This window comes from Acinetobacter terrestris, from assembly GCF_004331155.1.
Lineage (GTDB): Bacteria > Pseudomonadota > Gammaproteobacteria > Pseudomonadales > Moraxellaceae > Acinetobacter > Acinetobacter terrestris.
Genome location: NZ_SJNZ01000017.1, coordinates 1 through 57,671, shown reverse-complemented (window position 1 = coordinate 57,671; position 57,671 = coordinate 1). Strand labels below are relative to the sequence as shown.

47 protein-coding genes, 1 tRNA gene and 1 pseudogene (1 of these 49 running past the window's edge) are annotated in these 57,671 nt (G+C 41.4%); 24 read left to right on the top strand and 25 right to left on the bottom strand.

Translation table 11 applies throughout. From position 1 onward, the window contains the following. The 10 genes from E0H81_RS10775 to E0H81_RS10730 all read left to right on the top strand — a co-directional run. Positions 1-1,031 carry the 3' end of a nitrate reductase gene (locus tag E0H81_RS10775; RefSeq protein ID WP_131318820.1) on the top strand. Its footprint begins 1,750 nt before the window's first position, so the window shows 1,031 of its 2,781 coding nt (coding positions 1,751-2,781); its start codon lies beyond the left edge, outside the window; it ends in the stop codon at positions 1,029-1,031. A gap of 8 nt (positions 1,032-1,039) precedes the next feature. Further along, positions 1,040-1,666 (top strand): molybdenum cofactor guanylyltransferase, encoded by a 627-nt coding sequence (gene mobA / locus E0H81_RS10770; protein ID WP_131318818.1) that lies wholly within the window; start codon positions 1,040-1,042, stop codon positions 1,664-1,666. 154 nt (positions 1,667-1,820) lie between these two features. Next, positions 1,821-2,873 (top strand): GTP 3',8-cyclase MoaA, encoded by a 1,053-nt coding sequence (gene moaA / locus E0H81_RS10765; RefSeq protein ID WP_131318816.1) that lies wholly within the window; start codon positions 1,821-1,823, stop codon positions 2,871-2,873. 1 nt (position 2,874) lies between these two features. Next, positions 2,875-3,126: a MoaD/ThiS family protein gene (locus tag E0H81_RS10760; RefSeq protein WP_131318814.1), complete on the top strand. Its 252-nt coding sequence runs from the start codon at positions 2,875-2,877 to the stop codon at positions 3,124-3,126. A 1-nt stretch (position 3,127) separates the two neighbouring features. Next, positions 3,128-3,697, top strand: coding sequence for a molybdenum cofactor biosynthesis protein MoaE (locus tag E0H81_RS10755; RefSeq protein WP_131318812.1), 570 nt, complete (start codon positions 3,128-3,130; stop codon positions 3,695-3,697). Further along, the gene (moaCB, locus tag E0H81_RS10750) at positions 3,666-4,670 is read left to right on the top strand and encodes a bifunctional molybdenum cofactor biosynthesis protein MoaC/MoaB (RefSeq protein WP_280526102.1); all 1,005 of its coding nucleotides are present in this window, start codon (positions 3,666-3,668) and stop codon (positions 4,668-4,670) included. The genes E0H81_RS10755 and moaCB overlap by 32 nt, the downstream gene beginning before the upstream one ends. Beyond that, entirely contained in the window at positions 4,670-5,899 is a 1,230-nt protein-coding gene (locus tag E0H81_RS10745) for a molybdopterin molybdotransferase MoeA (protein ID WP_131318808.1), read from the top strand. The genes moaCB and E0H81_RS10745 overlap by 1 nt, the downstream gene beginning before the upstream one ends. A gap of 14 nt (positions 5,900-5,913) precedes the next feature. Beyond that, entirely contained in the window at positions 5,914-6,675 is a 762-nt protein-coding gene (modA, locus tag E0H81_RS10740; RefSeq protein WP_131318806.1) for a molybdate ABC transporter substrate-binding protein, read from the top strand. Between the two features lie 27 nt (positions 6,676-6,702). Next, a complete protein-coding gene (modB, locus tag E0H81_RS10735; protein WP_131318804.1) occupies positions 6,703-7,386 on the top strand; it encodes a molybdate ABC transporter permease subunit in 684 nt (227 codons plus the stop codon). Position 7,387: 1 nt separating this feature from the next. Further along, complete coding sequence (locus E0H81_RS10730) at positions 7,388-8,029, top strand: ATP-binding cassette domain-containing protein (protein WP_131318802.1); 642 nt, start codon at positions 7,388-7,390, stop codon at positions 8,027-8,029. A gap of 103 nt (positions 8,030-8,132) precedes the next feature. Here E0H81_RS10730 and E0H81_RS10725 read toward each other — a convergent pair whose 3' ends face one another. The 3 genes from E0H81_RS10725 to cysS form a co-directional block, all read right to left on the bottom strand. Continuing rightward, positions 8,133-8,519, bottom strand: coding sequence for a carboxymuconolactone decarboxylase family protein (locus E0H81_RS10725; protein ID WP_067724465.1), 387 nt, complete (start codon positions 8,517-8,519; stop codon positions 8,133-8,135). 384 nt (positions 8,520-8,903) lie between these two features. Continuing rightward, positions 8,904-8,979: transfer RNA gene (locus E0H81_RS10720), tRNA-Gly, on the bottom strand. A 62-nt stretch (positions 8,980-9,041) separates the two neighbouring features. Continuing rightward, positions 9,042-10,463, bottom strand: coding sequence for a cysteine--tRNA ligase (gene cysS, locus E0H81_RS10715; RefSeq protein WP_131318800.1), 1,422 nt, complete (start codon positions 10,461-10,463; stop codon positions 9,042-9,044). Between the two features lie 215 nt (positions 10,464-10,678). Here cysS and E0H81_RS10710 point away from each other — a divergent pair, with 215 nt between their 5' ends. From E0H81_RS10710 to E0H81_RS10675, 8 genes are all read left to right on the top strand, one after another. Then, a complete protein-coding gene (locus E0H81_RS10710) occupies positions 10,679-11,656 on the top strand; it encodes a KpsF/GutQ family sugar-phosphate isomerase (RefSeq protein WP_131266559.1) in 978 nt (325 codons plus the stop codon). A 3-nt stretch (positions 11,657-11,659) separates the two neighbouring features. Continuing rightward, positions 11,660-12,199, top strand: a complete 540-nt coding sequence (locus E0H81_RS10705; RefSeq protein WP_131318798.1) for a KdsC family phosphatase — start codon at positions 11,660-11,662, stop codon at positions 12,197-12,199. Positions 12,200-12,240: 41 nt separating this feature from the next. Continuing rightward, positions 12,241-12,789, top strand: a complete 549-nt coding sequence (gene lptC, locus E0H81_RS10700) for an LPS export ABC transporter periplasmic protein LptC (RefSeq protein WP_131318796.1) — start codon at positions 12,241-12,243, stop codon at positions 12,787-12,789. Next, positions 12,773-13,339: a lipopolysaccharide transport periplasmic protein LptA gene (lptA, locus tag E0H81_RS10695; RefSeq protein WP_131318794.1), complete on the top strand. Its 567-nt coding sequence runs from the start codon at positions 12,773-12,775 to the stop codon at positions 13,337-13,339. Before lptC ends, lptA begins: the two co-directional genes overlap by 17 nt. After that, the gene (gene lptB / locus E0H81_RS10690) at positions 13,339-14,085 is read left to right on the top strand and encodes an LPS export ABC transporter ATP-binding protein (RefSeq protein ID WP_131266551.1); all 747 of its coding nucleotides are present in this window, start codon (positions 13,339-13,341) and stop codon (positions 14,083-14,085) included. Before lptA ends, lptB begins: the two co-directional genes overlap by 1 nt. A gap of 206 nt (positions 14,086-14,291) precedes the next feature. Next, positions 14,292-15,788, top strand: a complete 1,497-nt coding sequence (locus tag E0H81_RS10685; RefSeq protein WP_378235380.1) for a TolC family outer membrane protein — start codon at positions 14,292-14,294, stop codon at positions 15,786-15,788. Further along, positions 15,785-17,923, top strand: a complete 2,139-nt coding sequence (locus tag E0H81_RS10680; RefSeq protein ID WP_131266547.1) for a type I secretion system permease/ATPase — start codon at positions 15,785-15,787, stop codon at positions 17,921-17,923. Before E0H81_RS10685 ends, E0H81_RS10680 begins: the two co-directional genes overlap by 4 nt. Then, positions 17,920-19,110: an HlyD family type I secretion periplasmic adaptor subunit gene (locus tag E0H81_RS10675; RefSeq protein WP_131318791.1), complete on the top strand. Its 1,191-nt coding sequence runs from the start codon at positions 17,920-17,922 to the stop codon at positions 19,108-19,110. The genes E0H81_RS10680 and E0H81_RS10675 overlap by 4 nt, the downstream gene beginning before the upstream one ends. Before the next feature lie 343 nt (positions 19,111-19,453). Here E0H81_RS10675 and E0H81_RS10670 read toward each other — a convergent pair whose 3' ends face one another. Continuing rightward, the gene (locus tag E0H81_RS10670; RefSeq protein WP_131318789.1) at positions 19,454-23,413 is read right to left on the bottom strand and encodes a SwmB domain-containing protein; all 3,960 of its coding nucleotides are present in this window, start codon (positions 23,411-23,413) and stop codon (positions 19,454-19,456) included. Positions 23,414-24,420: 1,007 nt separating this feature from the next. Here E0H81_RS10670 and E0H81_RS10665 point away from each other — a divergent pair. The 3 genes from E0H81_RS10665 (at position 24,421) to E0H81_RS10655 (ending at position 26,606) form a co-directional block, all read left to right on the top strand. Beyond that, positions 24,421-25,020, top strand: coding sequence for an IMPACT family protein (locus E0H81_RS10665; protein WP_131318787.1), 600 nt, complete (start codon positions 24,421-24,423; stop codon positions 25,018-25,020). Next, positions 25,013-25,630, top strand: a complete 618-nt coding sequence (locus E0H81_RS10660) for a DapH/DapD/GlmU-related protein (RefSeq protein ID WP_131318785.1) — start codon at positions 25,013-25,015, stop codon at positions 25,628-25,630. Before E0H81_RS10665 ends, E0H81_RS10660 begins: the two co-directional genes overlap by 8 nt. 133 nt (positions 25,631-25,763) lie before the next feature. After that, entirely contained in the window at positions 25,764-26,606 is an 843-nt protein-coding gene (locus E0H81_RS10655) for a universal stress protein (protein ID WP_131318783.1), read from the top strand. Positions 26,607-26,749: 143 nt separating this feature from the next. Here E0H81_RS10655 and E0H81_RS10650 read toward each other — a convergent pair whose 3' ends face one another. The 21 genes and pseudogenes from E0H81_RS10650 to E0H81_RS10550 form a co-directional block, all read right to left on the bottom strand. After that, entirely contained in the window at positions 26,750-27,415 is a 666-nt protein-coding gene (locus E0H81_RS10650) for an O-methyltransferase (protein ID WP_131266536.1), read from the bottom strand. Positions 27,416-27,567: 152 nt separating this feature from the next. Beyond that, positions 27,568-28,290, bottom strand: a complete 723-nt coding sequence (locus E0H81_RS10645) for a D-Ala-D-Ala carboxypeptidase family metallohydrolase (RefSeq protein ID WP_131266534.1) — start codon at positions 28,288-28,290, stop codon at positions 27,568-27,570. 144 nt (positions 28,291-28,434) lie between these two features. After that, the gene (fdxA, locus tag E0H81_RS10640) at positions 28,435-28,758 is read right to left on the bottom strand and encodes a ferredoxin FdxA (RefSeq protein WP_004651686.1); all 324 of its coding nucleotides are present in this window, start codon (positions 28,756-28,758) and stop codon (positions 28,435-28,437) included. A gap of 205 nt (positions 28,759-28,963) precedes the next feature. Then, positions 28,964-31,615 (bottom strand): DNA mismatch repair protein MutS, encoded by a 2,652-nt coding sequence (gene mutS / locus E0H81_RS10635; RefSeq protein ID WP_131318781.1) that lies wholly within the window; start codon positions 31,613-31,615, stop codon positions 28,964-28,966. 434 nt (positions 31,616-32,049) lie between these two features. Next, positions 32,050-34,059 (bottom strand): esterase/lipase family protein, encoded by a 2,010-nt coding sequence (locus E0H81_RS10630; RefSeq protein WP_131318779.1) that lies wholly within the window; start codon positions 34,057-34,059, stop codon positions 32,050-32,052. A gap of 130 nt (positions 34,060-34,189) precedes the next feature. Beyond that, positions 34,190-35,143 (bottom strand): ABUW_2363 family tetratricopeptide repeat lipoprotein, encoded by a 954-nt coding sequence (locus tag E0H81_RS10625; protein ID WP_131318777.1) that lies wholly within the window; start codon positions 35,141-35,143, stop codon positions 34,190-34,192. A gap of 182 nt (positions 35,144-35,325) precedes the next feature. Next, positions 35,326-36,132 (bottom strand): serine O-acetyltransferase, encoded by an 807-nt coding sequence (gene cysE, locus E0H81_RS10620; protein ID WP_131266525.1) that lies wholly within the window; start codon positions 36,130-36,132, stop codon positions 35,326-35,328. Further along, on the bottom strand, positions 36,125-36,982 hold the full coding sequence (locus E0H81_RS10615; protein ID WP_131318775.1) for an RNA methyltransferase: 858 nt from the start codon (positions 36,980-36,982) through the stop codon (positions 36,125-36,127). Before E0H81_RS10615 ends, cysE begins: the two co-directional genes overlap by 8 nt. Positions 36,983-37,015: 33 nt before the next feature. After that, positions 37,016-40,579 carry a DNA polymerase III subunit alpha gene (gene dnaE, locus E0H81_RS10610; protein ID WP_131318773.1) on the bottom strand — a complete coding sequence of 1,188 codons (3,564 nt, stop codon included), beginning with the start codon at positions 40,577-40,579 and terminating at the stop codon, positions 37,016-37,018. 592 nt (positions 40,580-41,171) lie between these two features. After that, on the bottom strand, positions 41,172-41,867 hold the full coding sequence (locus tag E0H81_RS10605; protein WP_131318771.1) for a methionine ABC transporter permease: 696 nt from the start codon (positions 41,865-41,867) through the stop codon (positions 41,172-41,174). After that, entirely contained in the window at positions 41,864-42,889 is a 1,026-nt protein-coding gene (locus tag E0H81_RS10600) for a methionine ABC transporter ATP-binding protein (protein ID WP_131266519.1), read from the bottom strand. Before E0H81_RS10600 ends, E0H81_RS10605 begins: the two co-directional genes overlap by 4 nt. A 74-nt stretch (positions 42,890-42,963) precedes the next feature. Further along, a complete protein-coding gene (locus E0H81_RS10595; RefSeq protein WP_131318769.1) occupies positions 42,964-43,833 on the bottom strand; it encodes a MetQ/NlpA family ABC transporter substrate-binding protein in 870 nt (289 codons plus the stop codon). Between the two features lie 769 nt (positions 43,834-44,602). Further along, complete coding sequence (locus E0H81_RS10590) at positions 44,603-45,154, bottom strand: hypothetical protein (RefSeq protein WP_131318767.1); 552 nt, start codon at positions 45,152-45,154, stop codon at positions 44,603-44,605. 202 nt (positions 45,155-45,356) lie between these two features. Further along, the gene (gene purD, locus E0H81_RS10585) at positions 45,357-46,640 is read right to left on the bottom strand and encodes a phosphoribosylamine--glycine ligase (protein WP_131318765.1); all 1,284 of its coding nucleotides are present in this window, start codon (positions 46,638-46,640) and stop codon (positions 45,357-45,359) included. 131 nt (positions 46,641-46,771) lie between these two features. Continuing rightward, on the bottom strand, positions 46,772-48,346 hold the full coding sequence (gene purH, locus E0H81_RS10580; protein WP_131318763.1) for a bifunctional phosphoribosylaminoimidazolecarboxamide formyltransferase/IMP cyclohydrolase: 1,575 nt from the start codon (positions 48,344-48,346) through the stop codon (positions 46,772-46,774). A 94-nt stretch (positions 48,347-48,440) separates the two neighbouring features. Beyond that, the gene (gene fis / locus E0H81_RS10575; protein ID WP_001086304.1) at positions 48,441-48,710 is read right to left on the bottom strand and encodes a DNA-binding transcriptional regulator Fis; all 270 of its coding nucleotides are present in this window, start codon (positions 48,708-48,710) and stop codon (positions 48,441-48,443) included. Between the two features lie 385 nt (positions 48,711-49,095). After that, the gene (locus tag E0H81_RS10570; protein ID WP_131318761.1) at positions 49,096-49,971 is read right to left on the bottom strand and encodes a DUF3426 domain-containing protein; all 876 of its coding nucleotides are present in this window, start codon (positions 49,969-49,971) and stop codon (positions 49,096-49,098) included. Between the two features lie 15 nt (positions 49,972-49,986). Beyond that, the gene (gene prmA, locus E0H81_RS10565; protein WP_131318759.1) at positions 49,987-50,892 is read right to left on the bottom strand and encodes a 50S ribosomal protein L11 methyltransferase; all 906 of its coding nucleotides are present in this window, start codon (positions 50,890-50,892) and stop codon (positions 49,987-49,989) included. Positions 50,893-51,026: 134 nt separating this feature from the next. After that, complete coding sequence (locus E0H81_RS10560) at positions 51,027-51,902, bottom strand: bile acid:sodium symporter family protein (RefSeq protein WP_131318757.1); 876 nt, start codon at positions 51,900-51,902, stop codon at positions 51,027-51,029. A gap of 287 nt (positions 51,903-52,189) precedes the next feature. Beyond that, the gene (locus E0H81_RS10555) at positions 52,190-53,080 is read right to left on the bottom strand and encodes a bile acid:sodium symporter family protein (RefSeq protein ID WP_131318755.1); all 891 of its coding nucleotides are present in this window, start codon (positions 53,078-53,080) and stop codon (positions 52,190-52,192) included. Between the two features lie 337 nt (positions 53,081-53,417). Continuing rightward, a pseudogene (locus tag E0H81_RS10550) lies at positions 53,418-53,762 on the bottom strand (hypothetical protein); the annotation flags it as partial. A gap of 256 nt (positions 53,763-54,018) precedes the next feature. Between E0H81_RS10550 and mnmG the strand changes: the two are divergent. From mnmG to E0H81_RS16415, 3 genes are all read left to right on the top strand, one after another. Continuing rightward, positions 54,019-55,902, top strand: coding sequence for a tRNA uridine-5-carboxymethylaminomethyl(34) synthesis enzyme MnmG (gene mnmG / locus E0H81_RS10545; RefSeq protein ID WP_131318750.1), 1,884 nt, complete (start codon positions 54,019-54,021; stop codon positions 55,900-55,902). Between the two features lie 314 nt (positions 55,903-56,216). Then, entirely contained in the window at positions 56,217-57,422 is a 1,206-nt protein-coding gene (mhpT, locus tag E0H81_RS10540) for a 3-(3-hydroxy-phenyl)propionate transporter MhpT (protein ID WP_131318748.1), read from the top strand. Positions 57,423-57,578: 156 nt separating this feature from the next. Continuing rightward, positions 57,579-57,671, top strand: a 93-nt coding sequence (locus E0H81_RS16415) for a DUF4372 domain-containing protein (protein WP_214613818.1), incomplete at its 3' end; no start/stop codon positions are given.

Below are 57,671 nucleotides of genomic sequence, written 5' to 3'. Positions count from 1 at the left end.
AAGGGCAGTTTAGCCATGCAGATCGCAAGGCTAAATTTATTGCCATTACTGCAATTAATCCGGTCAATCAAACTTGTAAAGAATTCCCTTTAGTTTTAAATACCGGGCGTATCCGTGACCAATGGCACACCATGAGCCGTACTAGTTTATCTGCAAATTTAAGTAGCCATCGGGCAGAACCGTATTGTGAAATCCATCCGCATGATGCCTTGAAATATGGGATCAAAGATAAGGAGTTGGTGGAAGTCAAATCCAAGTGGGGCAACTGCGTTTTACGTGCCACGGTCAGTGACGATATTCGCCGTGGACAGGTTTTTGCGCCGATTCACTGGAACGATCAGGTCGCATCCGATGCCCGTATTGGTAAAGTGGTCAATCCTGTGGTGGATGCCATTTCAGGTGAACCTGAGTTTAAACATACGCCTGTGATCATTCATCCATTTTATAGCCAGTGGCAAGGCGTGTTTTATGTGCGTCAGGGCTTTGAAAAAGTTGTGCAATCCTCCATTGAAAATACGGTGTGGTGGACGAAAATTACCACGGCCAAAGCTGTGCGCTATGAACTGGCAGACCGCAGAAAATTCACCCAGACCACCGAGCATTTAAAAGAGCTGTTACCGTTTCAGGATGAAAGCTTTGAATGGCTGAATATTGAAGATCAGACCGCGCATATCAGCCATAGTGTCGTGCTGAAAGATGGGCATTTGATTGCGAGTTTATATATCACGCCTTATGCACTCTTGCCAGATCGGGATTGGGTGGCGAGCCTGTTTAAGCGTGAGCGCTTAAGTGCCATGCACCGTAAGGCGCTACTTGCCGGACAACCGATGTCGATGGCCAATAATGAAGGGCCGTTGGTGTGTAGCTGCTTTAAGGTCGGTAAAAACCGCATTATTGAAACCATTAAAAGCCAAAATATCACCGATGAAAAACAAGTCACGGCATGCCTGAAAGCAGGGGGTAATTGCGGTTCATGCTTACCTGAAATTCGAGGCCTGATTAAAGCCTGTCAAGCGGAGGCAGTAGAATGAAGATAAAAATGAAGAAAGGAATAAATAAGTCAGTTTATCCAGACACCGATCTGGTGATTTTGGCCGGTGGACAGGCACGGCGCATGAATGGCATCAATAAGCTGTTGCAGAAATTTGATGATCAGATTCAACTGATCAAGATTCATCAACAGCTTAAATCACATGTTGCACAAGTTTGGATCAATAGTCATCGTGACGATTCAATCTATCAAAAAATGATTCCCAGCATTCATTGCTATCAGGATGATGAAAGTGGTTTTTTAGGTCCACTCATGGGCATGAAAAGTGCCTGGTCACATGTACAGGCAGACCATGTGCTGTTTGTACCCTGTGATGTGACCTACATTCCTCCAAAGGTGATTTTAAAATTGCATCAGGCTTTAGCCAAAAATAGCTTGGCGGAAGTCGCCTATGTGGAAATAAATGGTGAAGCACTGTATCCATTTTGCCTGGTTAAACGCAGCAGCTTAGCCACCTTTATGATGCATCTTGAACAAAAACAGCGCAGTTTAAAGCATTGTTTTTCTGATTTGCACGCACAAGTGGCACGTTTTAAAAATCACGCACTGTTTTTTCACAGTATTAATTCAATGGATGAGCTGCAACAGCATCAACAACTCAAATTTCTGCATTAAAACTGAATATTTTTCGTTAAATCTAAATACTTCGCCTTTTGGCACAAAGTTGGAACACTTATTGCAAATCTAATCATAACAAGATGGGGCGATTCAACATTTGCGCACAATAGGTGTGCAGTCACCACAAAATGCCTGAAGATGGATGTTCAAGATGAATATGATGACAGAGCTTAAAACCGAAGCGCAATTTGTCGATCAGTTTGGTCGTGGCAAGCGCAAACTGCGGATTTCAGTGACCGATCGCTGTAATTTTAAGTGTGTCTATTGCATGCCTGAACATCCGCAATGGATGAAAAAACACGACTTGCTCAGTTTTGAAGAACTCTACCAGTTTTGTGATTTTATGGTGCGTCGTGGTATTGAATCTATTCGGATCACCGGTGGAGAACCGTTAATGCGTCAGGGCGTGGTGCATTTTGTCGCGCAGCTGCAAGACCTAAAAAAGCTCGGGCTTAAACGCATTTCCATGACTACGAATGCACATTATCTCAAGCAATATGCCCAAGCCTTAAAACAGGCTGGACTGGATGATTTAAACATCAGTCTGGACAGTCTGGATGCTGACCAATTTAAACAGCTGACTCAAAAAGAGTTGGCACCGGTACTCGACGGAATTCGTGCAGCTCAAGCCGTTGGATTACCAATTAAAATCAATAGCGTATTAATGAACGGCATCAATGACAACCAGATTTTGCCTTTGGCACGCTGGTCGGTTCAGGAAAAAATCCACTTACGCTTTATCGAATTCATGCCGCTGGATGGTGACCGGAAATGGTCATCAGCACATGTGGTCAGTGAACAGCTAATTTTAAACACTCTAGCCACTGAATTTACAGTGACCAGCCAAGCCAATGATTCAGCTCAGTCAAATTCAGATCCGGCACGGCAATATTTTATTGATGCTCATCCGATCGGAATGATATCCACTATTACCCATTCATTTTGTGGAAGCTGTGATCGCATACGTTTAACCGCGCAAGGTGAGTTTTATAACTGCCTGTTTGCCCCAAAGGGTTTAAATCTTAAGGCTGAAATTAAGGCCCTGGCTTCATTTGAACCTTTGAGTGAGGTGAGCTTATACAGTGCTTTATCAAATTATATCTGGAACAAAGAACAGGGCTTTCATGCGATTGAACAACGTTTAAAAAATCAAAGTATGAATCAAAATAGTCGCAAAATTAGTATGCACATGCTTGGAGGTTAAGATGCAACAGATCAAAATCAAAATTGAAGCCTTCGGTGCGGTAGAACGGCAGTTGCCCCAAAACCTGGAAATCATTTGCAGCCCAAATAGCACTGTTTCCGAGGTTTTGGATCGAGTTACACAACAATATCCTGCCGCTTCAGCCATGATTGAGCGATGTGCCTGTACCATCGGTGAGGACATTATTTCACGTCAAAGTAAGCTTAATTCGGACAGTACCTTAGTGTTGCTGTCACCCGTGGCAGGAGGCTGAAATGGATGTATTGAAACAATTTTCACGGATTCAGGACATAGCCTTAAGCCTAGAGAGTTTTGATCAGATTCAAACTTTTCCAGAATGTGGTGGTACTGGTATTTTTGTCGGCACGGTGCGTAATCATCATGAAGGCAAAGCGGTTAAAGCGCTGAAATATACCGCCTATGCACCAGTGGCAGAAAAAATGATTCGCCAGATTGAGCAGGAAATTCAAGCCAAATATGCCGTGTCCTATGTGCGGGTGATTCACCGTGTGGGTGCCTTAGATATTGGTGAAAAAGCCATTATCGCGATTGCCTATGCAGCCCATCGCCGTGAAGCCTTTGCCGCCTGTGAAGAAGCGGTAGAACGGGTCAAGCATGAAGTTCCGGTCTGGAAAGAAGAATTTTACATGGATGGCAGTAGCCAATATGTGGAAGGCTGCTGTATCCGTAAGGATGACCTGAAAGAGCAACATGTTCATCACCATTTTGTTCATCGCCATCCTGTGAAGGCTGAACATGACCAACATCAACATTGCCATCATAGCAAAGAGAATGATCCACCGATCTACCAATGGCCGCTTTAAGTTAAGAACAAAATACCTGTATAGCAAAAATGAATCAAAGGAACATGCAATGAAAAATGTCGGGATGAAAGCGGAGAGTTATCGTACTGCAGTGGCAACAGGAATTCTGCATGCACCGCCACATTGCATTGAGTTGCTCCGTAACGGCAATACTGAAAAAGGTGATGCGCTAAAGACGGCACGCATTGCGGGTATTTTGGCGGCAAAACGTACCGATGAGCTGATTCCACTATGTCATCCATTGCCGATTTACCGTGCCGACGTTGAATATGAACTGTTTGATGCGCATGTGGAAATTATTGCCACTGTAGAAACCATTGGTCCAACAGGGGTCGAAATGGAAGCATTAACTGCAGTCAGTCTTGCCGGTTTAACCTTATATGACATGCTAAAACCGCATTGTGAACCTGAAGACCTATGTCTGGATCAGGTTAAATTACAAAATAAAAAAGGCGGTAAATCCCATTTTACCCGTGCCTTAAAAGAAGCGCTGCCTGCTTCTATCATTGTACTTTCAGATACCGTGGCTTCAGGAAAAAAACTGGATACAGCCGGCCAAAATGTTCTGGAAATTTTGCAGGAAGCCAATTTCAGCAATATTTCATATCAGGTGATTCCAGACAGTCCTGAGCAGTTACTGGCACTGATTGAACAGCAAAAAAATGATTATCCGCTCATTCTAACCGTAGGCGGTACAGGGTTGGGACCGAAAGATTTAACCGTGGAAACCATCCAGCCCTTATTGAAACGTGAAATTCCCGGGTTGATGGAAGCCTCGCGTAGCTTTGGTCAAAAACGTACCCCATATGCGGCTTTAAGTCGTGGTGTGGCAGGTTATATCGATAACAGTCTGGTGATGACCTTGCCGGGCAGTCGTCAAGGCGCCAAAGAATCCTTGATTGCCGTGTTGCCGGCATTGGTGCATTTATTTGATGTGCAAAAAAATATTCCCCATTCAGGAGGGTATGAATAATGTCAGGATGTGGCGCTGAACACGGCCTGATTACGGTAGATCAGGCGCTGGATTTAATCTTGCAGCACACCAAAGTTTTAGCGACTGAAAAACTTACATTAAGTCAGGCTTTAAACCGTTATTTAGCTGAAGATGTTTACTCGAATATCAATCTTCCCTTATTTTCGCAAAGTGCGGTAGATGGTTATGCGATTTGCGCCCAATCAGCGATTGAGCCGGATACAGAATTTGAACTGATCGGTGAAATTCAGGCAGGGCATTCTTCCGAGTTACAACTCCAAGCAGGGCAAGCGGTCCGGATTTTTACCGGTGCCAAAATTCCATTTGCAACCACAACGGTGGCGCGGCAGGAAATTGTACAGGTCATCGATGCATCCAGAATTAAAATAACCGAAAACCTAAAAGCCCATGCCGATATTCGCGATGTCGGTGAAGAAGTTTCAGTGGGACAATTACTGGCCAATAAAGGACAACAACTGTCCGTGGGTGCCATTGCATCTTTAAGCATGGCCGGCATTCAAGCGGTTGAAGTGTTTCAATATCCTAAAGTTGCGGTGGTGATCACGGGTGATGAGGTCGCGGAAAGTGTAGAAGACTTTGCAACAGGTAAAATTTTCGATGCCAATGGGCCTTTGATTGAAGCATGGTTTCGAAATCAGGCACAGCAGGTTGAAATTTTCCATGTGGTAGATACTGAAAAGGCGGTTAAAGGTTTAATTCAAAAATTATCAGAAAGCTATGATCTGATTTTAACCACGGGTGGGGTATCGGTCGGGGATTATGACTTTATTCGACCCGTGACTTTGGATTTGGGCTTTGAGCAGATTTTTTGGAAAGTCAAACAGAAGCCAGGCAAGCCGATGTTCTTTGCGCGATTAAAACGAGCGGATGATTCACATTGTTATTTGTTGGGTTTACCGGGCAATCCTGCGGCCGTGTATGTGGGCATGCAAATCTACACCTCAACTTTATTAAACGCCTTACAAGGACAGAGACAGCAACCGAACTGGTTTAGTGCAGTACTGAGCCATGATCTGAAAATGGATGCCAGAGAACGTTTTTTAAGAATGTCCGCCAGTATTGATCAATCGGTTTTAAAAGTGAAAAGTCTGTCCAAACAGCAATCGCATATGCTGAGTAATTTGATGCAGGCGAATTGTCTGGTACGTATTCCGGCAGGGCAAAGCTTGAGTGAAGGCGAGATTGTTCACGGTTTATTTATTCGCTGATGAGGAAAATGCACATGAAAAAATCCCTATTTTTATCCATGTGCCTCGCCATGACATTTTCCTCAGCCCATGCCGGGACAGTCAAAGTCTATGCGGCCGCAAGTCTAAGCAATGCCATGACAGATATTGCCAAGATTTACCAAGGCCAGCATCCACAAACTAAAATTGTACCTGTATTTGCTGCTTCATCCGCTTTGGCAAAACAGATACAAGCAGGCGCCAGCAGTGACCTGTTTCTCTCGGCAGATCAGGACTGGATGAATTATTTAGTGCAAAAAAATGTAATCGGTTCAAACTTGGTCACACCATTGCTATTTAATCAGCTTGTCGTCATCAGTCCAAAACATCTCAATATTGCATTTAAAGCGCAGCCTAATTTTAATTTTGCCCAGTCTTTTAAAGGACATCTGTGTACCGGGCAAATGGAATCTGTTCCTGCAGGAAAGTATGCCAAACAAAGCCTGATGAAGCTAAAGTGGTTTAATAACTTGAAGGGACGTATCGTCGGAACAGATGATGTACGTTCAGCGCTGGCTTTTGTCGAACGCGGTGAATGTGAAGTCGGGATTGTGTATAAAACAGACGCACTCATCAGCCAAAAAGTCAAAATCATTGGAACCTTTCCGAGTAATTCACACCGCCCGATTGTTTATCCACTGGCATTGACCAGACAAGGTACAAAAAATAAAGAGGCAGTGCAATTTGAGCAGTTCGTAAAAAGCAGTGAGCGAGCCAAAACCATTTTCCAGAAATATGGTTTTAGCCTGAAATCTTAAACAGATACAGCAGGAGACAGTGACCCCATGTTAAGTCCCGAAGAGTTCAGTGCGCTGTATCTGTCTGCCAAAGTGGCCTTGTTTGCAACAGTTTTTAGTTTGCCTTTTGCTGTGGCGTTGGGCTGGTATTTGGCGCGTTATGAATTTCGCTTGAAGTTTCTGGTCGAGGCTTTATTACAGCTTCCGATGGTGTTGCCGCCTGTGGTTTTAGGTTATTTATTATTGGTCTTGTTCGGCAATCAGGGTTTTATTGGGCAGTATTTAAATGCCTTGGGAATACAACTGGCTTTTAACTGGAAAGGGGCTGTTTTGGCTTCGATGATTGTGGCATTTCCACTGATGGTGCAACCGGTTCGTTTGTCTTTTCAGCTCATGAATCAACAGTTAGACCAGATTGCAGGTTCATTGGGAGCTGCGCCGTGGAAAGTGTTCTGGAGTATCAATTTACCCTTGGCAGTTCCTGGAATCGTGATGGGCAGCATTTTATGTTTTAGCCGCAGTTTAGGTGAGTTTGGCGCAACCATTACCTTTGTCGGGAATATTCCAGATGAAACCCGAACCATCCCCATTGCGATTTATTCATTTCTGCAACAGCCCGATGGTGAGGATCTGGCAATGCGACTGGTTGCCTTGTCCCTGGTTTTGGCTTTTAGCGCCTTAATTGCCAATTATTTTATTCTGCAAAAGTATCAACGGAAATTGGGAGCTTGAAATGTTGAAATGTGATTTTCAATATCAACATGCCGATTTTATCTTGAATGTTGAACTGCAGATGCAGCAGCAACTTTTAGGCATTGTCGGTGCTTCGGGTTGCGGTAAAAGTACCTTGCTAAAAAATATTGTGGGGCTATTGCAACCTCAGCAAGGTTCGATCCAGTTTAACAACCGTATTTTGCTGGATACTACGCGGCAAATTCATGTACCGATGCATCAACGCAGAATCGCTTTAATTTTCCAGAATGCATTGCTGTTTCCACATATGAATGTGCAGCAGAATTTACGTTATGCAGAAAAATGGGTGGTCAAGTCTGAACGAAAATTCCAGTTTGATGAGATTGTAGATTTACTGGAATTAAAACCCTTGATTCAGCGTAAAGCACATCAGCTTTCAGGCGGGGAAGCGCAGCGTGTATCGATTGGACGTGCCTTATTGTCTTCACCGAATTTACTGTTGCTGGATGAGCCTTTAACGGGTCTGGATAACCATCTAAAACAGCAAATTTTACCGTTTTTAAAACGGATGAAACAGGAGCTAAATTTGCCGATGATCTATGTGACTCATCATATGCAAGAGCTGGAATATTTGCAGGCAGACACTGTGCAGTTAAACCAGGGACAGTTACAGAATAAGTAAAACCAAATATCTAAGAGCTAATGTTATTTCATTCAATAAAAAAAATAGCCTAAGCATTTAAATCATCAGCTACCTAAGCTATTTCGATAAACATCAAATGATACTATTCAGCTTTCTGATATTCATTAATCACTTCAAGTGCAGCACGGAAGGCTTCTTGGGTTGCGGGCGCGCCACAGTAGGGCAAGCTGTGAAGTAACACTTCCTGGATTTCTTCTACCGTCGCGCCGTTATTAAGTGCACCACGAACATGGCCTTTGAGCTCAGTTGGGCTTTTTTGCGCAGTTAAAAATGCAATGGTAATCAGCGAGCGGTATTTACGCGGCAATACGCCTTCACGCTGCCAGGTTGAACCCCAGGCATGTTCATTAATCCAGTCCTGCAAGGGTTGAGTAAAGGGCACAGTATTGTCTTGTGCGCGTTTTACAAAAGATTCGCCCATCACTTCGGTGCGAACTTTTAAACCATTTTCAAAATCTTGTTGTGACATATTTTTTACTCTTTCAAGGTTTATAAAAAAGAAGTGATCAAAGTTTAAGCCTGAATGACCTCTATGCGTATTGGTTTATGGTCGTAGTACGATTGTAATTTGGGGAACGATGCTACGCGGATACTGTGATGAATAATTGAATGTTTATAATAAAATTTGTGATTTTTTGGAAATGGCTGTTGGTGAGTTACTCATTTTTAAGAAAGATGATTTAAAAAATGAAATCTAAATTTTAATTTGGAATTTTATCTGGTCACTATTTGATATTATTTTGTTCAGATAAGCGATTTGAGATAAAAAGTAAAGATAAAGGATTGAGGTTAAAATTATAAAATAGTGATATAAAAAAAGTCCCAGTCTTTCGACTAGGGCTTTTTCGTATTCTGGAGCGGGAAAGGAGACTCGAACTCCCGACCCCAACCTTGGCAAGGTTATGCTCTACCAACTGAGCTATTCCCGCAATGGGGTGAATTATAGAGAATTTAATAGAACTGTCAACTCTCTCTCGTTACAAGTGAACAATTAATCAGCACGACGCCAAATGGTACCTTGACGGGTATCTTCCAGAACAACACCCTGATCAAGCAATGACTGACGAATTTCATCTGCCTTGGCGAATTCTTTGGCTTTTTTCGCGTCTTTACGTTGTTGAATCAAATCTTCAATTTGTTCTGCGGTTAAGCCTAAAGCTTCCTGACCAATATCAGACTTTAAGAAATCATCGACATTGTGTTGAACCAAACCAAGAATGTTGGTGAGATGACGTAAAGTTGAATAGTAAAGCGTTGCCTGTTCCTGGTTTTCATCCTTAACTGCGCGGTTGAGTTCTTTATTGATTTCGAACAATACCGCAATCGCTTCAGATGTATTAAAGTCATCACGCATTGCTGCATTAAAACGCTCAACCAGAGCATCATCTAAGCTTTCAACGGTTTCTTCACCATACACCGCTTGATAGGCTTTAAACGAATGATAGAAACGAGAAAGGGTATTTTTTGCTTCTTTCAGTGCAGTGTCAGAGAAATTCACTGGGCTACGGTAGTGTGAGGACACAATAAAGTAACGAATCACTTCAGGATGGAATTTATCCATCACATCGCGAATGGTGAAAAAGTTGCCTAAAGATTTCGACATTTTTTCGCCATCGACATTAATAAAGCCAACATGCATCCAGTAATTTACATATTGTTCATCGGTAGATGCTTCACTTTGTGCAATTTCATTTTCATGATGCGGGAACAGGAGGTCTGAACCGCCACCATGAATATCAAAGTGGTTGCCCAAGCAGCAAGTCGACATGGCTGAACATTCAATATGCCAGCCCGGGCGACCATTACCCCAAGGTGAAGCCCATGATGGTTCATTTTCTTTGGCATGTTTCCAAAGCACAAAATCGAATGGATGTTTTTTCTCAACTTCTACATCGACACGATCTGATGCACCAGCTTGCATATCTTCCAGTTTACGACCTGAAAGACGGCCATATTTAGCAAATTTTTCAACTTGAAAATACACATCGCCATTTGAAGATGGATAAGCCGTGCCTTTATTGACCAGATTACCGATCATATTTTGCATCTGGTCAATATAGTCAGTTGCACGCGGTGCTTCATCAGGGTGTAAGCAACCCAGATTTTCAGCATCGTCATTCATGGCTTGAATAAAACGATCGGTTAATGCGGTAATGCTTTCGCCATTTTCATTGGCACGTTTAATAATTTTGTCGTCAATATCAGTAATATTACGAACGTATTTTACCTTCCAGCCTTGACTACGCAAGAAACGGATAATGTAATCAAATGCAACCATGACGCGAGCATGCCCAATATGACAGTAATCGTAAACTGTCATACCGCAAACATACATATCGATATGTCCCTCGACACGCGGAACAAATTCAACTTTTTTACGTTGCTCTGAGTTGTATAGAACAAATGGTTGCATAGGTCTTCTAAAATGCTTTTACAAAAGATGGCTCATCTTAACCTAAGCATTATTATTCATAAAGTTTTAAGCGTTTTTTTTATATGCTTGTGAAAAGTTGTACATTTAGAAACGTGCGATTTGCATAGATATGATAAAATTGCGAAAATTATTTTTGCTTGATTAGAGTCAACGCTTTATAGCGTTAAGGTAAACCTACTTTGAACCCACCAAATATGCCAAATCAAATAGACTTCCAAAAAGTTGCATTAGAAACTTTGCGTATAGAAGAACAAGCGCTAGAAATATTGGCGACGCAAATCGATGAACGTTTTAGCCATGCATGTGAAATCATTCTGCAGTGCCGAGGGCGCTTAGTCATTACCGGCATGGGGAAATCTGGTCATATTGGTCGTAAAATGGCAGCAACTTTTGCTTCTACCGGTACGCCATCATTCTTTATGCATCCGGGTGAAGCAGGACATGGTGACCTAGGTATGCTGGTACCGGGCGATGTACTGATTGCGATTTCAAACTCGGGCAAGAGTGATGAAATTATGATGCTGATGCCCTTGATCAAGCGTTTGGAAATTCCGCTTATTACCATCAGTGGTGATGATAAAGGTCCGATGCCACAAAATGCAGACGTGGCGTTAACCTTGGGTAATATTCAGGAAGCCTGTCCACTGGGTCTGGCACCGACTTCAAGTACGACCGCAACCTTGGCTTTAGGTGATGCACTGGCAGTGGCTTTGCTGGATGCCCGTGGTTTTACTGCAGATGATTTTGCCATGTCGCATCCGGCGGGCGCTTTGGGTAAGCGCTTATTGTTGCATGTAAAACACCTCATGCATAAAGGGACAGAATTACCAAAAGTCTCTCCAGATACACCAATGAATCAGGTTTTATACGAAATTTCAAACAAACGCCTAGGTTTAACCACAATTGTAGACCAGAATAATGTTCTGCTTGGTATTTTTACCGATGGTGATTTACGTCGTTTAATTGATAAGCAACAAGGTTTTGATGTGAACCTGGTCGTGTCGGAAGTAATGACCAAGAACCCTTTAACCATTTCGCAAGAAGTGCGTGCTGTTGAAGCTTTGGAACGCATGAACGAAAACAAAATCAATCAATTTGTTGTGGTAAATGATGTAAATAAAGTCATTGGTGTCATTAGCATGCATGACTTGATTCAAGCTGGGGTAAATTAATAAATGGCATCTTATATTTTATTAGAACAAGCGCGTCATATTGAAGCTTTAGTTCTTGATGTCGACGGTATTTTAAGTGATGGTTTCGTGACACTCACCAATACAGGGGATGAAATCAAGTCCTTTGATATTCGTGATGGCTTGGGTATGAAACTTGTACAGAAAGCCGGTGTTAAAGTCATTATCATTACTGGACGTACCAGCAATATTGTTGAAAAGCGCATGTCTGACCTGGGTGTAGACTTGGTTTTTCAAGGCCGTGAAGATAAAGGCATCGCATTACGCGAAGCCTGTGCACAATTGAATGTTGCACCAGAAGACTGTTTATATATGGGCGATGATTGGCCGGATCTTTCTGCTTTTGCCATTGCAGGCATGAAAGTTACCGTGCCGAATGGTCATGTTGAAGTACGTCGCCGTGCAGACCTGGTGACTCAGGCAATGGGTGGGCGCGGCGCGGTACGCGAAATCTGCGATATGATTTTGATGGCTAAAGGGGCTTACGAAACGCTTCTTGAAAAATATACGTCTGTCCCACATTAATAGTTAAATAATTCATTTAATTTGAGTTAAGTACCACACTTATGGATACAAAAGTTTTATACCTAACTGCTATAGCAATTGCAGCTATAAGTGGTGGTTATTACTATTACAGCGGCAAGGGCAATAAACTTGAGGTTGATTCAGCAAGGAGTATGACCTATTCCGCTGAAAAAATTAATCTCACCCAAACCGATGATAGCGGTAATTTGTATGTCCGCGCTCAGCTGGATCGTCTTGAACAGGACATGCAAAAACAAACTGCAAAACTCACCAATCTGAATGCGTCCATGTATACAAATGGCGCAGTCGATGCCACTTTTTATGCCAAAGTCGCAAATAGTTATGATGATAATGAGCGGGTTGTTTTGTCTGGAGATGTGTTGGCGGTTAAGTTGATGCAACAAGGCAAAATGCAGTTTCGTACCACAGAGTTAACGGGATATCCTAAAACTCGTGAAATTGAAACCAATAAACAAGTAATTGTGCAATCTCCGCAAGCTGAATTTGTAAGCCAAGGTCTGAAAGCCAATTTAAATAACGGTCAATACGAATTTTTTAATATTCGAGGAAAATATGAACCAAAATCTTAAGCTTACATTTTCTAAAACCTTGCTTCAGCAAGCAGCTTTAGTCGGTTTGGTTGTATTCTCATCGGCAACGGCATTTGCAATTCCTGCGGACCGAAATCAGCCCATCTCCCTAGTGGCTGACCGCGCAACCTATAATGAAAAAACCGGTGTGACGACTTATACCGGTAATGTCATCATCGAGCAAGGCACCATGAAATTGCAAGCCAATTCGATTATTGCCAATCTGAACAGTCAAAAAGAAATCAGCACCATTACTGCAACTGGCGGTCCCGCGCGTTTTCAGCAAAAAGTGGATGTCAATAAAGGTTTAGCCAAAGGGCAGGCACAAAAGATTCTCTATAATGCCCAAACCGGCATTATCACCTTGTCTGGCAGCGCATTGTTACAGCAAGATGGTGCAAGTATTCGTGGTAATACTTTGAAATATAGTATGAATAAGGGTGATATTGAAGCGACAGGTACCCCAAATAACACCGGTTCATCTTCAGGTCGTGTCCAAATTGTGATTCCACCTTCTAGTTCAAAATCATTCCCGGGAGCACGTGATTAATGGATCAATCGCTAAATCAGCCACAAACCCTGTGTATCAAACATCTTGCCAAAAACTATAGTAAAAGATGGGTGGTTAAGGACGTTTCTTTCCAGATGCAAAGTGGACAGATTGTTGGATTACTTGGTCCAAATGGTGCCGGTAAAACCACAAGTTTCTACATGGTGGTTGGTTTAGTCCGTATGGATAAAGGCGAGATTCATTTAGATGATCTGGATTTGTCTGATTTGGCCATGCATGAACGTGCCCGTAAAGGGATTGGTTATTTACCTCAAGAAGCGTCTATTTTTAGAAAACTGACCATTTCTGAAAATATTATGGCCATTCTTGAGACCCGTAAGGATTTAAACAAACAGCAACGCCAACAGCGTTTAAGTGAATTGCTGGCTGATTTTAAAATCACCCATATTAAAGATTCTTTAGGTATGAGTGTTTCAGGTGGCGAACGGCGTCGTGCCGAAATTGCCCGTGCTTTGGCTGCTGATCCTAAGTTTATGTTACTTGATGAGCCTTTTGCCGGGGTCGATCCTATTTCTGTAGGCGATATTAAGGATATTATTCGCACCTTAAAAGATCGTGGAATTGGCGTATTAATTACCGACCATAATGTGCGCGAAACTTTGGCGATTTGTGAACGAGCGTATATTGTCAGTGAAGGTGCGGTAATTGCGGAAGGAACACCGCAAGAAGTGCTTGAAAATGAAACAGTGCGCCAGGTTTATCTCGGTGAAGATTTTATGGTTTAAAAGTTTAAAAAATAATCAAAATAAAAGATGATTTTGTCATCAATCAATGACAAGATCATCTAGATATTATAGTTATAAAAAATAACAATTATTTTACAAAAACAACGTATTCTCTACCAAATACCTTAAAATATTTATTAAATGTAACTGCCATTCAAATGATATTAAAAAATCAATCTAAAGTAATTTTGCGGCAAAATCTATGTATGCGGAGCATGCAGTGTCTGATATGTATAATGCCTTTACAGATAAACTATGCACATGCAGATAGTTCAAAAGAGTTTATGCAATCGGTCAAGTCTGGGATCAGTCAAATTTTTGTTCCTAAGCCTGATGAAAACTATAATAAAGCCGATATTCACACCCTCAGTAATTTTCAATTGGACACCTCAAAAGTTCAGGAATTACCTGTAATACAAGGCTCTGATCGAACACTGGCTTTTTCTAAAAATCAACCGACGTATCAACCTGTTAGCCAATTAAGCTTCAATGAAACCATCCTTCGGGCATTACAGCGCAGTCCGGATGTTTCACAGAGTGTCTCGGTTTTAGCTGGACAGGGTGCTTATATTGATGTTGCCAAAGCCGGGTATTATCCCCAGCTTTCAGGCGGATTGTCCACGGGAGACTTAAGTTCCGGTGAACGTGGACGCCAGCTGATCAGTCTGAATGCCACACAAATGCTCTACGATTTTGGCAAGGTTAAAAGTGGGGTGGATATTGAACAGGCAAAGCTTGCGGCTGAACAGGCCAATGTTTTGCTGAGCATCGATAATGTGGCCTATGAAACTGCCAATGCGATTGTGAATATTAAGCGCTATCAGGAAATCACTCAAATTGCACAGCAGCAGATTAACGGCATTTCACGCATTGCAGAAATTGCCAATTTAAGAGCACAGGCGGGGATTAGTACCCAGGCCGACCCTGTTCAGGCACGTGCAAATTTAGAAGCTGCACAGGCCAATTTAGTGGTACAGCAAACGCAGCTGAAAAAAATTCAGCAGAAATTGCGTACCTTGTTGGGTGCAGATGTGACCGGTCAGGATTGGGCTATTCCAGAGCGTGTGGTGAGGGATTCCGATTTATACCGTGATCCAGAATTTAACAAAATTCCAAGCATGATTGCTGCACAGGCACAGGTCGAAGTTGCCAAATTTCAAAAGCAACAATCAAAATTAACTAACTATCCAACCTTGAGTGTTAAAGGTTCGCTCAGTCAGGCATTAAATGGCCGTAATCCCAATAATAATGAAGATGATGGGATGTATAACTCGATCATGCTGGAAGCGAGCAGTAATTTATATCAGGGGGGAGCGAAAGCATCCCAGACACGCGCTGCCAGTTATGCCGAGGAAGCTGCAAAAGCAAAGGTTAATTCAGTCTATCTGGATGTGCTGGATGAAATCCGGGTATTACGTGAAGAAATCGAAAATAAGCAGCATCTGATGACTATTCTGATGGCGCGCAAGGAAACCTCAATTCGTACCCGAGAGCTGTATCAGGAGCAATATAAACTGGGGACGCGTTCAGCAGTTGACTTGCTCAATGCAGAACAGTCTATTCACAGTGCAGCTCAGGAAATCGAAAATGCACGTTACGACATTTATGATGCAATTGTGAGATACATTACGGTTACAGGACGTTCTCGTGATCTCTATGATCTTAATAGTATTCCAATCCAGGGGTTTGAGATTCAGCCATGAATAATAAAAATAATTATCAGCCGTGGCTTCAAGCGGTACTCACGATTGCCAAACATTATCGTATAGAACCCTCTGAAGAACGTATCCGTTTACAGCTAGACTGGAATCCCAACCAGAATGTTGATGACATTCTGGCACTGATTACGCGTCAGGTCGGCATGAGTATGCGTAAGTCTGCATTCACTCAAGATTTAATCAATCCGTGGCGTCTCCCGGTTGTCGTAGAATTTCATGATGGTCAGGTCGGGGTGGTTGAAAAGGTCGATGCCGAAGGCAATGCCAATATCCAGCTAAGTGGTGATCAGGGACTGGCGCAGACTTTAACCCTGGATGTGCTGCAATCCAATATTCGTCATGTCTATATTCTTCGACCGGAGAAATCCGTGCCAGATGCGCGGGTGGATGAATACATCAAGCCTTATGAAAGCAGCTGGTTCTGGACCATTGTATTACGTGACTGGAAACGTTATGTCGATGTAATGTTTGGCTCCATGATTGCCAATATTCTGGCCTTGGCGACTGTGGTTTTTTCCATGAATGTCTATGACCGGGTAATTCCGGCACAGTCGATTCCCACTTTATGGGTACTGGCCGGTGGTGTACTGATTGCTGCAATTTTTGAATTCAGTTTGCGGGTCGCACGAATTTACCTGTCGGATATTATTGGCAAGCGTGCAGATTTAAGAATATCGGACCGGGTTTTTGGTCATGCGTTAAGAATTAAAAACAGTGAACGCTCCAAATCTACAGGCACGTTTATTTCACAGATTCGTGAGCTTGAAGGGGTGCGTGAACTGGTGACTTCCACCACAATTTCAGCCATTGCCGATTTACCTTTCTTTCTGCTGTTTTTGGGAATTTTCTGGCTGATTGGTGGCGACCTGTTCTGGGTGATGCTTCTGGTTGTGCCTTTAATGATTCTACCTGGAATTCTGGCACAAAAACCGTTGGCGAAACTGGCCAGTGAAGGCATGCGCGAAGGTGCAGTCCGTAATGCCATGCTGGTTGAAGCAGTCCAAGGCATTGAGGATATCAAGCTATTGCGTGCAGAAGCCAGATTCCAGAATCAGTGGAACCATATGAATGAATCATCTGCGGATGTTTCAATGCGTCAACGTAAAATTGTGGGCGTGATGAATGCCTGGACCCAGAAAATTCAGGGTTTGACCTTTGCAATTGTGGTGCTAGTGGGTTGTTTTGCGGTGATGAAAGGTGACATGACCACGGGTGCTCTGGTGGCCTGTTCGATGTTGTCTTCACGCATGCTCGGTCCGATTGCGCAAATTACCGGTGTGCTGGGCCGCTGGCAGCAAGCCAAAGTGGCGAAAAATGGACTGGATGAGTTAATGAAAAAACCGGTGGATCAGCCGGACCATGCCCATTTGATTCATCGTCCGGCGCTGAATGGTCATTATGAATTAACTGGCGTGACTTTCAAGTATGGCGAAGATGATCCAAAGCCAAGTTTGATGATTCCAAAGCTGGAAATCAAACCGGGTGAAAAGATTGCCATTCTTGGGCGTAATGGCGCAGGTAAATCGACACTGCTGCAATTATTGTCAGGCATGCAAACGCCTGTTCAGGGCAAAATCAAACTGGATGGTGTTGAACTGGGTTTAATCGATCCTTCAGATGTGCGCCGTGATATGGGGTTACTGAACCAGAATGCGCATCTGTTCTTTGGTTCGGTGCGTGAAAACTTGACCCTTGGTGCGCCTTTGGCCAGTGATGAAGAAATATTGAATGCCTTAAAAATTACCGGTGCAATTCATTTTGTGCAGGAGAAAAAAGAAGGCTTGGATCATATGATTCTTGAAGGTGGCGTTGGTTTTTCTGGTGGTCAGAAACAGGCCCTGTTACTGGCACGTTTACTGATTCGCCAGCCCAATATTCTGTTGCTGGATGAGCCGACAGCATCGATTGATGATGTATCGGAAAAACAACTGATTGATCATTTAAAATTATGGCTCGGTCAACGCACCATGATTGTTGCGACGCATCGTCGTGCAGTACTGGAGCTGGTGGACAGAATTATTGTGGTCAATGATGGCAAGATCGTGATGGATGGACCGCGTGATCAGATTCTCAATCAAAATCAGCCACAGCAACGTCAGGTTGCAGGAGCTAATTCATGAGAGCGAAATCACAGAATCTAAAAAGTAGCATCAAAGTCACTGAGCTTGAACCACCTTTACCCAAAGCCAGTTTGTTCATCTGGATTATCTGTTTGGGTTTAGTCACCTTATTGCTATGGGCATGGTTCTTTAAACTTGAAGAAGTCTCCACCGGGACGGGTAAAGTTGTGTCTTCCTCCAAAGAGCAGACTATTCAGTCGCTTGAAGGCGGCATTCTAACCAAGTTGAATGTTCGTGAAGGTGAAATTGTTAAACAGGGTCAGATCCTGGCTCAGCTCGATCCGACCCGGCTGGAATCCAATGTTGGAGAATCGGCTTCATTGCTGATGTCTTCACGCGCAACTTCAGCGCGTCTAAGAGCTGAAGTGAACGGAACACCACTTTCTTTTCCTCAAGAAGTGTTAAAAGACACTAAACTGGTGAAGGAAGAAACCGCACTTTATAATTCACGCCGTGCCAATCTGGATGAGTCCATGGCAGGTCTACGTCAGGCTTTAAGTTTGATTGAGCAGGAACTGAGCATGACCGAACCGCTTGTGGCTAAAGGTGCTGCTAGTGAAGTGGAAGTGTTACGTCTAAAACGTGAAGCCAATAATCTTCGTAATCAAATGAATGATATTCGCAATCAGTATTATGTGAAGTCGCGTGAAGAATTATCCAAAGCCAATACAGATGTAGAAACACAGCAACAAGTGGTGAGAGGGAAGTCAGATACTTTAAGCCGTACGGTTTTCAAGGCGCCCATGCGCGGTATAGTCAAGGAAATTGATGTCATGACCATTGGTGGCGTGATTCCACAAAATGGCAAGCTCATGACCATTGTTCCTTTAGATGAACAGTTATTGATTGAAGCGCGAATTTCACCCCGAGATATTGCATTTATTCATCCTGGTCAGGAAGCCCTGGTTAAAGTCACGGCTTATGATTATTCCATTTATGGTGGATTAAAAGGCAAGGTGACGACCATCTCGCCAGATACCATCCGGGATGAAGTGAAGCAGGACCAGTTTTATTACCGGGTTTATATTCGAACCAATACCGATAAATTAACCAATAAAGCCGGTAAGCAATTCAGTATTACCCCCGGTATGGTGGCCACTGTGGATATTAAAACCGGACAAAAATCAGTGCTGGATTATCTGATTAAACCGTTCAATAAAGCGCAAGAAGCCCTGCGTGAACGCTAATTAAAATTTAAGAATTTTAATTTAAAAACCTCCTTTTTACAGGAGGTTTTTTTATTGCCTAGATTCGTAGATGAAGTGCAACAGAAATTAATCTGGCTTGGAATCTGAGAAAGGATTTTGCTTACAAATACCTTGGCCAAAGCTGACTTCCACTTGAACAGCAAACGAAGATCATCAAAGTTTTACTGATAATGATTATTATAGTAGTGATTGCATCGACTTGGTTTTTGACGCTGTAAATATTTGCCTAAGATAAAAAAATCCCGCCGAAGCGGGATTTTTTTATCTTTAGTATTGGATTTTCCAAGAAAAGATTTCGAAAAACTTTTTCTTATCTGGCTAATTAAATTTGATTATATTTAATTAAATCATCAAGAACTAAACTTGTACTGGTTGTATTTTGCAAAATAATCAGCTCTGTTGGCGCATAGCTTGGGTCTGTTACCAAACCATCACGATCGATTTTTACTACCGTATCGTCTCCACGCTGTTCGAGTGTTATATAATTTCCAAGATTCGATGCATTTACAGTCTGATCACTCAGCAAAGCCGAAACATCAATTATGTCACCTTCAGCAGCATTGAAGTCAGTCCAGATATCTGTGTCATTGCCGCCAGTGGCATCAGTATTATTCAGTAAATAGTAGATTGCCGTATCTGCTCCAGCACCACCTGTCAGAATATCATTGCCTGCACCGCCTTGTAACAGGTTATCTGCGGAGTCATCGGCATAGTTAATGATCTGATTTACAGGATCAATATTGATCGTCAAATCTGCTGAAGCCGTTTCCTCATTCGCCTGTCCAGCATTACGCGTTACTGTATAGCTAAATACCTCACTGATCGGAGATCCTTGTCCATTTAAACTATTCGAATTATAAATAAAGCTACCATCATCATAGAGTTTAAGGACTCCATAGGTTCCCTGAATAAGAGTGAACTTACCATCTGCATCAGTTGAATCGAAAGTTACTGGCACGCCCTTAACTGCAGTTAATACTCCATCACCCCAGTTATCAGCTTGAGTACCATCGACTGAAGTTTCCTGAATATTTCCTGTTGCACGGTACGTTTCTCCATTCACAACATATACTTCGGCGGTGGTTCCACCTAATATAGTTAATGGATTACTCAAAATTTCTTGAGCCACAAGATCTAATAATCCATCGACAGTGGGTAAAACGTTACCTAATCTCAGATTAGTGAGTAAAGTATTCACTGATCCTAATAAGCTATTTAATCCAGTAGTCAGACCTGTGCCTTCAAGTACCGTATCTGACAAGATATCGTTAACTAACGGTTCTACTAAATTATCGAATAATGCTTGGCCCGCACCATCTACACCATCTAGAATTCCATTTACCAAGCTATTTAGAGCTGAACCTAGACCGAGTGTAGTCAATAGGAATCCTAGTGCACCTCCTGAATTTCCTGCGAGTAATTCACTTAGAGGTGTGTTATATACATCGCCTAATATTGGACGAACCAATACATTATCTAGGGCAAGTGACAGGATCGTATCAATAGCTCCCGTTAAGGTGCCTAATGCTGGTACATCAGTGGTTAAACTTAACAACTGGCTGAGTGTCAATTGCTCTAATAGTCCACGAGGATCAGCATCTGGGCCTGTTAAAGCTGTTTCCAGTAAACCTAATACGGTATCTGATACCAGATCATTGACAGTGTTATCACCTAAGCTCGCTAAATCTACAGTAGCTAAAATATCTGCTAACTGTGAAGAGTCACCATAGATAGAAACTTCATAATTACCCGCAGGCAAGTCACTAATATCTAATCTCAGCCCTTGAGCATCTGCAACTCCACCTAATAATTCTAATCCTAGTGCACCAGCAATTAATCCTCCTTGACTTGTATCTGCGGCTGCCACCTGAAATTCTTCACCAGTCCTTGTATTTCGCACTACAAAAGTGAAAGCGCCGGCTAAGTCCACTAAATTATCTTGCTGTACAATAATCACAACATCTTCTGTACCACTATCAATAGTGAAATTCATTACTGCTATTCTTGAATCTCCAGGAAGAACACTAATCAAATCTTGTTCGTCTATTGTCGCAAGTGGTGTAGCTGTATTAATAGTCTTATTAACGAGTAAGGCAGAAATCTCATCATTGGCTAAACTCAGTGGTAGTTCCACATTATTCACTACACCATTCGGTAAGTCAGCTGTATTAAAGCCTGCTGCATCATTACCGGCAGTATCCTGAATGGCGTCGAGATCATTTCCAGCGCTTGGATCGGTATAGACCACATTAATGCTCTGGCCTGCGCTAATCAGCGGATCCGTGATCAGAGTTAGGGTATTTCCATCTGCACTTATACCAGTCACATTGACCACAGTCTGATCAGGTGCTATGCCGACAGTAACCACAAGGCTCGCTGCAGGTGGCAGATTGTCTGCATCCAAGGCTTCATTAAAACTGAGTTCAATGTTGCCGTTTTCATTGACTTCGGCTGCTAGCAGTGTCGGGCCCACAGTATCCGGGGTTGGCTGATCAGAATTATTCACGACCCCATTCGGCAGATCAGCTGTGCTAAAGCCTGCTGCATCATTGCCGTCCGAATCCTGAATCCCCTGTGTATTTCCCGGCGTGCTGTCGCTATAGCTCACTTCAACCACTTGACCTTGGGTAATTTCAGGGTCGGTGATCAGGGTAATGATGCTGCCATTGATAACAAGGTCTATCACCGGAACTGCTGTCCCATCCACAGTCACAGTGAAATCATCGTTTAATGGATTTGAGGAAGATACATCTTCATTAAAACTGAGTTCAATATTGCCATTTTCATTTACTTCGGCATCGATGAGTACCGGTGCATCCACATCTGGATTTTGCTGTTCCGAGTTATTTTCGACACCGCCCAGATCGACTGCATCAAATCCTTCCAGCACATTGCCGTCCGAATCCTGGATCCCTTGTGTATTTCCCGGCGTGCTGTCGCTATAGCTCACTTCCACCACTTGACCTTGAGTAATTTCAGGATCGGTGATCAGAGTGATGATACTGCCATTGATAAGAAGGTCTATCACCGGAACGGCTGCACCGTCCACAGTCACGGTGAAATCATCGTTTAATGGATTAGAGGAAGATACATCTTCATTAAAGCTGAGTTCAATATTGCCGTTTTCATTCACTTCTGCATCGATGAGTACCGGTGAATCTACATCTGGAGTTTGCTGTTCCGAATTATTTTCAACACCGCCCACATCGACTGCATCAAATCCTTCCAGCACGTTGCCGTCCGAATCCTGAATTCCTTGTGCATTTCCCGGTGTGCTGTCGCTATAGCTCACTTCAACCACTTGACCTTGAGTAATTTCAGGATCGGTAATCAGGGTAATGATGCTGCCATTGATAAGAAGGTCTATCACCGGAACTGCTGTACCATCCACAGTCACGGTAAAATCATCATTTAATGGATTAGAGGAAGATACATCTTCATTAAAGCTCAGCTCAATGTTGCCGTTCTCATTGACTTCGGCACTCAGTAGTGTAGGGGCGGTAGTGTCTGGGTTTTTTACTCCTCCCACTGCATCAGAATCGAGACCGTCTAATACATTACCTTCCGAGTCTTTGATACCTTGATCATTGTTTGGCGTACTATCTTGATAATCAACAGTAACGTCTTGGCCATCCTGAATTGCTGGCTCAGTGACCAATGTAATCTTATCGCCTTCTACGATGATATTGGTGACTGGAATTTCTTCGCCATCCACGATTACAGTAAAATCCTCAGGACGTGGATTTGAACCATTTACATTCTCATTAAAGCTTAATTCAAGCTGACCATTTTCATTAACAATGATGCCGGTTAATTTAGGCGGGGTATTGTCTCGACTTCCGGAATCAGAATCACCACCAGAAGAACCTCCTGAACCTGCAGCAGCGGCAATAGCCCCAATCGCTAGAGCGCCACCCAGCCAAGGTAAAATTCCGGCAGCCATATTTGTGCTTTCGACAGTACCTTCTGTGAGGGGATGATAAAGGATAGTGTCCAGCATTTCGCCATTTTGATCAGTAAACTCTGCCCAATATAATTTTCCTTCATTCTCAAAAACAATTCGATTGGCATCTACCGGATAGTCGAAATAGTTTTCAATAATGATGCTTTCGCCATTTTTGAGCTGAATAACTGCAGAATTTCCTTGACGAGTAATAGTCACCACTTCATCAATATCTGCATTTACCTGAATGACTGAATTTTGTGTTAGTTTCACAATATTATTATCAATATTCTGAAGGACTTCTCCATTTTCCGCGGATAGTATTTTAATCGTAGCCATATCGACTCTCCCACCTTTTTATAATGTATTTATTTCTGGAAATTAACCAAATTTAAATAACATTAAAATTAAAAATTGAGAATCGTGAAAAAATCACTTTTAAAGCGTTTTAAATTTTTGATAAATCATTAATTAAAAACTTCAAAATTATAATTAAATGAATTTAAAAGAATTAATTTTTTAATTCCTTAATTGTAATAAGGAATTTTATGAGATTTAAAACGCAATAAAATTATTATAATGTGTTAAATATCACATAATAAACTGTGTTATAGGTGTGTAAACTTGGCTTCAATTTATTACACAAATCAACAAATATTAAATTATTTTAACTAATGGAAACATTAAGGAGGTTAAGAGAAAGATCTATTATTTTGTATGGATGTTTAATTGTATTAATAAATGCTAATAAAAGCTTAAATGATTTAATTTCTTATGTATGAAGGTCTAAGTTTATAAAAAATTAGAAATTATTCTTTTAGCAGACTCTATTTAAAATAATGGCACATCTGTGTGAACAGAGGATCTAAACTAAAAATATAGAACATGATGATTCGCATTTATTAAAGTAAGTCTTAGATTTTAATGTTAAAAAATCTATTTTTTAATCCCAAGAATATAGCAGGATTTAAATTTTTATCCCCTATACACATAATTTTCTAAAGAGTTGGCTAACAATTCTTGTCCTGATTTCCTTATATACGTCCGCTATTATCGGATCAGAATTTGTTGTCGATGGAGGAGCCATTTCTATAGTTTAACTCATCACTTTTCAAACAAAGTCCAAGTTGCACCATGAACCATAGTTATTTCACTCCATCATAAAGCGATCAGATTGACGCTTTATTTCTACAGGTTTTGCTAAGCGATATATGACACTTAGACTGGAACTTAGCGCATAGATTATTGCCAGAGTATGAGGTTGAACTTTAAATGCTGATCTAAGTTAGCTACAGAGGTTTGAAAACACGTTATAATTTTACAGTGCTTTTTTTATTGTCAGATTTATGCCATTTACGATTGCCTCACAAGTTAGTTTCGAAGAAGACATCAAGAAAAGTCGCTTTCAAGCCATTGCAGTGCCAGTGGGAAATGAACAGGCGGTCAAGGATTTTTTGGAAACCCATAAAGATCTCACCACAACGCATCAATGTTGGGCATGGAAAATTGGACATAATGTCCGGTTTAATGATGATGGTGAACCCTCTGGAACTGCGGGGAGACCGATTCTGGCAACCATTGAAGGCAATGAGTTGACCAATATTCTGGTGTTGGTGAATCGCTGGTATGGTGGAATTAAACTCGGAACAGGTGGGCTGGTTCGCGCTTATGGTGGCTGCGCGGGACAAGGTCTATTACTGGCTGAAAAAATTGAACTGATTGAAAAGAAAAAAGTCAATTTTGCCTGCCAGTTTAATGAATGGTCAATCTTTCAATATGAACTCAATCAGCAGCAAATCGAATTTAAACAAGACTATACCGCGACCGGCGTACAAGTCGAAGCTTTACTGCAAATTCATCAAATAGAACCCTTGTCCTTGAAAATTCAGGATGTGACTCGCGGTCGTGAACAACTCAAAATTGTAGAAGAACCACAGAATGACTGAACAAGATCCACTGTTAAAATATCGTGAACAGCACAAGCATCGTCTGAACTATATGCCGTGGTTATATTGGTCATTAAAACCGAAAAACCGGGCTTGGGCTGAAGCATGGCAAAAAGAATATCAAGCTTATTTAATGCAAATGGAAACGGTCGAGATTGGTGAAAACTGTTTTATTTCACCGCTGGCGCATATTTTTGCCGAGCCGGGCCGGAAAATTGTGATTGGCGATAATACCTTTATTGCAGCAGATTGTACCTTGCATGGACCCTTGGAAATTGGCAATGAAGTTGCGATTAACCATCATTGCATTCTGGATGGTGGACGTATGGGGATCAAGCTGCATGATCAGGTCCGTATCGCTGCATATTGTCATTTGTATGCCTTTGACCATGGCATGGAGCTAGAGCAGCCAATTTACCAGCAACCTGTGCGTTCGAAGGGAATCGAGATTGGTCAGGATGTCTGGTTGGGCGCACATGTAGGCGTAAAGGATGGTATAAGTATTGGATCGCATGCCGTGGTTGGAATGAATAGCATGGTCACAAAAAATGTTGAAAAAGCGGCTATCGTTGTGGGCAATCCTGCGAAATTTATCCGTTATCGCGATTAAAAAGTTCAATAAAATTAGGATGAATTGCCAAGTAAGTTTAATTACATAAAAGCATGCATAGTCTGGAATAGATATGCTAAGTTAAAAATAACAAATAGACTTAAAGCCTTCAAAGGCGAAAAGCGAGGCGAAAATGAAACGTGTAATCGCTTGTATTGATTCTTCTCCGTGTGTGAATGCAGTTGCAGAAGCTGCCGCATGGGTTGCAAAGCAGACACAACGTGAATTGGTGTTATTACAGGTTTTAGATTATTACCCTGCCAGTTATCACTTAGGGGAAATAAGTGGGGTAATTGGTTTTGAAAGTAATGCAATGTTACTCAAAGAACTGGCTGAACTTGAACAAAAACAAAGTGAACTGGCACTCAATTATAGCAATAACTTGCTCAATCATATTAGTGAAATGATTCAGCAAAAGTACGGTTTAACTGCATCGCATCTACAAGAAAAAGGCGATTTTTTAGAACAAAGTTTTAATGTGCTTAGAGATGACGACATTACCATTATTGGTCGAGTCGGGGAGCGTTCTGCAGAACGGAATAAACCCATCGGCAGTAATGTTGAAAACTTTATTCGTGGCGCTAACTGTACCATTATGACCGTGGGCGAAAATTTTAAGCCACCGACACGATTTATTTTTGCTTATGAATATTCGCCAACCTGCGTTAACTTGATGAAACGAATTGCACAAAGTGATTTATTAAGACTTTTGCAGTGCCATGTGCTTTATGTGGGGGATCATCCAGAAATATTGAATGAACCTGCACAATATTTACGCGAAGCAGGACTCGATGTGGTGATGGAATATCGGTATGGAGATGTTTCTGAAAATATACTTGAATATCAGAGTGAACATGGGATACAACTGATTGTACTGGGTGCATTTAGTCACAGTAAAATTCACCAGTTCTTTTTAGGCAGTGTTGCAACGACTATTTTCCGAAATTCAACGGTACCGTTGTTGGTGGTCAAATAAGCACAAGCTTGGCATAGAGTAGTTGATTGAAAAATAGTCATAGTTATCCGCATAACTTGTGGATAACTATATGGACAGTGTGTGTAAATTGCTAATAAACAAATAAAAAAACAGTGCGATTGTTTTTTGATCTTTGTGTCAAATTATTTCACTATGGCCAATGCAAAGCCATCATGACCCTTGCTGCCTACAGTTTGTAACGCTGTACACGACAAGATACGAGGATGGTTCTGTAAAGCGACAAACATTTCTCGGATCCCTTCAATGCTCGGTTTATGATTTTCAGGATTGATGATTTCGCCTCCACGAATCACATTATCGAGCACAATAATGGTTCCTGAATGAGATAAGTCCAAGCTTAATTCTAGATATTCAGGGTAACTCTGTTTATCGGCATCAATAAAGATAAAATCGAAAGCTTCGAAATCAGCAGGCAATGCTTTTAATACATCCGCTGCACGTCCAACTTTCAGGTCAATGGTTTGCGGCAACTTGGCCTTGTCGATATTTTCTTGACCCAATGCTGCGTGTGTGTCACGACCTTCAATCGTTAAAATATAACCATCTTCAGGAAGCGCACGTGCCAGCCACATGGTGCTATAGGCGGCAAAAGTACCCAATTCCAGCACACGCTTACACTTATTCATCTGAATGAGCATTTGCAATAGCATGCCCTGATTGGGAGCTACTGCAAGGTGATCTGGAAAACCTCTTTCTTCAGTATTTTTTAATGTCTGTAGAAGAATAGGGTCTTCTGGAATTAAATGTGAATCGATGTAAGCATCAATCTCTGTCCACATTTGTTGCATAGTTTTGTCACCTTTTTTACGATGCAAGCATTTTAAACCTTTCCATTCAGAGTGCAATTTATCGTTTAAATTTATTGAAAATAAGGCAATAAAAAAGAGATCATCAAGATCTCTTTTTTATCTGAACTGACTTTAGAGTCATTGTATCTAGATTAGTAATTACACATAGAGGAATGACGTGATAAGTCAGGTCCCCAGGTACGGTAACCTTGAGTATCAATATGGATTTGACCTGAAGCATACAGTCCAAGTCCCATATTCAGGCTTTGACCGTGTTGTGCCCAGAATTGGCATAATTTAAATTTGGTATTTTCGATGAAAGCATAATCTTCAGGTTGAGGATATGCAGGCCCAATACGGAAATCGATAGCCGAATTAAATAAGTGACGTGATGAATTTGCCCCGCCAGCACACTGGTTAAGCGGTAAATCACGATAAACCGAAGTGACTTCAAAGTCGGTGAGCACTTTGGCTGCAACCAAATATTTAAATACACGCAAGGTCGAAACCTGATTGTTCCACAATTCACGATTTGGAATCATGTATTGTGAACGAGAACATTTTTGCCAGTCCCGTGCCGTACGCATGAGTTCAAAACTTGGAATAATATTGCCTACGCCATTTTGTTCAAGAAACACTTCATATTCGCGCACGCGTCGTAAATTATCGCCTATTGCAGCCCAAGCGCTATAAGCATAAGGAACCGTTTTAGGTGGAATCGGGCGTTCAATAATGATGCGTTCTTGGGGAATGAAGATCCGTTTTCCGTCGGGAGTCGTGGTGGTACGTCCTTGTTTCTGAGGAGATGTGGTACATCCAATCATGACAAGTGGGATTAAACCGAACCCGATTAATCCCTTGAGAAAATGCTTCATTATAGAAATCAAATATTTATAAATACGTGCGTTATTTTAATATAATTTTGTGGATAAAATTTGGAAAAATTGCAATCAAATGTTTTTTTAAGTATAAAAAAAGATCAGCAACGGCTGATCTTTTTTTGAAGTCTGAGGACAGTATTACTTTTCCAAGTATTGTAACTTGTCAGCTTTACCATTCCATTCTTCACGGTCAGCAGGCTGATCACCAATCTGGGTGATGTTCGGCCATTTTTGTGAAAGTTCAGTATTAAGTTCAATAAAGACTTCTTGACCTTCTGGTAACTCATCTTCCGAGAAAATAGCATTTGCAGGACATTCAGGTTCGCAAAGTGCACAGTCAATACATTCATCAGGATTGATGACGAGGAAATTTGGGCCTTCGTAGAAACAATCCACTGGACAAACTTCTACGCAGTCTTGGTATTTACATTTAATACAATTTTCAGTGACAACAAAGGTCATGGCGACAGCTACCTAAAAAATATGGTTCTAATTACTCTTGCTGTATTCTAGGCAAAAACGCATGTAACTAACAATTGCTTTTATTGATATTTGTTATATATAGGGCTGTTAATTTTGATAAAAACTGAACATCGGCTTAAATAGGGCATCTAAATGAAAAAGACTCCCATTTAGGAGTCTTTGACTTATTCAGGATAGTTTTAAATTAAACTTCTAATGCATCTTTCAAAGCATAGATTTGTTGCAGGGCTTCTCGTGGTGAAAGACTGTCGACATCTAAAGCTCTTAACAGATTCAGCGCTGGCACATCTTTTTCCACTTCAACAACCCGTTCAATCACTTCAATAGACGGCTCATCTGCCACACTAAATAAATCGTTTTGTACCGCTTTATTGAGTTGCTGATGTTGCTGTTTTTCCAAAATCTTTAAACGATTTTGCGCTTCTTTAATCACGCTGGCAGGAATACCGGCCAATTTTGCAACTTGAAGACCATGACTTTGACTCGCAGGGCCATACTGAACTTTGTGCAACAAAATTAAATTACCGTTCAATTCCTTGGCAGTGACATGGTAATTGTCAATGCCAGGCTCTTTGCCCAGTTCAGTGAGTTCAAAATAATGGGTCGCAAATAAGCACAGGCATTTTATGCGTTTGCTTAAATCAATCACACAGGCCCAGGCCAAAGACAAGCCATCATAGGTACTGGTGCCACGGCCGACTTCATCCATCAGTACCAAAGACTGATTAGTAGCATGATGCAGGATTTGTGAAGTTTCAGTCATTTCCACCATAAAGGTCGATTTACCGGTAGATAAGTCATCCGCTGAACCAATACGGGTAAAGACCCGATCAATTGGACCTAATACTGCGGATTTGGCAGGCACATAGCATCCACAATAAGCCAATAAACTAATCAGTGCGGTTTGACGCATAAACGTGGATTTACCACCCATATTTGGCCCCGTCACAATGGCCATACGGTGATTAAAATCTAAAGTCGTATCATTTGGGGTAAAGGCAGTTTTACTTAAGGCTTCAACCACAGGATGGCGACCGGCTACAATTTTCACCCCAATTTCAGGGCTAAATTCCGGACGTGACCAGTTGCGTAAACGTGCTTGATGGGCAAAATTGGCCAGCATGTCAATTTGTGCAATCGCGCTGCTCATCATTTGTAAATTACCGATGTCCTGGCGTAATTCATCCAGCAGCATTTCAAACAGCATTTTTTCACGTGCCAGCGCACGAGATTCACTGGAGAGCACTTTATCTTCAAAAGACTTGAGCTCTGGCGTGATATAGCGCTCTGCATTTTTTAAGGTCTGGCGACGAATGTAATGATCCGGTGCCTGATCTGCTTGCGCGCGGGTTAGTTCAATGTAGTAGCCACTGACACGGTTGTAACCAATTTTAAGGGTGGAAACCCCGGTGTTTTCACGCTCTTGAGTTTCCAAATCGATCAGGAACTGACCGGCATGATCACGAATTTTACGCAGTTCATCCAGTTCACTGTCAAAACCTTCTGCAATGACATTGCCATCACGAAGTAATACCGGAGGATGTTCGACAATGGCAGACATCAGGCGTTGGTATAACCCCTTAAAATCACCCAATTCATGATCTAACTGCTGAATTAAGGTGGATTGCTGGGCTTGAGTAATGGGCTGAATGGCATGGCGTAATAAAGGTATTTGCGCACAGGCTTGGCGCAGTTGGACTAAATCACGTGGGCGTGCGCTGCCTAAAGCAATACGGCTCAGCACACGTTCAATATCACTAATGTCTTTCAATACCAAGCGAATTGGTGATTCATGGTAACCATTTAGCATCGCTGCGGTTGCATCAAGACGCGCGTCGAGTAATTTGGTATCACGCAGCGGCTGCATTAAGGTACGGCTGAGTAAACGCCCACCCATAGCCGTTTGACAGTCATTGATGAGCTGAAACAGCGATGTGCCATGATCAAATAAGGGTTCAACCAATTCTAGATTGCGACGCGTAACTGGATCTAAGGCAATAAAGTCACTGCTTTGTTCCAGTTGAATGGAACGGATATGCGGTAAAGCTGTTTTTTGGGTTTCTTTGGCATAGTGAATCAGTGCGGCTGCAGAGGCTTTTGCCAGTGGCAAATGATCAATCCCGAAACCGGATAGTGTCGATACGGCCAACTGGTCACACAAGGTTTTTTGCGCATTATTGACGTTGAAATCGACATTTGGACGCTTGGTAACCGGGCACTCAAGTTGCTTTTTGATTTGCTCAATAATATTGGGATCAACAATATCTTCATCCACCAGAATTTCGCTTGGCATTAAGCGGGAAAGCTCAATCGCGAGCTGTTCGTGTTGGAAGTCTTGTTGTTGAACCTTGAAAATGCCTGCGCTTAAATCTAACAGCGCAATACCAATTTGATTTTGTCGAATGCAAAGCGCGACCAGATTGGAAGATTGATGACTATTCAGCAGCGCATCGTCCGTCAGAGTACCGGGTGTAATAATTCGGACCACACCACGTTCCATAGGTGCCTTTCCGCGAGTGCCTGCGCTCTCGCCTTCACCGAGCTGCTCACAGATGACCACGGTTTCGCCTTTCTTGACCAGACGTGCTAGATAACCTTCAGCTGCATGATAGGGTACGCCCGCCATAGGGATCGGTTCGCCATTGGCTTTGCCGCGATGGGTTAAAGTAATCCCGAGTAATTTTGCAGCTTTATGCGCATCATCAAAAAATAACTCATAAAAATCACCCATACGGTAAAACATGAGTGAGTGAGGATGCTGCATCTTGACGCTCATGTACTGCTGCATCATTGGCGTTAAAGTGGAAAGATCAGCCATGATTTCCGGGTAACTCATTGAGGTAAAATCCTTAAATATTTGAATAAATCTAGATCGCTAAAACTTGGCTGTCTCACCAATTTCAATGTTTTGCATGAAGATAAGTCAATTGATGACTCAGACATTTAACTTATATTTTTTAATTTTCTGCCAAGTCATGTCCATCAAAAAACTTAACTTCATTCGAGTGGCTTATCTTATCAAATTTGCATGAGTAGAGAAAAATGCTTTGCAATAAATACGTAAAAATGAGCAAACAGTTTTTTATTTTTTATCAGAATGTTCAGGATGAGTGAATAGCGCTGAAATAAAGATCAATAGGCTAAATGTGAGTATTTTAGTGATGTCTAATCATGGCTAACAATAGCCTAAGTAAATATCTTGATTCCAAATTTAATGGCGGTTCAGTCGATCACGCTGTATGCACATGATCGACTGAAATTGCTTAAGCCTTAAGGTTTATGCAAACCTAATTGGGTCAAATGCAGGCGTAATATGCGACGTAATTCTAAAATGGCTTCCGGTGTTTCCTGAATGGAATGTCCACCTTTGATGATTTTTTCAGAAACGGCGCCATTTAAATGGGCACTTTTATAGGTAACGACATCATCGGTAATCATATTCAGATCATCGCTATCCGTGATATTGCCCATAATAGAATGGAAGGCGAGACCTTTACGCGGGTTAATATTTTTGGTGAGTTCCATAAATTTTGATTGATGACTTAAGTCGCTTGGACCATTTTGAATCAGGCCATGATCAATCTGGGTTAATAGATCTTTAACGTCCAGATCCTGATTTTGTATGCTGTCACCGACGGCAGACAGGAATGCACCCGGTATACGAATAATTTTACGCGCTGCCTTGGTAAACCAGCGATCTGCATAATCGGTTCCTGTATGCGGAGTTGCGAGAAATATCGCACGATTAAAATTAGGAATATCCTTCGTGACCAAGCGCTGTGAAACGATTGGTAATTTTTGATATTTATTTAACTGGCGATTGTTCATCATGGCCAGCGCTTTTTTTGTTACATCTGCATCACTCACCAAAAGCCGGGCAATAATGCCTCCCATACTGTGTCCAACCAGGACGGCATCTTTTTTGGCGGGTGCCTTGGCATCTACCTTTGCAAAAGCCTGAGTAAGCAGGGCATAAATCTGCAAGCGACTTTCAATAATCGGCATATTGGTTGAATAGAATACTTGCCAGACCTGGAAATTCTCACGCAGTACCGCATCACCCATAATGTCATTGGTCAGCCGGATCCATGCTTCTGGGCTACTGGCCAAACCATGCACCAATACAATGACTTTTTTATTCGGGTTATACGGTTCAAGCATATATAAATGCGGCATGGTGAGATGGTCATCACGATCAATCAGGGTTAAATAAGCCGCTTTCCCCAGATTATTTTGTGCCAGCCACAACCCATAAGGGGTTGAGAAGTTGGCCGCAAGCGGATAGGTTTTTCCTGCCAGATCAACTTTCTCATATTTGTATGGATCAAAAGCCTCCAATTCAAACTCGGCCTTATTTAAAATATCTTCAATATTGGTTGCAGATTTTGGTTGGGCGGTAATGGTGGCTGCCAGATAACGCGCTTGATGAATATTCGGATTGACGCCATTTTTGTAGCTAAAATTTATCGGGTCGATGATGTATTTATTTTTACCTTCACCGATCTCGTCCTTCACTTGCGGTAAAACGACGACAAATTCTGAACCAAAACCGTCCCGGCGGTTAATGGAACGTAAGCCTGAAAAATTCAGGTTATAACTTGAGAGCAGCTGCTCAATTTTCTGTTCTTTAAGTTGCGGATAATGATCAAAGTTAATGCTGTAGATACTGTCACCGACTTTAATCCGTTTTTCGACTTGCGTAGGTTTGTGACGCAGGCCATAAGCCGAAACCAGTTTGGCCAAGGCTAAATTATAAAAGTCACGTATTTGAACCTGTCGGTTATCAAAAATTCGGTCTTGTGGGACGCGTTTTGTTTTAAACATGTAGGCATAACTGTAGCGAATGCTTTTATCCAGCATATAAAGTTGTTGGTCTAAACATTTATCATAATTGACTTGCTGGAGCTGTTTTTTTTCTTCTGACTTGGTGCTGGTTAATATACCAATTTTACAATCACTTGAATTTTCAAAATTTAAAGCTTTGGCCAGGTAGACTTCACTTGCTGTAGATAATAATTGTTCATCTTGAATTTGGGGAATTTGCTGCAGTTCCCGAATGCACTCTTCAGGTTGATCCGAGCAAATGTTCGCTTCACGCCCCGTCATCGAAAGCACATTCAAGCTGGCTTCACTTAATTTATTGCGCGTTAAAATACTTTCTCGTTCATTGGCGATGGTGACGTTGATGCCCTGACTTTTTACACTGACCACCTGACAGCCAGTGAGGAGATAACTACTGAATAGCGCTGCAAATAAAACTTTGTAGATCTGTTTTGGCATAATAATAGTCTGCAGTATGTATTTATTTGAATTTGATTCATCATACGATAATTCTTCTAATTATCAATCCATACACATAAAAATAGACCGTACTGGACGGCCTATTTTTACTTTAGTCTGAGTTTAAATATTAAGTTGCTGGTGTTGCTGGTGTTGCTGGTGTTGCTGGTGTTGGCTGAGCAGGAGCAGCAATGATTTGCCATACATTCCAGCGACCTTGCTTTTCAATCTCAGCAATTAAACGGTCAGCCACTTCAGCTTCTTGCGGATATTTGATTTTATAATTCTTTAAAGTTTGAATCGCATTTTTCTTTTGTTCCATGGCAATGTAGTTATTTGCCGCAGATAAATACGCTTCCTGAACACCTGCTTGCATCGCCTTATCTAAATAAGGAATCGCTTCACGCTGACCGCCACCTTCAGATAAACCAAAACCAAACCAGAAGTTTGCTTCAGCATCTTCTTTGTTGATTTTTAAAATGCGCTGCGCATAGGTTAAAGATTTAGTGGTATAGACCGAACCCAAGTCCAGGTTACGCGCCATCACGCTGGCTTTAAATGCACGGATCAGTACATCAAAAGAGGCATTATCTCGAGATGCCAAAGTATCAAGCTGTTGCGTCAATTCTTTTAACTTGGCTTCAAAACCTTTACGTTCCTGACGTTCAGTAAAACGAGGCGGGTAATGACGCGCTTTACCTTCAACCAATTGCAAGAAGTCATCAATTTCAGTGACATCAATTTCATTTTCACCGGCAAGTACGGCAAATTTCAAATTACGTGCATTGCTGTTTACGGTTGGAATAATCAGCTTGTTCACATCTAAAGTGACTTTCTTGGATGGATCACTTTGAAGATTAACTTCCATTTTAGTCACAGGCTGTGCGGCAGCTTGTTTTAATGCAATTTCAAATGGAGGTGGAGCATCGTAGTTAAATGGATTTAACGCATAGAATGGTGGAGTCACATCAGGTTCGGTAAAAATAATTGGAGTAGTCGGCTTTGGGTCTTCTTTAGGAGTGGTGCTACACGCAGAAAGTAAAGAAACCGCTATTAATGTACATGCCAAAGGCTTAAGGGTCATATGGATCATCCATTATTTAATTTTAAAATTGATTAGGTTTTGCTGACATTTCATAAATGGCTTGCGCTGTAGGCCAAAATTGAACAGATGAAGTATCAATAAATCCAACTTGCATGTTCGTCAGTCTAAGAAAACTCTGAGAAACACGCAAGTTAGCAATTGTGAAGATTCACATAAGCACTTTAGGCTTTGGATTGAGTGCTTTGCGCTTCACATTCACGGCGCACATCTTCAATAATTTTAAGTTCTTCAACACTAAAAGGCTGTTCGTCGTGCTGCTTTTTAAATGAAGGATCGAGTAAAGATAAACGCTGACACAAGGTATTCATGCGTTTTTCATTATGTTGAATTCGGTCCAGCAAAACCCGCATACCGTCTAGAATAGGATCTGACTGATCCTGTGTTGCCGCATAAGGTTGGAAGCCAATGCTTTCTGCATAATCACGGCGACGTGCTTCTTCATCATCTTTGGGCTTGTCTTTGGTGATAAAGCGCGCTGGATTGCCAACGGCTGTGGTATCCGGTGGAACTTCTTTGGTCACGACTGCATTGGAACCGACTTTGGAGTTTTTACCCACGGTAAAGGGTCCAAGAATTTTTGCGCCGGCACCCACCACCACACCATCTTCCAGGGTGGGATGACGTTTGCCTTTATTCCAGGTTGTACCGCCCAGGGTCACGCCGTGATAAAGCGTAACATCATCACCAATTTCAGCAGTTTCACCAATCACCACACCCATGCCATGGTCGATAAAGAAACGGCGACCAATTTTTGCACCCGGGTGAATTTCAATACCTGTGGCAAAACGGCTAAAAGAAGACAGCAGGCGAGCAGAGCCTTTACACTCTTTTTGCCAAAGTTCATGGGCAATACGATGCATAATCAGTGCATGAATGCCTGGATAAGTGGTTAGAACTTCTAAGGTGTTTCGAGCTGCAGGATCGCGCGCGAATACAGCCTTTATGTCTTCTCTGAGCTGTTTAAGCATTAGGTTGATCCTCTGAAGAATCTGTTGTTTTGTCAGTAGATTTTTTCCATTTACCACTATTCATCGCTTGTACGCGCGTGAATATTCCACGAAGTAAATGATATTCCATACGGTCTAATTGTATACGTCCAAATAGACGACGCAAGCGTAAAGGCAATAAACGTGGATTTTTTGGATCCATAAATTCAATTTCTGCCAGCATTTTCTCAATATGCGGATAGAACTGTTCCATTTGTTCATGCGTCACCAATGGCTCATCCCACTGCATGTCAATTTCATCGGTCACATGCATTGTAGCTTCAGGATTTTCTTTCTGTTCGGTCAATGCCATTGCCGCCATGCGCATTTCATAGCAAATCACCTGAATGGCTTGGGCAACGTTCAATACGCCGTAATCGTTATTGACTGGAATGGTGACGTGATAATTGGCCATCGCCAATTCTTCATTGGTCAGGCCACGGTCTTCACGACCAAATACAATCGCAATTTCCTGTTGATCTTTAACCACGGCATTTAGCGATTTTTCCGCAGCAGGGCGGGCGTCCAGCAACGGCCACGGAATGGTACGGCTACGGGCACTGGTACCAAAAACCAGATGGCAATCTTTAATTGCGTCTTCTAATGTAGGCACAATTTCAATCTGTTCAATTAAATCGACTGCGCCTGCAGCCAAGGCATTAATGTCCGGGTGCGGGTAGGTTTTAGGTTCAACCAGTACCAGCTTGGATAAGCCCATGGTTTTCATCGCGCGTAAAGCACTACCGATATTTGCAGGTAATGTGGTATTGACCATGACAATACGCACATGGGAGAGATGTGCTGAAACAACAGCATTGTCAACTTGACTCATAATGTGTCCGATTTGAATTTAAATATTTAAAAATTAAGAATATTGGTTGGCTTCAGCCTGATACAGATCCATCGCATCATCCATGCTGACATTTGCAGGAGGTGGTGCGATGTATGCGGGCTTAGTATGATGCGCGGCTTTGGCCGCTTTGGATTTCACTTGATATTCAATGTGAATCACATCTTTACCAAAATAATCACGCAATTTCGCCAGCAGTTCGTCCTGTGGCGCAACTTTCCAATTCAATCCCAAGTGAACTTCCGCAGAAGCATAGGGATAATCAATTTGTAGTTGCATTGGAATGTGATTACACATATCGACATTACAATATGGAATCAGAATCTTTTGTAAATCCTGACTCAGGGTTTTGGTCAGATGTTCACTATTCAGTTTAATCTGGATGCTATTGGCACGTTTCTGACGAATCTCATTCAGGCTGAATGCCTTGGTTAAACGCCCCATTGGACGGTCATAACCTTCACGCTCATAGATTTCGCCTTCAATCACCACCACCCGGTCGGCTTGAATGACATCTTTAAAACGCTGGAAACGTTCGTGATTGGCAGAGACTTCTATACGTGCTGTACCATCATCCAGCGTCACCATCATCCGGTTCGGGAAGTTGGCAACATCCACCACCAGTCCTGCAAATACCGTGGTGACTCCGCGACGTGTTGGGGTGAGTTCATTAATCCGTACAGGAATAAAGGACTTTAATTCTGGACGATAAACATCAATTGGATGTCCGGTGAGATACAAGCCAAGGGTGTCTTTTTCGCCTTTTAAACGAACTTCATCTGACCACGGTTTTACCGGTTTAGACGGTTTACGTTGAACTTCTTCAACTTCACCAAACAAATCCATAATTCCGGTTTCGCGATTGGAGCGTGCTTGGTCAGCCGCCTGAACCGCTTCTGGCAATTGCGCCATGATGCTGGCACGATCAATGCCCAGGCAATCCAGAGCACCGGAACGGATGAGCGCTTCTAAAGTTCGTTTATTGATCTTTTTCAAATCAATACGGTGGCAAAAATCGAATAAATCTTTATAAGGGCCATCCTGCAAACGTGAGTCAATCACCGATTGCATGGCTGCTTCACCTACGCCTTTAATTGCACCCAAACCATAAACAATAGTTTTTTCATCGCTGGCATGAAACTTGTAAAAAGACATGTTAATGGACGGTGGAAATACTTCTAAGCCATTAATCCGGCAGTCATCAATCAAGAATACAATGCTGTCGGTATTCTGCATTTCCGAGGTGAGTACTGCTGCCATAAATTCAGATGGATAATAGGCTTTTAACCATGCTGTCTGGTAGGCAATTAAGGCGTAAGCTGCCGCATGCGATTTGTTAAAACCGTAACCTGCAAACTTTTCCATATAGTCAAAAATATGGTTGGCTGTCGCTTCATCAATGTCTTTTTTTGCAGCACCTTCAATAAAGATTTGACGCTGCTTGACCATTTCTTCAGGTTTCTTTTTACCCATGGCGCGACGCAACATGTCCGCGCCACCGAGGGTATAGCCGGCACAGTACTGTGCGGCCTGCATTACCTGTTCCTGATACACCATGATTCCGTAAGTCGGCTCAAGTACGCCTTCCAATAATGGATGCAGATATTCAAACTCACCACCATGCATACGGTGGATAAAGTCAGGAATAAGATCCATAGGACCCGGACGGTACAACGATACGAAAGCGATAATTTCTTCAAATTTGCTTGGACGTGCCTCTTTCAGCATTTTTTTCATGCCGACGGATTCAAACTGGAATACCGCTGTGGTATTGGCATCGGCGAAAATTGAATAGGCTTTGGCGTCGTCTAGCGGAATGTGCGCAATATCAACGGTTTTTTCCGGCCCAATGCGTTTATTAATATTTTGAATCGCATCTTCAATTACGGTCAGGTTACGTAGACCCAAGAAGTCGAACTTCACCAAACCGGCAGATTCAACATCATCTTTATCGAATTGTGCAACGCGATTGGTCCCATCCGCATCACACATCACGGCTGAATAGTCGGTAATTTTACCCGGTGCAATCACCACACCACCGGCATGTTTACCGGTATTCCGGGTAATGCCTTCAAGCTTGAGTGCCATTTCCCAGATTTCAGCAGCGTCGTCATTGTCTGGATTGGATGGATTGGTGACGATATCTTTAAGCTGCGGTTCCATGTCGATGGCGCCGCGAAGGTCTACACCTAATGGCTTGGTCGGGATCAGCTTGGAGATCCGGTCAGCAAGTCCATAAGATTTACCCAGAACACGTGCGACATCTCGGATGGCACCTTTTGCGGCCATGGTTCCGAAAGTGGCAATCTGAGATACCGCATCACGGCCATAATGACGTGCCACATAGTCAATCACCCGGTCACGACCTGCAATACAGAAGTCGATGTCAAAGTCGGGCATCGAAACACGTTCAGGGTTCAAGAAACGTTCGAACAGCAGGTCATAACGTAGCGGATCGAGATCGGTAATTTTCAGGCTATACGCCACCAGTGAGCCTGCACCTGAACCACGTCCCGGACCGACCGGTACGCCATTATTTTTGGACCACTGAATGAAGTCCATCACGATCAGGAAGTAGCCGGGGAATCCCATGTTCAGGATGGTACCAATCTCGTAGGCTAGACGTTCATCATAAACTTTACGAATTTCAGGCCAGTCTTCATCACGTTTTTCAACGGGATAAAGGAAATTTAAACGTTCTTCCAGGCCTTCCTGAGAAATATGCTCAAAGAAGGTATCAATGGTATGACCTTCTGGAATGGGGAAGTCGGGAAGGTCATTGAAGCCTAAACGCAAGCTGACATTACAGCGCTTGGCAATGTGGTAGGTATTTTCAATCGCTGTTGGAATGTCTGAAAACAGTTCAGTCATTTGCTCGGCAGTTTTGAAATATTGTTCAGGCGTGTAAGAACGTGGGCGACGGTTATCACCAAGCACATAACCATCGGCAATACACACGCGCGCTTCATGTGCTTCGAAGTCGGTTGGTGCAATAAAATGCACATCATTATGTGCCACAACACCAATATTGTATTTCTGGGCCAGCTTAACTGCGCCTGCAATAAAGCTCTCTTCATCGGGGCGGTCAGTACGGGTCAGAGCCAGATAAACACGATTACCAAATTTTTCAATCCATTCTTCTAGCAGGGCTTCAGCTTTTTGCGGGTTGGAGGAATTGAGCATTTTGCCGACATCACTATGCATGCCTAAAAGCACGATGATGTCTTGATTCTGTTCAAGCACCCATTCTTTTTTTACGCAAGGAATATCAAGCTGCTGACCTTCAATAAAGCCACGCGAAACAATTTCAGTGAGACTGCGCCAGCCTTTATTGGTCATGGAAAGCAGGGTTGCTTTATGTTCTGCATCATTCAGGCGAATGACACCGCCCAAAATCGGTTTGATGCCGTTATTCAGACATTTTTTATAAAATTTAACTGCGGCATGCAAATTGGACAGATCTGTTAATGCCAAAGCTGGCATTGCATCATTCTCTGCAGCTTTCATAAGATCAGGTATACGTACGATCGATTCCGTAATTGAAAATTCTGTATGTATTCCAAGATGAACAAAGTGCATAAATGAGTCCCTGCAAAAACTGACGGCTATTTTAGCATGCTCTGAATACAGGAATGGCTTAATATTTATCAAAATCGAAGCAGATTTTTAATTGCAATATTGGTTAGAACTGATGTTTTTATTGATAAAGTCGGAAATTGAATTATTTTTAACCAGAATATTTTTGCCAAATAAAAACCCTCTAAGTAAGTAATGCTGATCAGTTATGAGAGTGAATCATGAACTCCTTAGCTTTTAGCTTATTCACAACGGAGTCTTATCTTTTTAACCCAAGTATTCAGATTTCGTCAGTTCTTTTGTTTAGCCAAATGAGAAGCGAAGCTTCGCAAGAAAAGCATCTTACAAAGACTTTAAATAATTTATTTAAAGTCCTTTCATCGCAAAGCTCGTTCATTACCACCAAGTAGCAAATCTGTCGCAGAAACAGTAACTTGTTAAATATATTCTTGTCTCAAGCAGTTGCGAATGACGTTTCCTCGTCTCAAATAACATGATGAATTCGAAATAAAAAATGCCAGTCAATTTCTTAACTGACTGGCATTATTCTAACTGAGGGTTTTAAAGCTTTGACCGGATGATTATTTATCTTAAATTATCTTAATTTGGCCAGCCATTCACCTACAGTCTGAACAATTTGCACCAAGAGTAGCAGCACAATCACGGTTAAAATGACCACGCTGGTATCAAAGCGTTGATAGCCATAGGAGATCGCCAAATCACCAATACCACCCGCACCGACAGCACCCGCCATTGCGGTTGCCCCAATTAAACTGATGGTGGCCGTGGTTAAATTAAGAATTAGTGAACTGCGTGATTCCGGCAAAATAAACTTAAAAATAATCTGTAATGGAGTCGCACCCATGGCCTGAGCAGATTCCACGATACCTTCATTCACTTCTAATAATGACGTTTCAATCAGGCGTCCCATATATGGGCCAATATAGATAGTCAGTGGAACAATCGCTGCCCAAGTCCCGATTGACGTACCCACTAAAAATTTGGTTAAAGGAATAACCGCAATCAGCAGAATGATGAAGGGTAGCGAGCGTAGGGCATTCACAATCGGGTTTAAAATATGATAAACCGCACGATTGGGAAGAATACCCTCAGGACGAGTAACTAATAAGATAATCCCCTGAATAAATCCCCAAATTCCGCCGAATAGCATGGCAAAGAACACCATGTGAAAGGTTTCTTGTAAGGCAGTGACAAACTGGTCAATCGACAGCGAACTCTGCCAAAATGGTGCGGTGAGTTCAGTGAGCCATTGTACGATTAAATCTCTCATACCTGATCTCCTGAATGTTCAACTTTTACGCCATTTTGTTCTAAAAATTCAATTGCCTGCTGAATAATTGCCGGATCACCCAGCAACTGGATAAACATCTGTCCAATTACGGTGCCATTAATTTCGGTCATATTGGCAAACAAGATATTTAAACTGATATCAAATTTCTTAATTACTGCCTGTACCACAGTTTCTTGAGCAGACCTGCCTAAAAACTGCAGGCAATAAATACTGTTGTGATTCTGATTTTCGAGGTTCTTTAATATGTTGACCGGCAACTGTTGCTGAAGCACAGTTTGAATAAAGTTTTTCGTGGTCGGATGTTGCGGCTGACTGAAAATCTCAAGGGTAGAACCGGTTTCAATGACTTTGCCTTGTTCCATCACCGCGACATAATCACAAACCGTTTCAATCACATCCATTTCATGGGTCACCATGACAATGGTGATGTTCTGTTCTTTATTGATTTTTTTGAGTAAGGCTAAAACAGATTTGGTGGTTTGCGGATCCAGCGCAGAAGTCGCTTCATCACAGAGTAAAATCTTGGGATGATTGGCAAGCGCGCGGGCAATACCGACACGTTGTTTCTGCCCGCCAGAAAGCTCATCGGGGAAAGCATCTTTTTTATGTTTGAGGTCAATAAACTCAAGTAATTCGTTTAAGCGTTTTTCACGTTCAGCCTTGCTTACACCTAAAAGCTTGAGTGGCATTTCAATATTTGCCGCCACAGTTTTGGTTTGCAACAAGTTGAAGTGCTGAAAGATCATACCGATATTTGCACGTTCTTGACGTAATGAGCGTGCATCCAAAGCAGTAAAATCTTTTTGATTAATAATTACCTGACCTTCATTTGGTCGTTCTAGTAAATTAATCAAACGGATTAAGGTGCTTTTACCTGCGCCACTATAACCAATAATGCCAAAAATACTGCCTTCTGGAATTTCCAAATTAATTTGGTCCAGGGCGCGTATGGTTTGACCTTTGAGCTGATAGTGCTTTGAAATGTTTTTAAATTCAATCATATCGTCAGAAACTAAGCAGAAAATAAAAAAACAGGCAAAATGACTTTGCCTGTTTGGTTTGGATGATTATATTACTATTTTGTTTCAGTTAAATAACTAATTGGTTTATTTACATCAACCTTAGTACCCGCAAATTTTTCTTGCACATATTTGTTCACCGCTTCAGTGTGATACAAGGCACCGACTTTTTGTAGTAAAGGATCATCTTTACGAGATTCAGCAGTTGCTAAAATGTTTACATTTAACTTGGTGCTTTGATCCACAGGCTCATAGTAGATCGAATCTTTCAGTACGTTCAAACCACCTTCAAGCGCCAGTGTATTACCTAAAACAATCGCATCCACTTCGTCTTTAACACGAACAGCGGTCGCCATTTGAATTGGCTTGATCACAATTTTTTTAGCGTTTTCAGTAATGTCGTTTGGTGTACCAGTTGCAGGGTCAAAGTTAGCTTTAAGTTTTAATAAGCCAGCTGATTGAAGAAGTAAAAGGGCACGTGCTTCATTGGCTGCATCGTTTGGAATAGCAATAGTTGCGCCGTTGGCAAATTCTTCAACTTTTTTTACTTTGCTTGAGTAAATACCCATTGGCTCAAGATAAGTCGTCGAAACAGGTGCAATCTTGTCTTTATTAGAAGCATTGAACGCCACTAAATAAGCATAAGACTGGAATGCATTGATATCGACTTCTTTGTTGGCTACAGCAGTATTCATGGCAACATAGTCAGTGAAGTTTTTCACTTCAAGATTGATACCTGCTTCTTTAGTTTCAGGCAAGGTTGCAATATAACGCCAGATGTCTGCATCTGAACCAGTCGATGCCATTACCACAGTTTGTTCTTTTGCTGTATCACTTTTTGCTGCATCAGTTGCAGGTGCTTCAGGTTTAGAGCAGCCAGCTAAGCCAACGGTTAAACCTAAAACAAGTCCAAGGAGCTTTTTCATGTATTCATCCCAAGTAAATTTAATTTTGACTTTAAATTTACGAATCATTTATTAGAGAGATTAAGTCAAATCGAAATCAGTATAGAACGAAGGCATGATTACAGTCATCATATCCATACGTTTGCTTGATAGATCTGCAGCACTATAAAATTTACAAATTATGCTGATGCAATGAGCAATCTGTTGAATAGTGATTTAAAAAGCAGTTATAAAAAGTTTTTAAATCATTGTATTCATTAATGAGATTGGATTTCTACTCAATCAAAATTTATCTCATCATAGCAATAAATCTATATGCAATATAGTGAATAAAAAATTAACAATTATCTTATTAAGTGAATAGTAACAATAAGATATTTGAAATTTTAATAATAAAAACAATATATTGTTTAAAATTATATTAACAATCTATAAAGTGTCTTTTTATATAACTCTTTATAACTTTTTTTAAAGTCTAAAGCTGAAAAATAGATATATGCAGTGAAGTTAAGTAAAGATTAATACATTCTAGCTATATAGGTAGTGAAAGGGTAAGGATATAATTTTAAGAAATCATGTTTAACTAGATTTTAGTAGATAAAAGCGTTTTTTATACAAATAGATTGGCAAAAGATTCCAGAACCGAGCATAAAAAAATCGTCTTGTTTCCAAATCGGTTTTTTAGTGTTTTTTTAGTTTTTCTTTTATTTAAGTATCTGAAATTTAATGCTTAAATTAAAAGAATTTCGTATAAGTACTATTATGTTAAATGGAGCTAAGTATATAAATTTTATCTATATTTACGATTATCAAATATGTTCATAAATATTAATGTAAAGAATACAATGAGGGCATATTGCAAACTAAAAGCAATAGCAGAAATATAAGGATGTGCGAAACTGTTTAAGTAGGTAAGAGTATCGCCTTTGCGCCATTCTTTATATGGTGGGAGAGGCTCATCATTAATAATAAACCAAGTCAGGTTCATCAGGCCTAAAGTAAAACAGAAAAATACAATGCCAAGCCAGCCATTAATAGACTGCTGGTTCTTATTTAATGTTGCATAATGCTGACGTATTTGTCTTACATATGTGGCGGGTAGTGGGTGTCTTAAATAATTAATAACAATAAGCCCAATCACGAAAAAATTACATATTGCAAAATAGTCATTTAGAAACTTATGTTGGCTTGAAATCGAAGAGTCAATTGTGGCCGGGAATAAGCCCTGAAATGAGAAATCAAAACTGACTATGGCTAATGCGATTGCAGTGGGAACAAGATAAAAATAATAAAATGGTGCTGTAACATCTAAATAATATAAAAAAGCTGATTTTTTTTTCATAATTTTTGGTAATTTCGTTTAAGTTTTCCTAAAGTTAACATAATACACTTTATGCAAAATATATTTTTACTTAATTAAAAACAATTGCTTAAAGCAGGTTTTTTTTATGTTTGATAATTTTTTAAGTGAAATATCATTTTTATATTTATTATAAGAAAATATAAAAACCCGCACTAGGCGGGTTCTTTTTACTTAATTAAAATTAAGCATTTTCACGTGCAATGGCACGGTAACCAATATCTTTACGATATTGAACGCCGTCAAAAGTCACTTTTTCACAAAGCTCTAATGCTTTTGCTTGCGCTTCACCAATGGTGTTGCCGAGTGCAGTTACACATAGAACACGACCGCCAGCAGTCACAACTTCGCCATTGGCATTGGTTGCAGTACCTGCATGGAACACTTTCGCATCTGTCATTTCGGTGTCTAAACCAGAAATCACATCATCTTTGCTAGAGGTTTCAGGGTAGCCGCGTGACGCAAGTACGATCCCGACAGTTTTACGCTCATCCCATTCTGCTTCAGCAGGCAAGTTACCGGCAATACCAGCTTCAACCAAATCAACCAAAGATGATTTTAAACGCATCATGATGGGCTGAGTTTCAGGGTCACCAAAACGGCAGTTGAACTCGATCACTTTAGGCTGGCCCTGTTCATCAATCATTAAGCCTGCGTATAAGAAACCTGTATACACGTGACCATCTGCTTTCATACCTTCAACAGTTGGGCGCATCACTTCGTTCATTGCTTTTTGAAAAACATCTGAAGTCACAACAGGAGCAGGAGAGTAAGCACCCATACCGCCAGTGTTTGGACCTTGGTCGCCTTCAAAAATACGTTTGTGATCTTGTGAAGTTGCCATTGGCAAGATGTTGTCGCCATCAATCATACAAATGAAAGATGCTTCTTCACCGGCAAGGAATTCTTCAATGACTACACGAGAACCGGCATCACCAAATTTATTGCCTGCAAGCATGTCATCAATCGCATCAAATGCTTCTTGATTGGTCATGGCAACAATAACGCCTTTACCCGCAGCAAGGCCATCAGCCTTGATCACGATTGGCGCGCCATTTTTTTCAACAAATGCTTTGGCTGCATCTACTTCTGTAAACACATCATAGAATGCAGTTGGAATGTTATGGCGTTTCAAGAAATGTTTTGCGAAAGCTTTAGAACCTTCAAGCTGTGCTGCAAATTGAGTTGGGCCCCAAACTTTGACATCAGCCGCACGGCAAGCATCCACAACACCATTTACAAGCGGTGCTTCTGGACCAACAAGGACTAAATCAACTGCATTTTCTTGAGCAAAAGCAATAATCGCAGCATTATCTAAAATGTTAAGTGCAACATTTTCGCATTTGTTTTCTGTTGCTGTGCCGGCATTGCCCGGAGCAACAAAGACTTTCGCTACTTTATCGTCTTGCGCGATTTTCCATGCAAGTGCGTGTTCACGACCACCATTACCCAAAACTAAAATATTCATCGGTTCATACTCCATGAATCGAAATAACACAAAGTCCTCAACCCAAAGGGGAAGAGGACTCTATGAAAGATTTAAGAATCTATTTTATATAGCACGTATGACTGTAAATAAGTCATCATCAATTCGCCAACTTAGTGACGGAAATGACGCATGCCAGTGAAGACCATCGCGATACCAGCTTCATCCGCCGCTGCAATCGTTTCTTCATCACGCATAGAACCACCCGGTTGGATAATGCATTTGATGCCAGCTTTTGCAGCGTTATCAATACCATCACGGAATGGGAAGAATGCATCAGACGCCATAACTGCACCTTCAACCACTAGACCCGCATGTTCAGCTTTAATCGCTGCAATACGAGCAGAGTTAACACGGCTCATTTGGCCTGCGCCTACACCAATGGTTTGACGACCTTTGGCATAAACAATCGCATTTGATTTCACATATTTCGCAACTTTCCAGGCAAAAATCATGTCGTCGATTTCAGCTTCAGTCGGTGCAACTTTGGTCACAACTTTAAGATCGTCTTTAGTGATCATGCCCAAGTCTTGGTCTTGAACCAATAAACCGCCATTTACACGTTTGTAATCAAGTTGCGAATGACGTGCATCAATTGCTGGAAGTTCGCCACATACAAGTACGCGTACGTTTTTCTTCGCGCCAGTTACTTCAAGTACGCCATCAGCAATGCTTGGTGCAATAATCACTTCAACGAATTGACGGTCCACAATGGCTTGTGCAGTTGCAACGTCTAACTCGCGGTTAAATGCAATAATGCCACCAAATGCAGATTCAGGATCTGTTGCATAAGCAAGATCGTACGCAGCTTTAATGCCGTCTAAAGAAACTGCAACGCCACAAGGGTTTGCATGTTTAACAATCACACAAGCAGGTTTCGCAAAAGATTTCACACATTCAAGTGCTGCATCTGTATCTGCGATGTTGTTATAAGAAAGTTCTTTACCTTGAAGCTGTTTCGCAGTTGAAACAGAAGCTTCAGTCGCAGTACTTTCTACATAGAACGCAGCAGATTGATGCGGGTTTTCACCGTAACGCAAGTCTTGTGCTTTGTTTAATTGCGTGTTGAAAGTGCGGGCAAATTTGTCTGCTTGACCCTCGATCTTGCCTACGCGAGCGCCAAGGTAAGAAGCGATCATGCCATCATATTGTGCAGTATGTTCAAACGCTTTCACTGCCAAGTCAAAACGAGTTTCAAGAGATAACGCACCGTTTGCTTTCATTTCAGCAATTACAGTGTCGTAGTCAGAAGCATTAACCACAATACCCACAGACGCATGGTTTTTTGCAGCGGCACGAACCATTGTTGGGCCACCGATGTCGATGTTTTCAATGGCATCAGCCAATGAACAGTTCGGTTTAGCAACAGTTGCAGCAAACGGATAAAGGTTCACAACCACTAGATCGATGGCATCGATGTTGTGTTCTTGCATAACAGCTTCGTCTAGACCACGGCGAGCTAAGATACCCCCATGAATTTTTGGATGTAGTGTTTTAACACGACCATCCATCATTTCTGGGAACCCAGTGTGCTCTGAAACTTCCACTACTGCGATATTGTTGTCTTTAAGCAACTTATATGTACCGCCAGTAGATAAAATTTCTACCCCAAGAGCCACGAGGTTTTTAGCAAATTCAACGATCCCTGATTTATCAGATACAGAGATTAAAGCGCGTTTAATAGTCATGATTTTCGTCAACAATATTAAAGGTCTAGATTAAAACAGCAGGCAAAATATAAGATAAAAAAAATGCCCACGGTAACCGTGAGCATTTTATCATTTATTCACTCATTAAACCGTGAGCTTTCAACTTTTTACGTAAAGTACCACGGTTGAGTCCGAGAATCTCGGCAGCGCGTGTCTGATTCCCACGCGTATATTCTAGAACTACAGATAGAAGAGGTTTCTCCATTTCTGCCAGCACCATGTCATATACCTGAGAAGGTTGCTCGCCTTGCAATTGTGCAAAATAATGGCGAACTGCGCGATCTACGTGAATACGAAGAGCGACATCAGATTGTGCAGTAAAAATAGGAGATTTGCTATTCATGCGAATTAATCCGAAAAATCAAATATCACTTGGGTAAAGGGATATATAAAAGTGGTCTAAAATTTAAATTCCGTTTTAGGTCCTAAAACGGAAGTTCTAAAACTTGTACATTTAGCTTGCCACAACTCGACGTTTTTGATCGAAAATTAAGCGTAACAATAGATTAATATTTGTTACAGACCAAAATCAAAACAAAAAAATCTACTCAATACGCATTATCAGGATAAAGCGCATATAAGCTAAACTATAATTGTTGTGAAAATAGTGAGGAGTTTGCAGCACAAAGCTTTCGTGGCGCGTATGATAGCATTGTCTAAGAAAAAGTGAGCAAGAAAACTGCACTTTTTTTACTTTTTTTTGTGTTTTTTAATAGTTTTTTTCAATATCAGGGGCGAATTATTTCCAAACTGTAGGTATCAAAGCTTTTACGTTCTACAGGAAGGCTAAACTTGAATTTAAAAGGACTGTTTTGTGGAATTCGTTGTATTCCTGTAAGACTGTCAATCAGATATTCAGAAGACCGGAAAGAATAAGTAGAAATAATTTCTCCATTATCTTTTAGATTTACCTTGATGATCGGCAGGGCTAAACTTTTAGAATGATAGTTAATCAGCTCACCGGTAAATTGAGTTTTTTGCTTAGAAATTTGCTTTACTTTCACTTTATTAGTGGAGATAAGATGGTAATTTTGCTCCATAACAGAACAATTAAATGCCTGACATGCGCTATTAAATAAAGCACTAAAGACCGGGCTATTGTTTAAAATTTTCGGGTTAAACCAAAAAAACTGAAAAATAAGCAAACTCACCAGACATAAATTCACAGCGCCCCATAACACATAACTCAAGGCACTTCTTTCTTTCTTCTCTTGTTCTGATTTCTCAGACCAGTTCAGAGCCGGGTACGTACCAATCGGGTCTGTACTAAAATAATTCAAATTATTGAGATAGGTTTTTAAATCAATATTGGAGTTTTCTACTTTACGATCAAAAATATTTAATAAATGTTGTTCTGGCTGCTGATCTGCCATAAAGGTTTCAGCGGTCATCTCGCTGGATTGAGAATTTTTATTGTCAAGATTTGAAGGGGGAGTCGAAGGAGTAGAAGAAGATTGCTCTTTTTCTACTACAAGATGGGTTAACGCATTAAAATTGGTCGAACATTTCGCGCAACAAACCATGCCTCGAGCAACTGTCAGTTGAGCCACGGAGACTTTATACTTGGTAAAACAGTTAGGACAGTAGGTTTGTTTTTCGCTCATAGTCTATTCAAAATTTTAATGGATATTTTGGCGTTTTCCTGAAATTCGGCACCAATGTTCTTCGCGTTTTTCGACTTGGAGTATATCAAAAAACTCAGAATAAACACTAGAAACATCAGCTACTTGCTCTTCTAATATACCTGCAAGTGCGAACTCGCCCTCAGATTTGACCAAAGTTGCGAATTCAGGCGCAAGTGCCATCAGTGGGCCGGCAAGAATGTTTGCGACAAAGACATCGGCCTTTTGCGCTTTAAACTCTTCATTGAATTCATCAGGCAAACCCACAAATAAGTTTCCGAGTACGCCATTCAATTCAGCATTTTGCTGAGTCGCGAGAACTGCTTGAGGGTCAATATCGGTGGCATAGACTTTTTTGGCGCCTAATAACAGTGCAGCAACGCCTAAAATGCCTGAACCGCAACCATAGTCGATCACAATTTTATCTTTAACATCGGTTTGACCGAGCCATTGCAGGCAAAGGAAAGTTGATGCATGGTTACCTGTACCGAAGGCCAGGCCTGGATCAAGCTTAATGTTTACAGCATCTGCATCTGGTGCTTCCATCCATTCCGGAACAATCCAGAATTTTTCACCAATTTGAATCGGTTCATACGCATCCATCCAGGTGCGTTCCCATTCCTGGTCTTCAAGAAATTCATGGCGTAATGGCGCTTCAGGCATTTGTGCTGTAATAAATGTTGTTAAAGCATCAACATCAATTTCTTCGCCTTCTTCTTGTGCGTAGATGCCGGTCACAATGACTTTATTCCAAAGTGGAGTTTCACCTGGAAGTGGTTCAAGTAAGTCCTGATTTTCAGCATCATCTAAAGTTACGCTAACGGCGCCTAATGAACTGAGGAGGGTTTCAGTAAAATCGACTTGAGCTTGATCAACGGTAATATGAATTTGTAACCACTTCACGGAGATAACCTAAATTTGTGTTTTTAAAAATGCCATTGTAACGGAACTCAGGCTTAAACAACTATATATTGATAAAAACTATCCTGAAAATAAAAGGACGTATACCAACTATCCTTTTATTTAGGCCCTATGAATTAACTCACTACTGCATGTGGTTGTGGTGCAAATTTATTAAGTAGCATGCCGAATACAGCGGCAAAAACATACATGAAAATAGAATACACCGCAGCGGGTATGGCAATGGTGGAGCTTGCCATGATCGTAAGCGCAATCGTCATGGCAAGGGTGCTGTTATGAATGCCAATTTCAAAAGCGCAAGCCCGTGCTTGAGCACTATTAATGCCCAGCAAGCGCGGTACAAAATAACCAATCATTAGACTACACAGGCAGAATGAAACAGTTGCCAAGCCCACTTGCGCTAAATATTCCAAAATTTGATGACGTTCTTTTACAACTGCACCAATAATAATCAGCACCAGAAAGCTCACCGCAAAAATACGTAGCGGCTTGTTTAGTTTGGCAGTGAAGTGTGGCGCATAGCGTCGAATCAGCATACCAATACCTACAGGAATAATGATAATAGCAAAGACTTGCAATATTTTGCCGAACTGCAAGCTAATTTGTTGCCCATCATTCATAAAGTACTGAATGGAAAAGTTGACTATAAAAGGCAAGGTAAACGCCGCCATGACTGAATTGATCGCGGTCAAAGTGATGTTTAGCGCAATGTCCCCTTTAAAAAGATAGCTAAATAAGTTGGCTGTGCTTCCTCCGGGTGAGGCTGCTAGTAGCATTAAGCCCACAGCAAGCAGAGGCGGAAGCGCCAAGACTTTGCAAATGATAAAGGCAATGCTGACTAAAACCACCAACTGACAAAACAGGGCAATGAAAACCACCTTGGGTTGCTGTGCTACGCGGGTAAAGTCTTTGAGAGTAAGCTCCAGCCCTAAACCGATCATAATGATGGCAAGTGCTAAAGGTAATAAAATGGTGATGATTTCTGAATCCATTCGAAATCTCCTTTTTTGGGTTAGGTTTTGTTTTGATTTGGGCGAAGTTGTCTTGTACTAATTTTTTGTAAATTGAATATATAGCCGATAAATCAGAGATAGGGAATAGCGAGAACTGACCGTTGATCAGTACAACTTTAATTAGCTGAATTGCTTTAATCTTGCTGAGTGGAATTAAGGCATAAAGCGGCATAATTACTATTTGTACTTATATTTTACTTAGACCTGATTCATCTTACAGATCTATCATTTAAGATTGCCTATTGTATCTATGAATCAGAGGTTTATTAATCACTGAATGCTTTTGAATTTGCATCTTTAATTGGAAGGGGCTGTCTTGTTAAAATAAAGCCAAATATAAAAGCAAAAACATACATGAAAATAGAATAAATGCCTGCAGGTAGCGCAATCGTGGTACTGGATAACACGGACAGTGCAATCGTCATTGCAACTGAGGTGTTGTGGATGCCTATTTCAAAAGTACATGCACGTGCCTGTTTGTCAGAAACCCCAGCCAGATGCGGAATCAGGTAACCAACCGATAAACTGATAAAACAAAAAAGTGCAGTTGCAGGCCCAATATCAGCAAAATATTCAACAATGTTAAAACATTCTCTATATAAGGCATAAAAGAAAATCAGGAATAAAAACAGTACGGAGAATAATCGCATGGGTCTATTTAGTCTCAATGCGATGTTAGGTGCGATTGAACGAATAAACACGCCCAAACAAACTGGTATGAAAACAATTAAAAATACTTGGGTGATTTTTTCAGTCGGCATACCAATTTTTGGATGATCGCCTAGAAAATAATGAATCGACAGATTAACGATAAAAGGTAAGGTGAAAGTACAAATCAGAGAGTTTATCGCGGTGAGCGTGAGATTGAGTGCCACATCACCTTTGAAGATATAGCTGATTAAATTTGCAGTTGGCCCACCGGGTGAAGCAGCAAGCAGCATCAGGCCTACAGCTAACAGTGGAGGGAGTTTTAATAAGGTACAGATTAAAAATGCGATAAAAACCAGAACGATCAATTGGGTAAACAAGGCTAAAAAAATAACTTTAGGGTGGCGTTGTACTCGCAGAAAATCTTTAATGGTAAGTTCTAGCCCTAAGCCTGTCATCATGATGGCAAGCGCGATGGGTAAAAAAAAAGTAAATAGCCCCGAATCCATGGAATATCCTTTTTATATTTTTTATCCTTAATATGTTTTGAGTTTAAACCAGTTGTTTAAATAAGCAATATAAAAACGGGTAAAAGTAATCCTTTTACCCGTTGAAAATTTGAATAAAATTAGTGTTTTATATGCATTGTTGAGATCAAGTTCCAGTTTAAGGTTGCATTTGTGGTTGAGTTTGCATTTCAGCTGGGGACTGCATTGGTGGCTGAGATTGCATTGATGGAGACTGCATCGATGGCTGTGATTGCATAGACGGAGACTGCATCGCTGGCTGGGATTGCATTGACGGAGACTGCATCGATGGCTGAGATTGCATTGAAGATTGAGAGCTAGGTCGAGGTGGCATAAAACCTAAAGCACATTTACCTTTAACTTCAGTACCATTGATGGATGCTGTAGTTGCACTGGTATCTCCACTGCAAGCTGTGCTTAACTCTGCTTCATCTCCAGTGATGGACGCATTTTTGGAGGAAGGGAAGAATTGAGGTTCACACGTACCATTCCAGATAATACCTCGGTAAGCAAAGCTGACTTGAGCGCCTTGAGTTTTGCCTTTACAGACCTTTTGGTATCTTTGAGCATCATATACTTTTTCGACTTTATCATTTGCTGAGGCTGCAAATGGTGCTAGACATACACCACATAGAATGGATGAGAGCAGGAAATTCTTATTCATCTTTTATACCTTTGTTCGTAATGTATCCAGCTTATAGCTTAAAAAATAGCCGCAATAAAACAATACCAATCAGGTAAACTTTTCAAACTAAATGTTTTATTTCTATAGTAACTCTGCAAAGCGTGATTACATTTCAATGTTTTTGTGAGTGAGTAAACAATCCTGGACTGATTCTCAAAAACAGCTGATTTTATCCACTTATCTTTCTCAGTTTTGATATAATACTGCGTCATTCTTTTTTATCTCTCAAACCATTATGCATTATCCTAAAGTTTACGATGTCATTGTTATCGGTGGCGGTCACGCAGGTACCGAAGCAGCACTTGCTGCAGCGCGTATGGGTCGCCAGACTTTGCTCTTAACTCATAACATTGAGACTTTAGGGCAGATGAGCTGTAATCCTGCCATCGGTGGTATTGGTAAATCACATTTAGTTCGTGAAATTGATGCTTTAGGCGGTGCAATGGCACTTGCTGCCGATAAAGGTGGTATTCAATTCCGTATTTTAAATTCACGTAAAGGTGCAGCAGTACGTGCAACACGTGCGCAGGCTGACCGTATTCGCTATAAAGCTGCGATTCGTGAAACATTAGAAAACCAAGCAAACTTGGATATTTTCCAGCAAGCCGCTGATGACCTGATTGTTGAAGGCGATACTGTTAAAGGTGTAGTGACTCAAATGGGGATTCGCTTCGATGCGAAAACTGTTGTATTGACCACAGGTACATTCCTGGGTGGTGTCATCCATGTCGGACTTGAGAAATCTAGCGGTGGTCGTGCGGGTGATCCGCCATCAATTTCATTGGCTGCACGTTTACGTGAATTGAATTTACCAGTCGGTCGCTTAAAAACAGGTACACCGCCACGTATTGATGCACGTTCAGTGGATTTCTCGGTAATGACGCCACAGCCAGGTGATTTCCCGTCTCCGACCATGTCATTCATGGGCGATGCATCTATGCACCCGGAACAGGTGAACTGTTATATCACGCATACCAATGAACGTACCCATGAAATCATTCGTGGCGGACTCGATCGTTCACCGATGTATACAGGTAAAATTGAAGGTGTGGGGCCGCGTTACTGCCCATCGATTGAAGATAAAATTCATAAATTTGCCGATAAAAATTCTCACCAGGTATTCCTGGAGCCAGAAGGTCTGGATACGCATGAGCTTTATCCAAATGGTATTTCAACTTCTTTACCATTTGACGTGCAGTTTGAATTGGTACGTTCAATCCGGGGTATGGAAAACGCACACATCTTGCGTCCGGGTTATGCCATTGAATATGATTATTTCAATCCACAAGCGTTGAAATTCTCGCTTGAAACCAAAGCGATCAATAATCTGTACTTTGCCGGCCAAATTAACGGCACGACTGGTTATGAAGAAGCGGGTGCGCAAGGTTTGCTTGCAGGCTTAAATGCTGCACGCCGTGCCTGGGATCAAGAACAATGGACACCAAAACGTGATGAAGCGTATATGGGCGTGTTGGTTGATGATTTGATTACACTGGGTACAAAAGAACCGTATCGTATGTTTACTTCACGTGCCGAATATCGTTTGATGCTGCGTGAAGACAATGCCGATCAACGTTTAACTGCAATCGGCCGTGAAATGGGCTTGGTTGATGATACGCGTTGGGCAGCTTACTGCGAGAAAATGGAAGCGGTTGAGAAAGAAACAGGTCGTCTACAGCATTTATGGGCTGCACCAAACAATCCAATGGGTAAAAAATTCGTTGAGTTGACAGGTGCAGATTTAAGTAAAGAATGTAGCGCGATTGATTTACTGAAACGTCCAAATATCAGTTTTGCTCAAATTGCGGAATTAACCAATTCTGAAGTAACGCCATTTGTGGGCGAGCAAATTGAAATTGCGGTGAAATATGCGGGTTATATTAGCCGTCAGCACGAAGATGTTGCACAAATGAAGCGTCTGGAAGAAACACGTATTCCAAGCGACTTCGACTATGACATCGTTTCTGGTTTGTCTCGTGAAATCACATTGAAACTAAAAGACATCCGTCCTGAAACTTTGGCGCAAGCCAGCCGTATTCCGGGTGTGACACCTGCGGCAGTTCAATTGGTGATGATTACGATTCGTAAGAATGCAGCACAAGCTAAAAAATCAGCGTAAGGTTTTAAAGTGAAAAAAACCCGCATCATGCGGGTTTTTTTATTGCCTAATTTTTATGAATCAATTTTGAGTATGGCTTCATCATAAATAACTACCGTAAATATAAGTCTTTGAAAATAATGATTATTAATTAAAATTAAGATTTGAAAAGTCTATTTGTTTAATCTTTTAAGTCTAATTTAATGGACTTTTATTCTTTTTGAGCCATCAAATCCGACTATTGTCGTGGTATTTCTATCGAACGATTGCACAGAGAATAGTGAGATGAATCGTCATTGTAAAAACGATTTGTATACTATTGATGGAGATCAATCATGGCACAAACACACACAGGGAAACTACAAAAAATCTTAACGATATTTTTGTGTTTTTGGGTCGCATTTTTTGAAGGCTTCGATCTTCAAGCACCGGGTATAGCAGCGAAAGGAATTGCCGCGACATTCGGTTTAGATCAGGTTCAGATGGGGTATGTCTTCAGTTTAGGCGTATTTGGAATGCTGTTTGGAGCATTCTTTGGTGGGCGTATTGCTGACTATTTGGGACAAAAGAAAGTCCTGATGTTATCTATTGGTATTTTTGGTGTTTTCATGTCGCTGACCGCAATTGCGCCAAGCGTCGAAGTTTTATATGCCGCACGTTTCTTTACCGGACTGGGCCTAGGTGCAGCCATGCCGACCATGATTTCAGTGGTAGGTGATGAAGCGACGGAAGCCAATCGCGGCAAGTTAAATAGCCTAATGTATTGCGGTTTGCCCGTTGGCGCAATTTTTGTTGCCGGTCTTGCGATTTTATTACCTGAAATCCAATGGCAAACCTTGTTCCTGATAGGAGGTTTAACGCCGTTAGCGCTTATTCCGTTTATGGCGTTTATTCTTAAAGATAAGCCTAAACCTGTCGCTGTCGCGCAAGTGTCGACAGAAGTTGTACCAGGCATGGCACAAGTATTGTTTAAAAACCAGCAATATAAAAATACCTTGCCACTTTGGGTGGGTTTCTTCTTTACCTTAATGATCAATTATATTTTGATTAGCTGGTTGCCAAACTTGTTGATGGAACAAGGTCTGCAAAAACAACAAGCATTCATGGTGATGCTGGTATTCCAAGTGGGCGCGGTGACTGGGACTTTAGCTTTGGGTTACTTGCTTGATCGCTTAAAACTCTGGCAGATGGCTGTGATTATCTATAGTGGTTTATTTGTTGCCTTGAGTCTGTTGTTCACCACAACTTCTATTCCAATGTTGGTTTTAGCCGGTGTGATGGGCGGGATATTCTCCACAGGTGGTCAATCGATTCTTTACGGTATTTCGCCAATCTTCTATTCGGGTACGGGTAAGGTGACTGGTGTGGGTAGTGCAATTTCTTTGGGTCGTTTGGGTGCCATGACTGGACCATTACTTACAGGGAAAATCTTGGCATTAGGGTTGGGAACCACCGGTATTTTAATGGCGAGTTTGCCTGCTGTCGTCATTTCGGCAGTGGCTGTGACTGCACTATCGCGGTATAAATCTGCGCATAAGTAAAATCCTGATCTGAAAAAATATAATCTTTAAAAATATATTTAAAAAAGGGAATCTGTAGGTCACTGCTGTCCCATAGTTTGATTTAAATAAAAAACCTGAGTCCAAATCGTTAAAATATGAGTGCAAACAAACACTTTAACGACCAGGATTCAGGTTTTGTCACATCAGAATACCGTATTTCATCAGCTTATTAAACCCGTCGTGCGACAGGATTTTGAGCAACTTGCTAAAGTACACCATGTTGGACAG

Coding starts and splice junctions, on each gene's coding strand:
- mobA (WP_131318818.1), top strand. CDS start 1,040: ATGAAGAAAGGAATAAATAAGTCAGTTTATCCAGACACCGATCTGGTG.
- moaA (WP_131318816.1), top strand. CDS start 1,821: ATGAATATGATGACAGAGCTTAAAACCGAAGCGCAATTTGTCGATCAG.
- E0H81_RS10760 (WP_131318814.1), top strand. CDS start 2,875: ATGCAACAGATCAAAATCAAAATTGAAGCCTTCGGTGCGGTAGAACGG.
- E0H81_RS10755 (WP_131318812.1), top strand. CDS start 3,128: ATGGATGTATTGAAACAATTTTCACGGATTCAGGACATAGCCTTAAGC.
- moaCB (WP_280526102.1), top strand. CDS start 3,666: ATGATCCACCGATCTACCAATGGCCGCTTTAAGTTAAGAACAAAATAC.
- E0H81_RS10745 (WP_131318808.1), top strand. CDS start 4,670: ATGTCAGGATGTGGCGCTGAACACGGCCTGATTACGGTAGATCAGGCG.
- modA (WP_131318806.1), top strand. CDS start 5,914: ATGAAAAAATCCCTATTTTTATCCATGTGCCTCGCCATGACATTTTCC.
- modB (WP_131318804.1), top strand. CDS start 6,703: ATGTTAAGTCCCGAAGAGTTCAGTGCGCTGTATCTGTCTGCCAAAGTG.
- E0H81_RS10730 (WP_131318802.1), top strand. CDS start 7,388: ATGTTGAAATGTGATTTTCAATATCAACATGCCGATTTTATCTTGAAT.
- E0H81_RS10725 (WP_067724465.1), bottom strand. CDS start 8,519: ATGTCACAACAAGATTTTGAAAATGGTTTAAAAGTTCGCACCGAAGTG.
- cysS (WP_131318800.1), bottom strand. CDS start 10,463: ATGCAACCATTTGTTCTATACAACTCAGAGCAACGTAAAAAAGTTGAA.
- E0H81_RS10710 (WP_131266559.1), top strand. CDS start 10,679: ATGCCAAATCAAATAGACTTCCAAAAAGTTGCATTAGAAACTTTGCGT.
- E0H81_RS10705 (WP_131318798.1), top strand. CDS start 11,660: ATGGCATCTTATATTTTATTAGAACAAGCGCGTCATATTGAAGCTTTA.
- lptC (WP_131318796.1), top strand. CDS start 12,241: ATGGATACAAAAGTTTTATACCTAACTGCTATAGCAATTGCAGCTATA.
- lptA (WP_131318794.1), top strand. CDS start 12,773: ATGAACCAAAATCTTAAGCTTACATTTTCTAAAACCTTGCTTCAGCAA.
- lptB (WP_131266551.1), top strand. CDS start 13,339: ATGGATCAATCGCTAAATCAGCCACAAACCCTGTGTATCAAACATCTT.
- E0H81_RS10685 (WP_378235380.1), top strand. CDS start 14,292: ATGCGGAGCATGCAGTGTCTGATATGTATAATGCCTTTACAGATAAAC.
- E0H81_RS10680 (WP_131266547.1), top strand. CDS start 15,785: ATGAATAATAAAAATAATTATCAGCCGTGGCTTCAAGCGGTACTCACG.
- E0H81_RS10675 (WP_131318791.1), top strand. CDS start 17,920: ATGAGAGCGAAATCACAGAATCTAAAAAGTAGCATCAAAGTCACTGAG.
- E0H81_RS10670 (WP_131318789.1), bottom strand. CDS start 23,413: ATGGCTACGATTAAAATACTATCCGCGGAAAATGGAGAAGTCCTTCAG.
- E0H81_RS10665 (WP_131318787.1), top strand. CDS start 24,421: ATGCCATTTACGATTGCCTCACAAGTTAGTTTCGAAGAAGACATCAAG.
- E0H81_RS10660 (WP_131318785.1), top strand. CDS start 25,013: ATGACTGAACAAGATCCACTGTTAAAATATCGTGAACAGCACAAGCAT.
- E0H81_RS10655 (WP_131318783.1), top strand. CDS start 25,764: ATGAAACGTGTAATCGCTTGTATTGATTCTTCTCCGTGTGTGAATGCA.
- E0H81_RS10650 (WP_131266536.1), bottom strand. CDS start 27,415: ATGCAACAAATGTGGACAGAGATTGATGCTTACATCGATTCACATTTA.
- E0H81_RS10645 (WP_131266534.1), bottom strand. CDS start 28,290: ATGAAGCATTTTCTCAAGGGATTAATCGGGTTCGGTTTAATCCCACTT.
- fdxA (WP_004651686.1), bottom strand. CDS start 28,758: ATGACCTTTGTTGTCACTGAAAATTGTATTAAATGTAAATACCAAGAC.
- mutS (WP_131318781.1), bottom strand. CDS start 31,615: ATGAGTTACCCGGAAATCATGGCTGATCTTTCCACTTTAACGCCAATG.
- E0H81_RS10630 (WP_131318779.1), bottom strand. CDS start 34,059: ATGCCAAAACAGATCTACAAAGTTTTATTTGCAGCGCTATTCAGTAGT.
- E0H81_RS10625 (WP_131318777.1), bottom strand. CDS start 35,143: ATGACCCTTAAGCCTTTGGCATGTACATTAATAGCGGTTTCTTTACTT.
- cysE (WP_131266525.1), bottom strand. CDS start 36,132: ATGCTTAAACAGCTCAGAGAAGACATAAAGGCTGTATTCGCGCGCGAT.
- E0H81_RS10615 (WP_131318775.1), bottom strand. CDS start 36,982: ATGAGTCAAGTTGACAATGCTGTTGTTTCAGCACATCTCTCCCATGTG.
- dnaE (WP_131318773.1), bottom strand. CDS start 40,579: ATGCACTTTGTTCATCTTGGAATACATACAGAATTTTCAATTACGGAA.
- E0H81_RS10605 (WP_131318771.1), bottom strand. CDS start 41,867: ATGAGAGATTTAATCGTACAATGGCTCACTGAACTCACCGCACCATTT.
- E0H81_RS10600 (WP_131266519.1), bottom strand. CDS start 42,889: ATGATTGAATTTAAAAACATTTCAAAGCACTATCAGCTCAAAGGTCAA.
- E0H81_RS10595 (WP_131318769.1), bottom strand. CDS start 43,833: ATGAAAAAGCTCCTTGGACTTGTTTTAGGTTTAACCGTTGGCTTAGCT.
- E0H81_RS10590 (WP_131318767.1), bottom strand. CDS start 45,154: ATGAAAAAAAAATCAGCTTTTTTATATTATTTAGATGTTACAGCACCA.
- purD (WP_131318765.1), bottom strand. CDS start 46,640: ATGAATATTTTAGTTTTGGGTAATGGTGGTCGTGAACACGCACTTGCA.
- purH (WP_131318763.1), bottom strand. CDS start 48,346: ATGACTATTAAACGCGCTTTAATCTCTGTATCTGATAAATCAGGGATC.
- fis (WP_001086304.1), bottom strand. CDS start 48,710: ATGAATAGCAAATCTCCTATTTTTACTGCACAATCTGATGTCGCTCTT.
- E0H81_RS10570 (WP_131318761.1), bottom strand. CDS start 49,971: ATGAGCGAAAAACAAACCTACTGTCCTAACTGTTTTACCAAGTATAAA.
- E0H81_RS10560 (WP_131318757.1), bottom strand. CDS start 51,902: ATGGATTCAGAAATCATCACCATTTTATTACCTTTAGCACTTGCCATC.
- E0H81_RS10555 (WP_131318755.1), bottom strand. CDS start 53,080: ATGGATTCGGGGCTATTTACTTTTTTTTTACCCATCGCGCTTGCCATC.
- mnmG (WP_131318750.1), top strand. CDS start 54,019: ATGCATTATCCTAAAGTTTACGATGTCATTGTTATCGGTGGCGGTCAC.
- mhpT (WP_131318748.1), top strand. CDS start 56,217: ATGGCACAAACACACACAGGGAAACTACAAAAAATCTTAACGATATTT.